This window comes from Bacteroidales bacterium (assembly GCA_016707785.1).
Classification (GTDB): Bacteria; Bacteroidota; Bacteroidia; order Bacteroidales; family UBA4417; genus UBA4417.
In genome coordinates this window covers 1-46,847 of sequence record JADJGZ010000055.1, presented here as the reverse complement: position 1 = coordinate 46,847, position 46,847 = coordinate 1, and the positions used below count along the sequence as shown (strand labels likewise).

The window sequence follows — 46,847 nt, the reverse complement described above, 5'->3', positions numbered from 1 at the left end:
CAGGCAATAACTTCTGTTTGCTTAATGGTGATTCTTCCACTATAAAAAAGCGGGTAGATATACCTTTTCATTCAAATAGTTCATCAGATCATTCACTGATGCATTCCAGAAAAGCAGAAGAAGAGTATTGGATGAGATAGACTCAGCCACTAAAACTGATGATATTAACTTTCCAACATCAGTATTCTTGAAACGAAGAAGTGTTCTTCTGATTGCCCGTTCAAATCGTTGTACTGATTTTTCAGTTTTGATAGCCGTATAAAAATGATGCCCGCCACCATCATTAACATTCAATGAATTTGCACAATCGCTCATGAACAGCTTTATCAGATTGAAGTCTGGCAAGCCACCTAAAATATTGATATCAGTAGTAATCTTCATTACAGCCTTATGGGATTCAAATCAAAGGTAAAAAAATGAATAGAATAGTGAGGTGGTAGAGTGAAATGAATAGTTATTTAGATTCATTCAGGGATAGCCTGGCGGGAATATGTTGGCATTTATATGAATTATGCAATGACCTCAAAAATAAGAAGATCAACAATACAGCCCCTCAGATTCAAGAATAGAGGTATGGGAAATTGACTTATTAATAGAAGGGGATCCTACTGCTGTGTCACCTCTTTTGATAGAAATAGCGAAAAAGATACACTTAAAATCCAAAGTTATAATTGGATTTGCATCTAAAAGCTACGCCCAGCCCCGTTTCATTGATGAAAATGATGGGAGATTACAGACCAATAGAGTCTTGTTGATAATACGACCAATAATATAGCTGGATGCAACTTGACGTTGAGGCACAATTAATTAGAGAATTAAGAATGTTCACCCTAATAACTGCATAAGAAAAGTGAAACAAAGAAGAGATCACGAATCAAAGGATTCAATTTCTAAGTTTATTTAGCCTGGAAAAGCTGGCTCATTAATTTAATGAACTGAAAAGTATACAACTTACTGGGAGTCACTATAATCTAACATGCATCTAAGAAGGATATGAGTAATATTCTTCCTGTCTGGAAGTTAATCACTAATGATTTGACGCAACTATTTTTTTAAATATGATAGTACCAGAAACAAATTAATGATAACAAAATCATTTTCAATAACTCAGTGAACAGCTCAACGAACTTTTACAGTTATACCCTATACAGGAAAGAATAGGATGTTGGCAAATGGCTGTTGAGATATCAAAGTTGTATTTTCGATCATTAAATGAAGAAACAACCCTTGTGAAAACAAAATTGGGATTGATCTTTCAACAATAAATGGGAAGTTGAGAATTACGAAACAAAGGCACGGCAGGAACAGCATTTCTTGGAACAAATTAAAGGTGTCCAGCCAAAACTGCCTTGACAGATTGGTAAATGGGATGCAACTGATTAGAATCACCAATATAGGCTCAACGAAATGAAATTGCATTTAAAAATATGATGAAGACTATGAACTGATTCCTGAACCAAGGTCGGCAGTGATCCGTAAAAGGAAAAAGTGATTGAACGTTGTATTAAAGTTTAAAGATTATATGCTCTTGTTTGAACAGAACCAAAAGATATCCGTTACCCATTTCATTACTTGGTCATTACCAGCAATCACAAACTCTTGACCAATTGGATTTGATTGAAAGTAACCTTTGGGATTCCAGTTATTTTGATTGTGGCAGCTAATCTTCACATTCTTAAAAATATCACTCAACTCCCATCTGGATTTTGGAAAATCCTGTTTCAGTTAAAACCAATTTGTTATTGTACAAAAGGCGCCAGCACCTTCATTTGCTATTGAATGATAGAGTTTCTCTTGCCGTGTATATTGTATTATTTTTAGCTTTTCTGTATCTCTCATTTGTATGTGGATGATATTCTAACCAAGGGAGACATTTATAAGCATCAGTAACCTTCAAAATCTGCCCGACCTGTAAATATCCAAAAATTATGTGTTTTTCTTTTCCTTCCTTACAAACCTTAGTTCTCCATGACTAATCTCAGTCTGCCTGAAGGTTCCAAAAAGAGGAAAATATCATTAGCTGTTGCGTCAACTATACCTTGATTTTCCAAATGAGACTGGGCAGCATCAATTTGTCCAAAAGCAGAACTCCAACCTTCCTTGTGATTATAAATATCTGGATAAATATCTGGGTCTAAATGACATTTGCTTTCCTCTGTTATTTCCATCCATCCATTTATAGGGTCATGATATTTCCCTTTAAGCTGGTTAATAATATCGAAATAACTCCCATATTCTTTTAATTGAAGTTCTGAATAGCAAATCAAATCTTTCTGGTCAGGTATTGGCAAGGATATCAGTTCCTCATTTGGTAGAATCGGACTTGGAAAGCCCCCATATTTTGAATCAAATCCTTTTCGGCTAAGTATTATTTTCATAAGAGAATGGATTATAGTGACTATTGTTAATTAGTTTTGGATTTGAATATTTGATAAATTTACAAAACTATCAATTGGTATGTGGTTTTGAATATTTAAAGGCCAGTTTTATCCCGTTATGAAAAAATCTATCATCAAGGAAATCTTATTTGGCACTGCTGTTGGTGATGCTTTGGGCGTGCCTGTCGAATTCAAGTCGAGGGATTACTTATCCAGCAATCCAATTACCGGCATGATAGGTTATGGAACCATCACCAACCCACTGGTACATGGTCGGATGATAGTTCACTGACTTTCTGTTTGGCTGACTCCCTTAGTAATGGCTATGATCAAAATGATATTGCTTCCTCTTTTGTCAAGTGGTATGATGAAGGGTTCTGGACTCCCCATGGTAAGGTCTTCGATATAGGTATAACAACCCAGAAAGCAATCCAAAATTTGAAGAACGGTATCGAACCAGCATTGGCTGGTGAGTCAGGTGAGTCTTCCAACGGGAATGGTTCGCTGATGAGAATTTTGCCATTGCTGGCACATGTCAATAAACTTGATGCAGATGAAAGTTTCAAGATCATAGCTGATGTTTCTTCTATAACCCATCGGCACCTAAGGTCGATCTTGGGATGTATATTATTGTTGGAGTATGCCAAATTACTTCAGCATGATTCTCCAAGGAATGCTTTACTGACCATGTCCCTGAATTTTCATAATGAATTGCACCACATTCCTGACCTGAAGGATGAACTGGTTCACTATAAAAGGTTGTTTGATGGTAAGACGATGGACGAATTTCAGAAGCTAATCATTACAGATTCTGAAGTACAAAAAATGAAGAATCCAATGGATTTATTAACTCCATCGTTAGCATCAGCTAAGTTAGAAGACATAAAATCTTCTGGATACATCGTTGATACCCTTGAAGCAAGCATCTGGTGCCTGATCAATTCGAAAAGTTTCGAGGAGGCTGTTCTATTGGCAGTTAACCTTGGAGGTGATACAGATACTACTGGAGCTGTTAGCAGGAGGGACTCGCTGCAATCTACTATGGTTATGATGCCATTCCCCAAAAATGGATTGACCAACTTGCCCGAAAGGATGACATAGAGGCTTTGACAAAGAGACTGGATAAATATTACATCGAAAGATTTTTCAAGCAACAAATGTCCGATTTGTGGAACTCCTTTGGAAGAATATAGTCGGTATCCAAGCTATGTTTGCACCGGTTGTGCCGATAGGGCTTCAGATATTAGTGGAAGAAAACTGGACTTTTTTCAATTTGGATATGTGGGGGGGATTTGGCGCAACATATGTGGATACGAAAGAAGATTACCCAAGCCATGAATGTTATATCGATAGTGTTCAATGCTGGGCAGATGAAGCGAGAATGGGGGGTATTGTGATCCAGAAGATTGATGATAAATTTCAAAAACCAGAATAAGCTAAAAATTCAATGTATTAAAAAGCAACCCTATGAAATTATTTACAGCGAAAGATAAAAAATTAAAAGGTATTTCTACTGTTCCATTTAAACTGGAAAAGGAAATACAGGATGTTGTTGAAAAGAATTTAAGGGAGTTATTCGATTTACAGTTAGTAAAATCTGAATTCAGAATAAAGAATTTTCGGATCGATTCACTTTGTTTTGACCCCGAAAATAAATGTTTCATCGTTATTGAGTATAAAAAGGATAGAAACTACTCGGTTATAGATCAAGGGTATACATACATGTCATTATTGTTGAATAATAAGTCAGACTTCATATTGGAATACAATGAGAACTGCGAAGGCATACTGAAAAGAGGCGATGTTGATTGGACTCAATCCAAAGTCATTTTTGTCTCGCCTCAGTTTACTGAATACCAAAAACACTCTGTTAATTTTAGGGATGTTCCTTTTGAATTATGGGAAATTAAGCGATATGAGAATGATTTGATTGGAATGTTACAGCATAAAACAACATCAGATGAAAGTATTTCCACAATTACCGTTGGCAAAGATGATGTAATAGAAAAGGTTTCCAAGGAAATTAAAGTATATACTGAAGAAGCAATATTAAATTGGTCAAAGAATAGACTTGAATGGGTGAACGAACTTTATTTCAGTTTAAAGGAACGGATCATGAATTTAGGAGAAGTTGAAATGAAGCCTAATGGAAATTATATCAGTTTTAGAAGAAAGAGACCATTTGTGGATGTAGTTTTATATCAAAAAGGAATTTATATTACAATAAACCTTAAAAAAGGAATGTTAAACGACCCAAATAATCTAACTAAAGATGTTAGTGGATTAGGACATTGGGGCAATGGAGATTATCAGTTAAATTTAGATAATACGATAGATATGGAGTACATAATGTTCTTAATAAGCCAATCTTATAAAAACCAAGAATAATTTTTATTATGCAGATGACTTTAGGAATGGCGGAAGTTCTTGTTGAATTTACATCAAGGTTATATTGTTAACTAATCCCATGACTAACATGATGGTTTTTGGGACAAATGAACTCATAACTATAAGCTGATTCTACAAGTCATATCTAACCTTTTTCTATAATCCGGTAATTTATGTTCATCTCCAACCTCACCCATTTCCTCGATGACGATGGAAATATTGCTCAAAAAATATCCAAAATAGGACGAGAAAGAGCCTGTTTCATTGCTATAATTGTTGATGAAGCCACCAAGCCCAAGACTGAGGAATTTGTTGAACTGAGGTGTATGAAGAAAAAGTGTGAAGGAATTATAGAAATTGAGATTCTTCAGGAAACTGAAGAAATTGAATACTGGTGTACCCATTGTCCCGATAACAATGGTAAGATCAGTGGGTGGCAAGGGACAAAGTGGGATAACAGAAAATATTAGAAGTCACTGGGAATAACACTGTTTATTGTTTTTGTGTTTCTGATATTATACTCGGCTATGGCTTCTTTAACCTTGATCCTATCAAACAATACAATTCTGCCATTTTGAAAATAAGGGATGATTCGTTCGTTTTTAAGTTTCTGTGCGGTGTTAACACCAACGCCAAGAAATTTTGCTAATGCTCTGATCCCTCTTATAGGTTGCCCACTTTCTTCATTTTGTTCATGTTTTTTAACATCAGGAATAATTCCGCTCAGTTCAGCCTGGGTATATTCTGCTTTCTTTACTAAAGCATCAGTATTAGCTTCCAACTCGGATAATTTGGATTGAAGCAATGTTAAAAACGCTCGGGAATATTCATGTAACCGATTTTTAAGTGTTTGATCATGCGCATCAATACACTGAGTAAAGTATTTTTTGGATGCTTTATAGCATTTGATCTCATTTAGAGTTAAAAATTGATAAAATGCTACCTCGAGTTCCATTTCGATAAGAGGACATGGTAACATATCATTTGTCTGCTTGAACTTAGCATGAAGGTGTGCTGTGTAGTTTCTATAATAATCCTGGGTATAGTACTTACGGCCAGATTGAATATTTGACTTCAGGGAGTTAAAACCCGGGTTAACTTCATCGTGTCCAATATAAGCAGTAAATCCTTGTGCGATAGGTGTAGTATCAAATAAGCAATTAGCACCAGGTTGAAGTGAGTATTGTGGGTTTACATGCTGGCTGTTCAGTATGGGTTGAGTAGTCTTATCAATTGGGTTTCTGAAAAGGAGAGCTTTGCCTGTTTCCTCGAAGAGGGAATCATCAAAAATATCAATACAGGAAGTATGGCTTAAATTGCTTTGCATAAGGCAAACAGGTTAGGTTTAAAACAAAATTATTGAATAGGGTGGAAGAATCCACCAAATGGGTCTAAAACTTGCATTCAATTGAAAAACTAGACCAATCTAAAGTTGAAACAGTAATAATGAATAGTCGGATGAAGGATATAGAGATAAGAGAATCCTTGTATGAAGAAGATCTGCTGAGGGAAAAAAGGGTATGTAAAAAGGTATGATGGATAAAGAGAACAGTTGTATATAATTAATATACAACTGTTTAAGGTTTAGAGTAGTGACCCCGACAGGATTCAAACCTGTGACCTTCAGAACCGGAATCTGACATTCTATTCAGCTGAACTACGGGGCCGGTTTTTTTTTTTTTTTCCCCGGGGGGAATTTTTGCTAGATTTTAGATTTAATTCAGCAAATTATTTGGAATTTCAGCTCCTCTATTCCGACTGCAAAAGTAATAGAATTTGGTGAATTAAATTGAAGTATCGATGAAAGGTGCATTAAGTGCGTAACAATGATTTTAGGAACTAAACTTTTAGGGTTTATTTTGTAAATAACGTACCTTTGCACTTTGTAAATTAAACATTAAAAAAAACATAACAATATGTCAGACAAGGTATTGGATAATATTGCTGCTGGTGTGGTTACCGGTGACGATGTACAAAAAGTATTCAGGATAGCCAAGCAGAACCATTTTGCACTTCCTGCTGTGAATGTGGTAGGGACTGATTCGGTGAATGCAGTTTTACAAGCAGCCAAAGAGGCGAACTCCCCTGTGATCATTCAGTTCTCCAATGGAGGCGCTCATTTTTATGCAGGAAAATTCCTCAGTAATGAGGGGGAAAAAGCAGCTATTGCCGGTGCTGTTTCAGGTGCCAAACACATTCATATGATGGCCGAAATGTATGGTGTTCCTGTGATTGTTCATACTGACCATGCAGCTAAAAAACTCTTACCCTGGATAGATGGCCTTCTCGATGCTGGTGAAAAGCATTTCAAAGAGTTTGGTAAACCCTTATTCAGCTCGCATATGCTTGACCTGTCAGAGGAATCATTAGAAGAAAATATTGAGATCTGTAAAAAATACCTGGCTCGTATGAGTAAAATCGGGATGACCCTTGAAATTGAATTAGGCGTTACCGGTGGAGAAGAAGATGGTGTAGATAATAGTGATGTTGATTCAGCCAAGCTTTATACACAACCTGAAGATGTGGCCTTTGCATATGAAGAACTGATGAAAATCAGTGATAAATTTACTATTGCTGCTTCTTTCGGAAATGTGCATGGTGTTTATAAACCTGGTAATGTGAAGCTTCAACCAGTCATTCTTGATAATTCTCAGAAGTTTATTGTTAAGAAATATGGAACTGCTGAGAAACCAGTGAATTTTGTATTTCATGGTGGTTCAGGCTCCAGTCGTGAAGAAATCCGCGAAGCCATCAGCTACGGTGTTATCAAAATGAATATCGATACCGATACTCAGTGGGCCACATGGAAGGGCATCCTTGATTTCTATAAGAAAAATGAAGGATACCTCCAGGGACAAATTGGTAATCCTGAAGGTGAAGATAAACCTAACAAAAAGTATTACGATCCCCGCAAATGGCTGAATGAAGCTCAGAAATCGATGGTTTCAAGACTCAAGGTGGCTTTTGAAGACTTAAATTGCCTTGATAAAAATTAATGTCGGATGTTTGATGTCGGATGTTTGATGTCGGATGTTTGATGTCGGATGTTTGATGTCGGATGTTTGATGTCGGATGTTTGATGTCGGATGTTTGATGTCGGATGTTTGATGTCGGATGTTTGATGTCGGATGTTTAATGTCGGATGGCTGATGTTTGATTGAAGAGGTTCTAATCATTTATGGTTCTTAAACAATTTGACTTTTGAAACAATAATTATAGTTTCTTTGATCTTAAGATAGGAATTATTGATCAAGGGATAGATTAACTTCCGAGTTTCTGTTTTGCTGTTTTAATTGAAGAAATTATCATAGCCAGAATCTCGGAAGTTTCTTTTTTTATTGGTTCTACACGGTCTACGGAAATGAGATTAGCCTCAATGGAGAATTCAAGCCAAAAAATAGTTTCATCGCACTCTTCCTCAACAATTTCTAGCTTAAAGATGAAATCTTTGGCGGATTTTGCTCTTCCTGAGGCTCTGTAATTAGCAGCCGTTGAGGTAGATGATTTGATTATCTGATAACTAATGACATTGCTTTCCGGACTTTTAGGAAAGAGTTTAGTCAATTTAATGACTTCAATAGCCATCTTGAAGGCCCTTTTTTGAACATCCTGTCGGTTCATAATAAAGTGATAGAGATAAAATATTTATAAATAAATTTTATAACTGCTTGTAAGGCAGAGAAATATTCAATTTTTCTAAAGTAACTTAAGAATTCTGCTGCGAGACACTTGATAGTTAAATCCTAAAAATCCTTTTCCATCATTGTGATCCTAAGTTTAGTTTAGGATAACATTTTTAGTATCAAAATAATTTCCATATCAACATCCCACATTCAACATCCCACATCCGCCATTCTACATCCCACATTCCACATCAAACATTCCACATCCCACATTCCACATCCGACATTCCACATCCGACATCCACATCCGACATCCGACATCCGACATTATTACCTGGAAGCCATAATAAGCGTTTCGTGAGGATTAATACTCAAAACAGGGAAAGGTGAATTGTTTACCATCTGCTGAGCATAGGGGCCAACCAGGAGGTTGAAGGGACTGGTTTCCTGTTCGGTCATGATACTGATAAGGTTGGCTCGTACTTTCTTGGCATATTCAATTGTAGAAGTAGTAAGATTGTCAACCAGAAGAGTGTCGCGATGGAAAGGAATACCTTCTTCTTCAAGGTATTTCACTACCTGGTCGGTATATTCATCTACTCTTCTTTGAATGGCTTTATATTTGGAAGCATAAACGGAAACCACATAAATCTCTGCATCGAAAAGTTGAGCCAGGTAAGCAGTAAAGGGGACTTTCTGCCTGGTGTCGATGGTGCTGTCGATAGGGAGCACAATTCTTTCCAACTGATGTTTGACATTGATGCCGGCTCTTAAGGAAATTACCGGGCAATGAGCTACAGAGATAAGCCTGTTGGCATTGCTTCCAATCCAGAATTGCTCAAACCCCGATGATCCATGGGTGCCCATAACGATACAAAGGCTTTCCATTTCGCGGGCTTCATCCAGTATTTCACGATAGACCTTGCCTTCGCGAATTACATAATCAAGCTGGGTTTCAGGTAAACGATCCTTATATTTTTCAATAAGCTGGCCAAATTGCTTTTTGATCTCTTCAATCAGATCAGAAGCTTTATCAGAGTAAATAGTTGTTTTGGTAACGCTCGGATTATTCACCCAAATCATATGTACGTCAAGGATTCCTTTGTTGGCAATAGAAATTGCATGTTCGAGAGCATTGATCGAACAATCGGAAAAGTCGATAGCGGCTATTATGTTGCTCATAGTGATTGGTTAGTTATCCGGAACGTACGTCAAATGGAGATATTTATTGGCTAAGGTAATGAAAAACCCTTTCAAATGCAAGAATAATCTAATTGCCTTTTAAATTATTTTACTAGGAATATAACACATTTGCACTTGAATAATTGTGTATTATAAGAAATAATTTAAGTCAAGAAGTTTTATTCCAGCTCTTTAAAACTGATTTTTTCTTTTACAGGAAAAGCGTTGGGGTAATCTGTAAGAATTTTTTTCTGGTATCCTACAGCTTCTGCAAGGGTCCTGAAATTACCAACTCTGACCCGATAATAGGGGGATTTAAACGATAAGAAAACCCTTGAATTGGGGTATTTTGAAATGAACTCATCCATGGCATCAGATGCTCTTTTCTTGCTGTTGCTACCGGAATCAAAGAAGATCTGAACCCTGTATCCGTCCACTGATTGATCTTTCTCATTTACTTTTTTATAATAATCACTCAACTCATTAATTCGGGCATCCTGAACATATTCAACCTTTCCATCAGACTTGGATTCTTCCTGAGCAGATAAACTGTTCAAAAAGAAAAGACAGATGCAAAAAACGGTTGAAAGTAAGCGGAGCATGACAGTATAAATTACTGAAGGATAAAATGTTCTTTCTGTGGTATGCTTAGAACAGGAACAGGAGAATAATTAACAAGTTGCTGTGCAAATTGTCCAAGGATGGTTACGGATGCTTCATTTTGCCAGTCTGACATGATAGCCACAATATCTACATCGAGGTTCTTTGCATGTTCAATGATCGTAGAGGTAAGATTATCAGAAAGGACAGTATCAAGTATGAAATTGATTTTATTCGAATTCAGATACTTTTCAATTTTTACGACATTATTCTCAACAACTCTTTGCATCGTCTTTAACCGGCTGGTATGGATAGCCAGTATGTTAATATCGGAGCCAAAAACCTTTGCCAGCTGGCAAGCAAAAATTGCTTTCTGTATGGTTTGTGGGGTGTGGTCGATAGGGACCAGAATTTTCCGGATCCCCCTGGAATTATCGAAATTGAATTTAATGGTAATAACAGGGCAAGGGGAATAGGCTACAACACGAGATGCATTGCTTCCGATCCAGTATTCTTCAAAACCGCTAACACCATGGGCGCCAAGAATCAACAGACTGCTATTATTTTGCTTTGCTTGTGCTGCCAATTCCTGGTATACCTTGCCTTTTCGGATTTTGCAATTCAGTTTACCTCCTGTGAGTTTTCCTTTATAGGTATGGACTAACTCCTCCAGGTTCTTTTTTGATTCATCACGAAATTCTCCGGATTCCGGACTGCCTTGTGTTTCATTTGCCGCTTGAACATCAATCCATACCAGGGTGATGTTACTTTGGGCAACATTGGCCAATTCAATGGCATATTCAAGAGCATGCACTGATCCTTTCGAGAAATCAATGGCTACCAGGATATCTTTCATGGCAGTTAGGATTAAAATGTGATGCTAAATTAGAAAATTTCTTGAACCTGAAGGGGGATATTACCATCCATTTGCAATACTTCTTATATACGCATTATTGTTACTTTTGTAAGATGTTCAAAATGATAAGCTCATGCCACTGAATCAACATCTGGATGCTTCAGGCGAAAGATTAACTCCCGCGGAAAAGGAAATTGAAAAAGCCCTTCGTCCATTGGATTTCGGAAGTTTTGCCGGTCAACCTAATGTTTTGAGCAACCTTAGGGTATTTGTGGCTGCTGCCCGTCAACGGGATGAACCTCTTGATCATGTTCTTTTGCATGGACCGCCGGGACTTGGGAAAACCACACTGTCCTATATTATTGCCAATGAATTGGGAGTGAATGTTAAGGTAACTTCCGGACCGGTGCTTGATAAACCTGGTGATCTTGCCGGATTACTTACAAATCTTGAAAAAAATGATGTGCTATTTATCGATGAGATCCATCGGTTAAGCCCTGTCGTAGAGGAATATCTGTACTCTGCCATGGAAGATTTCAAGATTGACATTATGATTGAAACCGGCCCTAATGCAAGAAGTGTCCAGATCATTCTGAATCCCTTTACCCTGGTTGGTGCTACCACTCGTTCAGGGCTCCTTACAGCTCCCCTGCGCTCCCGCTTTGGTATCAACTCCAGGCTGCAGTATTATGATGCTGAAACGCTTAAAAAGATTGTAATTCGTTCTGCCGGAATCCTGAGGGTTCCGATTCAGGATGATGCGGCTTTTGAAATAGCCCGCAGAAGCAGGGGAACACCACGTATTGCAAACCTTTTACTTCGCCGGGTGCGCGATTTTGCGCAGATCAAGGGAAATGGCACAATCGACCTTGAAATCTCTCAATATGCCTTATCAGCACTCCAGGTTGATAAGAATGGTCTCGATGAAATGGATATCCGTATCCTCTCTACTATTATCGAAAAATTCAAAGGAGGGCCTGTCGGTCTGACAACCATTTCTACAGCTGTTGGTGAAGATGCCGGGACAATCGAGGAAGTCTATGAGCCTTTCCTTATCCAGGAGGGTTACCTGATGCGCACACCAAGAGGTAGGGAGGCTACTGATATGGCATACAAGCACCTTGGGAAATCCCGTGCAGCTGTAAATGGGTCGTTGTTTTAATTTGAGTGCTGAGTGCCGAGTGCTGAGTGCTGAGTGCCGGGTGCTGATGTGCCAATGTGCCGGGGTGCCAGAGTGCCAAAGTGCCGACGTGCCGGGGTGTCCAGAAGGGGAGCATTTGGCTGTGAGTGACTGAATCCGGTATTAACTTATCCGCAATCGCCAATCCGCAATCCGCAATCGCCAATCCGCAATCCGCAATCCGCAATCCGCAATAGCAATAGACAAACTTCCATTCTCCAAAACTAAGGGGTATCTTTGCCTGTGAAGGAACATTTGAAGACCAAACAAATTGTATCATGGAGGGCAGCCAGCTTACTAAAAGGATAAAAGAACTAGCCATGGAGCTTGGCTTTTTCGACTGTGGAATAGCCGCAGCCTCTTTCCTGGAAGAATCTGAAAAACCTTTTGATAGCTGGTTGCAGAAAGGATATCAATCGGGTATGGGTTATATGCAAAACCACAGGGAGAAGCGACTGGATCCCACCTTGCTTGTTGAAGGATCTCAATCGGTTATTGTTTTTCTATTCAATTATTACCCTGATCAATCCCTGGAAGCAGGGGAAGGATACCTCATTTCAAGGTATGCCTATGGTGAAGATTATCATACAGTTTTACGCAGAAAACTTAACCAGGTTATTGAAGAATTGAACCTGCTTGTCCCGGGATCATTCAGCCGGGCATTTGTTGATTCGGCGCCTGTACTCGAAAGGGCATGGGCTACAAGGGCAGGACTTGGATGGATAGGGAAAAACAGCATGCTGATTTCAAGAAGAAATGGGTCGTATTACTTCATTGCTGAAATTATAACTGATATTAAGCTTGAAACCGATAAAGCTTTCGGGGGTGATTATTGTGGCGACTGCAGCCGGTGTATAGATGCTTGTCCGACAAATGCTATCACATCGCCAAAAATTATTGATGCAGGAAGATGCATTTCCTATCTCACCATCGAGAATAAAGGAGAAATTCCCTCATCATTTAAGGGTTTATATGATCAATGGGTATTCGGATGTGATATCTGCCAGCAGGTTTGTCCCTGGAACCGATATGCAACAGGGCATACAGAACCTGCCTTTGAAATGAAAGAAGAGCTAAGGGAATTAAGTAGGAATGGTTTGAAAAGCATTGATAAAGAGCGGTTTAATAAATACTTCAAATTATCTCCAATGAAAAGAGCTAAATTTGAGGGCTTGAAAAGAAATATTGAGTTCCTTGATAATGAAACGGAAAAGGAGTGATTCATCCAATGATTCGGCAATTCACTCCTGCTTCATAATTTATTGTTTTAATAACCACAATTCAGTTTAGGCTGAGGATGCATATCGAATCAACCAGTTTCAGGGATTTTTATCCCATGAAATAACATCTTTCAATTCGTTTTTTCCATGACATCGAAACCTTCTAATTACACCGTTGATATCCGCTCAGAAATTGGCGAACTGGAGGCTGTCATTCTTCATACTCCGGGTCCGGAAGTTGAAAATATGACTCCTGCCAGTGCCCAGAAGGCATTGTACAGTGATATCCTTAATCTTTCAGTGGCACTAAAGGAATATAACCAGTTCAAAGGATTCCTTTCGAAAGTCACCAAAACATTGCAGGTAAAAGATTTACTCATCGACATCCTGAAAAATGATAGGAATAAAGAAACCATCATAAAGCGGATTTGTGATCAGGAACGACAGGGAGTTTTCCTTCAGGAGGAACTGATGGTGTTCAAGTCGGAGAAACTGGCCACTGTTCTGATTGAAGGTATTGAAATGAAGAAGGACAATCTTACCCGGTTTCTATCGAAAGACCGTTATTCCCTGGAACCTTTACATAACTTCTTTTTTACAAGGGATGCTTCAGTTGCGATCCTTGACAAGGTTTTGATCAGCAGGATGGCAAGTCGTATCAGGGAAAGGGAGTCACTGATCATGGATTCAATATTTACCATGCATCCGCTTTTCCAGGCTAAAACCATTCATCCGGAAGAAAGTAAGCATTTCTGTAAGGAGTTCAGTTTCGAAGGCGGAGATTTCCTGGTGGCCAGGGAAGACATTTTACTGATTGGTACTGGGCCGAGGACTACTTCGAAAGGTATAGATTTCATTATTGAATATTATCGGAAAAAGAATGTTACCAGGCATATCATTGTCCAGGAGTTGCCACATAATCCTGAGTCGTTTATCCACCTGGATATGGTTTTTACATTTCTTGACCGAAACCAGTGCATGATCTATGAACCCCTGGTGATGCATCCATCACGATACCTTACCATTCATATCAGTATTCATAATGGAAAGGTAAAATCCATTCGCGAAGTGGAAAATATTCCATCTATCCTGCGTGAATTGGGGATGGATCTGGAGTTATTGTATTGCGGTGGAAGGAAAGATATCGTGAACCAGGAAAGGGAACAATGGCATAGCGGGGCTAATTTCTTCGCTGTTGGACCGGGAAAGATCGTTGGTTATGGACGAAATATACATACCATTGAAGAGTTGAATCAGCATGGATATGAGGTACTGAAAGCCAATGATGTGATCCATGGGAAAGTTGACCCCGGAAATTATAATAAGTATATTGTAACCATCGATGGAGCCGAGCTTTCCAGGGGAGGGGGTGGTTGCCGTTGCATGACCATGCCAATTAGAAGACGGCAGGTGGACTGGTAGAAATTTGACGATAAGGTTGAACTATCTTATTAATTTTTAATGGGTTAGATTTAATAACCCAATCTTTTGGTTATGAATGAACTTATCCTTGAGATTTTACCTTCTCCAAAAAGCAGGAACGCACAACTTTGGTTAGGCCGGATCTCTGCAATTTTTGCCCTTTTGTTAGGCATATTTATTCTATTTGCAGGTTTGAAAGGTGTTTTAGGTACCTGGACAATCATAATTCTGATATTTCCCATGCTTTTATTCCTTTCGGTCAGTTGGTTCGTCAGGAAATTCGGGGTTGATTATATTGCCGGCCTGAGGATTTATTCACATGGAGCGGGTGTTTTTTTTCCTTTGATCCAAGCAGAGAGCAGACATGAAGAAATCATCCCTTTTAGTGAAATCGATCTGATCGAAATGGAAGAAACACTGGAAGTCCACAGGATGGGCCGTAGAATCAAGAAAGTTAATGTTTATCGTCTGAAAATCAGGAAAAACGATGAAGGACAACAACCCCTGATGATTGAACTAACTGACTTACTGCCTTCTCAAATCCTGGTTTTTCGACAGATTTACCAGGTGCTGACAGAAAAGAATTTACTTCCCCCGGAGAAAATTGATCGCAGTAAGATGCCAATGTAATGGGCATGCTATAATTTCGGAAGATCACATCCGATCATTCTGTCCCCAACGAAAGGAATCAATCCTGAGTCCGGCCAGGACAAGAGCCCTGTCGACAACGGTTGCAGCAAGTTCCTCGAAGGTATTGGGCCTGCTATAAAAGGAGGGTGTGGCTGGACAAATAATCCCTCCGGCTTCCGTTACAGTTCTCATATTGTTAATATGAATAAGGTTGTAGGGCGATTCGCGAACCACAAGGATGAGCTTTTGCCTTTCTTTCAGCATTACATCGGCCGCCCGGGTCATCAGGTCGTTGGATATGCCGGAAGCAATACGACCCAGGGTTCCAACACTGCACGGACATATTATCATTGCATCAAAACCTGCTGATCCTGAAGCAAAAGGAGCATGAAAATCCATCGGTTCATAAACCCTGAAAGGCAGATGCTCAAAATCCTTATTCTCCAATTCATAGGTCCAAACATCCCTGGCATTCTTACTAAACAGCACTCCAACAGTCTCTACCTGTTCCTGAAGCCGGGCAATCCTGTCAAAAAGAACCTTTGCATAAATCGCTCCACTGGCGCCGGTGACACCAATTACAATTTTATGCTTTTCTGATTTCAACATTCTCTATGGGATTAGCCTTATAATTAATTAACATGAAGAACGCAGAATTGTTAGAGAGAATATGCCAGTTCAATAGCTAAAACACTATTATACTGTCCATAACCAAAAAGCCGCCTGCGATCACCATCAACCCTTTCCTTTCTTATGGAAGCCATTGAATTTCCACTTCTGATACCGGCTTTCCAGCGATCATTCAGCTTATAGCCAATCCCTGCCTGGAATGAGACATCCATCAATCTGAAAGGATTATTAGGCTGTTCTAAAAGATTGAATTCTGCATAGCTGTGCAGCAGGACCCCTATTGATGTACCTGCTTCCAGGAAGAATCCACTTTTCAGCTTATACTGGTAAAGCAACGGCATCTCAACATAACCAAGCCGGATGATCAATTTATCAAGGTCACCTTTATCATAATCCGGATTGTGACGGCTCCCTTTTTGAATATAGTTGATTCCGGTATGAAATGCTGAATGATCACTCAAGGAGATATTCACCCAGCCTCCTACAGTTAGCCCGGCTTTGTTGTATCCTTTATAGGTATCTCCATCCACCTGGGTGGCAGTTAAACCGGCGGTAATCCCACCTGTAAATCTTTGTGCTACAGACGATTGTATGATGATGAAAAATAGAAGGACAGTTGCCAGGTATTTCATAAACAGATTCATTTTGAATTAATTATCTTCACAAAGATCGGGAACTCCGGCCGGATCTGCCAATTTTCCGAACCAAACCGTTGCATATCCATCTACAATCCCTATTCCCATTGCATTCCATTCCACTGATTTCCAAATTCCCTTATTAATAATCACAGCATCATGGCCCGGGCTGCCCTTCCAACTTTCGAGGATATCACTTGCATATTCTTTCGGATCTTCAAGGGCTCTTGTTGTATAATATGCAATTTCGAATCCATCCCCCTGATAGGAGGTTAACTCCCTGGGTTTATTCCATATACATTCAGCCTTTTTATGGTCATCGGTATAACAGCATGAAGTCCAGGAACCCTTATCTGACCAGCTATGTAAATTACATCTTCCTGAATGTGTATAGGATTCATACAGATCCTGGCAATGAATACCTGCAACCAAGCTTAATGAATAGGAATATGGGAGTGCCGGCAAACCCTCACTTACACGATATGCATTGATCATTTTGGCAAGATACTGCTCAGTAGTGGTAAGACAGGCCTGCGGACTGACATTTTCCGGATGTGAATTCTGAGCCAGTGAGAATAAAGGAGTGCAGACAAAGCACGAAATGGACAGGAGGAACAATAATCTCTTCATTGTTTAAGGGAAAAGTGAATAAACAGGATAAATAGTCCTCAGCAGGACTAAGCGTAGAGATTATTTCCTATCAGTGTCGTATTTCTTTTCCTTAATTTTTTCTCCATTTTTGAATTCAGCTCGGTAGATCAGCTTCCCATTTACATCCCAATATTGCCAGATACCTTCTTTTTTCTGATCGATATAAGAGCCTTCTCCCTGTTCGCTGCCATTGGCATAATATGAAACCCATCTTCCATGTTGCCGTCCTTTACGGAAACTCTCTTCCCGGATTTTCACTCCATCCGGATCAAAATATGCCCAACTCCCTTCCCGTTCTCCAGCTACGTAAGTTCCTGTTTCACTGATTTGCCCGTTATCATACCATTCAGTCCAGCGTCCATTTTTCAGATCATTGGTAAAAGAGCCTTCAGATTTTCTTTTTCCATTCTCATACCAGGCTTGATATGTCCCATGTTTTTTGCCATCTGAATAATGGGCAATATATTGTTTTCTGCCATTTTCGAACCAGGCTTTCCAGGTATTAACCATTTTCCCGGTATCATAATTTCCGGAGTCTTTAACCTGTCCATTTTGAAACCAGCTCACCCAAATTCCATGTTCCTTGTCGCTGATATATTCGCCTGTATGGTGAATTTTGCCATCATTATAAAAGAAAGACCATTGTTCATTTTTTTTACCATCCCGGAGCATCCCCGTTTTCCAGCGTTCTCCTGTGTCATAGAAATATGACCATAGGCCTTGTTGTTTTCCTTCTATAAACGGACCAGTGCTTCCTAAATTTCCATTGGGATGATAAAAACACCATGTACTATCCTGGAGATCATCTTTTATTCGGCCCTTCATATCGATTCCACCATCAGCATTCCAACCCTGGACTGTACCATTTAATTTGCCAACTTTATAGGTACCTTCAAACTCCTTCTTTCCATTGCTGTGAAAACGAATGGTTTTGCCTTCTTTTATGCCCTTTATATAAAAAGTTTCATCATTCTTAAAGCCGTTTTCGTCAAATCCATACCATAAGCCTTCCCTAAGGCTATCCTTTAGCATCCCTTCAGCTTTTTTGTTCCCATTGGCGTGCCTTTCAGTACTTTGCTGACCGTAAGAAACACTCATACAGGCCATTAGAAACAGGGAGAAAAAGATTCTGAAATTCATTGATACTGGCTTGGAATAAAGAACAATTGCGTGCTGATTCAGGATAAAAGGTACGGAAACATTAACGGATAACTTCAGTATTTAGTGTTTTCGTTCGGTGGTAAACATCACTAATTGTTCGAGGGAACAACGTGATGGACTTTCAGGGAAGGTATATAAAAGTTCGAAAGCCTTGCTCTGATATTCTTTCATTTTTTGAATGGCATAATCAATTCCCTTGCTTTCGTTCACCTTCCTGATAAGTTCTGCTACTTTTTCCGGGTCATTGTTATGATTTTTCACAATATTGATGGCTCTTCTCTTTTCGGACCAGCTCGAATTATTGAGCATATAGATCAGGGGAAGGGTCATTTTCTTCTCTTTGATATCAATTCCACTGGGCTTGCCGGTGTTGAGGTTTTTCTCGTAATCGAAAAGGTCGTCCTTGATCTGGAATGCTATTCCAACATCCTGTCCAAATTGATACATTTTTCTGACAACCTCGTCGGAAGCGCCAACTGATTTGGCACCACTGGCGCAGCAGGAGGCAATTAAAGACGCTGTTTTCTTACGGATGATCTCAAAGTAAATGGATTCTTCTATATCGAGATGCCTGGCTTTTTCGATTTGAAGCAATTCCCCTTCACTCATCTCCTTTGTAGCATTGGAAACAATTTTAAGTAGCTGTACTTCATCGTGTTCCAGTGCAAGTAATAAACCTTTTGAGAGGAGAAAATCGCCAACGAGAACTGCGATTTTATTTTTCCAGAGGGCATTGAGCGAGAAAAACCCTCTTCGCTCATTTGAGTCATCAACTACATCATCATGTATAAGTGTTGCAGTATGTAACAGTTCGATAAGGGATGCAGCTCGGAAGGTGCTTTCACCCACTTCTCCGCACACCTTTGCTGAAAGGAATACAAACATTGGCCTCATTTGTTTGCCTTTCCTTTTGATTATATAACGGGTAATGGTATCCAGTAAGGGTACCGGGCTTTTCATCGAACTACGGAAATGCTTTTCGAATTCGTCTATATGAGAGGCAATCGGGGCTTTTATCTGGTCAAGGGTGATCATTCAGGATATTTTACTTTTCAAAAATAATCATTTTTTAATCCAGATGTGAGTCATCGTATCCATCCGACTAAATTGGGTCAATAAATCACATGATCTGATCCTCAAATCAATTGAACGAATCTGTAATTTTGTCTGAAATCTGAAATTTGAGAGGTATGCTATTCGATGAGATTATTTTTGGTCCGATTAAAAGCCGTCGGTTTGGTATTTCACTGGGGATTAATCTCTTACCTCTTGAATCGAAGTTTTGTTCATTTGATTGTGTATATTGTGAATGTGGCCTGACAGCTAAAATGAAAGGGGTAAAGCCGGAATTGTTTAAAAAGAATCAGATTCTTTCGGCACTTGAGCAACGCTTAAAAGATCTGAAAGGAACTCCGCTTGAACCTGACTCCATTACTTTTGCCGGGAATGGTGAGCCCACAATGCATCCCGAGTTTCCACAAATCATTGATGAAGTTATCCTTCTGCGCAACCAATTGATTCCAGATGCAAAGATTACAGTATTATCCAATGCCACCCTTTTGAAGAGGGCACATATCCGAGAATCGCTGCTGAAGATCGATAATAATGTACTGAAACTCGATGCCGGTACAGATGCTATGTTCCAGCTGATTAACCGACCGATGAGTCCTATTACCCTACAAGAGGTTGTAGATCAGTTGATGATATTCAATGGCAATCTTACAATCCAATCCCTCTTCCTGAAAGGCATTGTTTCCAATAATTTAATTGACAACACCCTTCCTCACGAGGTTGATGCATGGCTAAGCCATCTGGAAAGGATACAGCCTAAATTGGTAATGCTATACCCTATCGATCGGCTGACTCCATTTGCCAATCTGGAAAAGATCAGTACAGATCAACTGAGTTCAATAGCTGCCAGGGTTGAGGCCATTGGAATAAAGGCTGAGGTGTTTTAAAGATGAACTTTTACGATACAATTGTACCAGATTTGAGCAATACATTATCCTGGAAAGACGTTAGAAATTGCCCGGGAATGTTGTAACTTTATTCTTCAAATTAGCTGCTATGTTGGATTATCCTCCAAAAATCCTGATTGCATTTGCTGAGACTCTTAGTGGCAATACTGAAATACATCAGTGGTTGCTTAGTAATGGGTATCCCGAGCTGGCGGCCCTGTCAAGTGCAATTTGTGGAAGTGACCAGGCCATGGGCTGGTTGATGAAGAGTGGATACCCGGAATTGGCCGCCCTGGACCAGGCTATTGATGGTAAGGTAGAAGCTTATATCTGGTTAGTGAGGAATGACTTCAAACTCCTTGCTATGCTTGCTGATGCCTGCAATCGTAAACCTGATGCCATCGCCTGGTTTGAAGCCAATGACCTGAAAATTTTCCTTGTAATTGCTGCCAAGGTGCATAGCTACAGGGACAATAAGACTTTCGATTATCATAAGCTCCATTTTTAGTCTGTGCTGAGTGCTGAGTGCCGAGTGCTGAGTGCACAGTGCTGGGTTCTTTGATGGTGCATGAGAGTTAATGAAGGATATGATACAATACTGAGAAGCTGATTACACAAATTGCACAAATAAATATAATTGTGTCTTCCCTTAACCAACGGATCCGGGTTCTATCAGCCAAGCCTACTCTTGGGTATTCCCGGCACTCAGCACTCAGCACCCAGCACTCAGCACTCAGCACCCAGCACCCAGCACCCAGCACCCAGCACCCCGAATAGTCGCAGTTTTTGCAATATATGCAACCTTCCTTGCGGTAAAGGGAGCTTTCGGATTCACATTTTGGACAGGTTTCCCCGATTTCCTGAGGATCTTTGATATAGCGGGAGAGAGTCCTGACAACACCATTTTTCCAGGTAGTGATATAGTCTTTGTCGAAAGTAAGGTTTTCAATAAGGCTCACTACATAAGGAAGAGGCATGCCGTGGCGAAGGATACCTGAAATTAGTTTTGCGTAGTTCCAATATTCTTTTTCAAAGGTGCGGGAGAGGCCTTCATAGGTAATCCTGTACCCCTGGCGATCCTGGTAGCGGAAGTTATACAAGGTGCGTTCTCCTTCACGTTTCTGACGGATTACCCATCCTTTTTCCACCCACTCAGGCAGGAAGAAATCTTCACTTTTACCTGTAAATATTTCGTAAGGTTTGTTATTGAGTAAACCAACCACTGCAATCCATTTTTCACTTTCATTTGTAAAGCGAACAACGTCGGCTTCCAATGTATCAGGTCTTGGAGGGGCTTTGGTTTCTTTGAATTCGGTTACTTCTTCGGAGTTTTTGGAATCGTTGCTTACCAGAACACCTGAACGTGATCCATCGCGATAGATTGTCATTCCTTTGCAGCCACTTTCCCAGGCAGTGAGATATACGTCGCTTACGAGTTCTTCTGTTACGTCGGAAGGTAGGTTCACGGTAACACTGATACTATGATCAACCCATTTCTGGATGGCTCCCTGCATATTAACTTTGGCAACCCAGTCGATATCGTTGGAGGTAGCCTTGAAATAAGGCGATTGTTGTATGATGGTATTCAATTCTTCATCACTGTAGCTATTGGCTGCAGCTACATCGAAACCGTTTTCCTTCATCCAGTCGAGGAATTTTGGATGGAAAACATTATATTCTTCCCAGGAATCACCAATCTCATCAACGAAAGTCACTGTAACGTTGCGGTCGTTGGGATTAACTTTGCGACGGCGTTTGTAACTTACCATGAACACCGGTTCAATGCCGGAGGATGTTTGGGTACAGATGCTTACACTTCCTGTTGGTGCAATAGTGAGCATACTGATATTTCTGCGTCCGAAGCGTGACATTTTTTCGTAAACCTCGGGAGCTGCTTCTTTAATTCTATTGATGAAAGGATTGTTCTTTTCTCTTTCTATATCGAAAATAGGGAAAGCTCCACGTTCAGCAGCCAGGTCAACGGAGGATGCATAAGCGTCGATAGCGAGTGCTTTGTGAACATTCACACTAAAATTTGTTGCATCAGGTGTGCCATAGCGTAACCCTAGTGCGGCAAGCATATCACCTTCGGCTGTGATCCCAATTCCAGTGCGACGGCCCTGGAGGGTTTTTTCACGGATTTTTTCCCAAAGCAGGCTTTCTGTACGTTTTATTTCAGTGTCCTCGGGGTCAGCATTTACTTTAGCAAGAATGCCATCAATTTTCTCCATCTCAAGATCGATGATGTCATCCATAATACGGAGGGCATAACGGGAATGTTTGGAGAAAAGTTCTGCGTTGAAGGAGGCTTTAGGGGTGAATGGATTTTCAACGTAGCTATAGAGGTTCAATGCAAGCAAGCGGCAACTGTCGTAAGGGCATAGCGGAATTTCACCACAGGGGTTGGTAGACTGTGTTTTAAATCCCAGGTCAGCATAGCAATCTGGCACTGCTTCACGAATAATTGTATCCCAGAAAAGAACTCCGGGTTCTGCTGATTGCCAGGCATTGTGGATAATTTTATCCCATAGTTTTCTTGCTTCTATGTCCTGGGTTTTAATCGGGTTATTTGAGTCAATTGGATATTGTTGACGATAGCTGCGATTTTCTTTAACAGCTTTCATGAATTCATCGTCAATTTTCACTGATACATTAGCCCCTGTTACTTTACCCTGAACCAGTTTGGCATCGATAAAGTTTTCAGAATCAGGATGTTTTATGGAGATGGTAAGCATCAAAGCACCTCTGCGGCCGTCTTGAGCAACTTCACGGGTGGAATTGCTGTAGCGTTCCATAAAAGGTACAATTCCGGTTGACGATAATGCACTATTTTTTACCGGGCTTCCTGAAGGACGGATATGAGAGAGGTCATGACCAACGCCGCCACGACGTTTCATGAGCTGAACCTGCTCTTCATCCACTTTCATGATTGCACCATAGGAATCCTGGTTTGAATCACCACCTATTACAAAGCAGTTTGAAAGCGATGAAACCTGGAAATTATTGCCAATTCCTGCCATTGGGCTTCCCTGTGGAATGATGTAACGAAAATCCCTGAAAAGTTCAAAGATTTCATCTTCACTCAAAGGATTTGCATATTTCTTTTCAATTCGGGCAACTTCTGAGGCTAACCTCCGATGCATATCATCGGGTGTAAGTTCATAGATGTTTCCATCACTGTCCTTCAACGCATATTTATTCATCCATACATTGGCTGCCAGGGTGTCGCCCTTGAAATATTCTGTGGCAGCCGCCTGAACCTCTTCATGAGAGAGTAGGCCTTCAATTCATTTAGTGTTAAAATATTTTCTTTTGGTTGCATCGGTTTGTTTAATTCATTCTGTGCCAAAGTATAAACAGCTGGTTCGGCCTCAGGTTCAGCCAATATTTCCGGCCTGTGTCTATTCTCGAGAACTTTGTTGTAGAAACCATTCTTCACGTCATCTTCGAGTGAAGAATCTATGATTGAAAACAAATTTGCATCCAAATGTTTATCCATTCCCGTAATATTCTTTTTCATTAGTAGCCAATAACCTGATAATCAGTTGTTACACGTTGGTAACTCAACTGGTGAACTGCAGGACCAATTTACAACAAGGAACTCCCAACAAACAAAATGTTTTATTAACAATATACTCTTTAGGAAGTGTTAAACTACTGAGATACAGAAAATAGAAATCTTAATAACTAGTGAATGCCTTGCTATTGGCTGCTTTCAGAAAAGTCAATAAAATATGACTATAAATACAATAATAATATTTCGACAGAGCAAGAAAAATACAGCATAAAATGTATCCCTTTATGGGTGCTTCATCATGGTATCATTGAATTGGCATCTTCATTTTCTTTATTCCATATGAGTTTCGTTCCGAAGCCCAGTTGATTATGCGTCATCTTAATAAAATCCAAATCTATCCCCCAAAGTGCTAATTCTTTAAAAGCTGCCACGGGAAATTTGGTCAGATAAGCCTTTAATGCAAGCTCGTAATCTTCATTTTTGAGTTCAGATGCTCTTCCTGTAAACTGTATTCCCTGGATACGTCCAATAATGAGTGTTTCTAAAGCAATAGCACCTGAAACCAGGGGTTGTCCATCTAATTCCCTTATATGACGGGTGTCATAATCAGAAGTAAAAATAATGCGGTTTAAAGGCTCAAGATATACATAAAAACAGGTGCAAACATAAGGAATGTTACCTGAAGCAGTTGCCAGGGTGAAGATATGATGTTTCTGAAAGAATCGGGTGATTCTCCTGTCAATGGGTTCCATAATAAACCTGCTTTAATTACGCTTTCAAATATATACTATGGTCTGATTCATCAGCTTTTAATAATCATTCTCAATGCAATAATGATCATTGCAAATCCAAAGATTTTTTTCACTGTTGAAACAGGGAGGTTTAATGCAAGCTTTGACCCGAAATATCCTCCAATGGTAAATGCTATAGCAATTAACAGGGCATATTTAAAGTTCAGATTTCCTGCTTTGTAATAATTCATGACTGCAAATATACCAACCGGAGGGATCATTACAGCCAGACTTGTGCCTTGTGCTTCCATCTGTGACATTCCCATAAAATAAATGAGTGCCGGGATCATGATTACTCCGCCTCCCAAACCGACCATCCCGCCGAAAATGCCGGCAGCTAGGCCAATCAGTAATAGAATTACTATTGCCTGTAAACTCATACGTACAATTTTTAAAGTGAGTATTGGAGTCTCTGACTAGAAATCAAGACTCAATGATAAGTAGAACTGTCGGGGCTGGATTACATTATCTTCAATACCCCATGACCAGTCGGCACGAAGGAAGTACCCCAGGAGGCTACTCCTCAATCCAAACCCATACCCGGCTACCATTGGGCTTTTCTGAACCTGGACTGTAACATACAATGGGGGACGATAGATATACTGGGTATAGAAAGTGTTTTCTTCCGACAATGGATTCAAGCCTTTCCAGGCTGCGCCCAGATCCCCGAATCCAACGACCTGAAAATTATTGAGGAAATCAGATTTTAATGGACGGTTGAAAAAATACTTGAAAACCGGCAACCTTAATTCCGAATTGAGCACTGCAAAAGTGTTTCCGGAACGGACATTCTGCTTAAATCCCCTCATATTGGTAGCAAGGGTTTGAAAAGCATAGTTCTGGGAATAGTCTATTTGATTCCTGTCATCAAAGCCAGGAATCAACCAGTTATCAACTCCGCCAAGGTAGTAAAGCAGTTTACTTTTTCCGAAAGATGTACTCCCGGCGAACCGGTTGGCCCAGATAAATGAACGGTGAATTCGGGTATAATGCCTGAAATCGAAACCCACCACTGTCATATTGGTTCCACCATCAGCTATTAACCGGTAATATTCTCCAAATACCTTATACCGCATCCCTTGATAGAGATTGGTGCCAAGGCTCCTTGTGTTATCAAAAACCAATTCTCCTTTCACGATGCCCCAGACATCATTTTTATCTTTCATTTGGGCCGTTGCCTGGTCGAGGGCGAGAACAATGGATTTATCATATTGAAGACTTGTTGTTCCTTTTATAGCAAAGATTTCAGAGAATGGATATCGCAATATATAATGCAATTCATGAATTCTATGCCTGACATATGCATTGGAATATGCTACATCAAAGGAATTCCTGTGAAAATAGATTTCCTTGTCTGTCTGGCGCTTCAGATTGACAAACCCAAGGAGATATTCGTTATTGTTGAGGTCCGAATTTAGCCTTACTCCACCTATGATCCTGTAATCTTCCAACAGATCGGTGGCCCCGATAGTAAACAAGGCATTGGTAGGTGGATTCTGAAATACTGGTCCGGCATAGCCTATGAAAGGCTGATAACTCATGTTCAGGTAAGAGAAATCCAGCTGTCCAACCAATTGGTTGATGGTGTATTCAACATTATAATTCCTTGGTTTTGGTGGTTTAGCCTTTTCATTGGCTGGCACCCAACGACCGAATTTGTCTTCCTTCAGCAAGGAAGGCTTTTGTTGAGTTACTTTGCCGGAAAGCTGGTAATTGTTGAGGTCAATCCCAAGGCTATCCGATTGACGGATAGGTAGGTCTTCTTCATATACGTTTACGAATTTTTTCCTCCTTGTTTTGACTGAAGACTCCTTTTTCTGCTTCTCTTTTGCTTCAGCCTCTTCCTTTGCCTTGATTTCCTTCGATAGCATATAGCTTGTTGTGCTTAGGCTAACGGGTGATGCCTGCTCAGAAGGTAAATCATTCAGATAGATGTGATATTTCTTTTTATCAAAGACTACTTCTGCCGATTTGCCGGAAACAACACTTACATCCTGGGTAAGTATACTCCTTTCCAGGTCTGATATCGGGTAAGCCCTGGCAAAATACCTGTAATGCACCGTGGTGTCGATATAGGATATTGCGCTATCGAATTTTGCCACATAACGGTTATAGATTCCATTAGCATCACTCAGGTAGGTGAAAGTGCCGGGTGTGTAGGACATGGGCTGAACTTCATTCGCAAGAGGTGTCTTTTCAATCCTGTTCAACATCCGGGACCTGTTTTTGATATCAAAGACAAAGAGGTCATGGTTCTCCATTCCATCATATGTCACCATCTCATCTTTCACAATTTTCAGCGTATCATGAGGCCTGTTGGAGCTGAAAATAATTCGACTGCTTTTATAAAGGAAGCGTGGATTCAGGTCGTTATAAATATCACGGGTGAGTTGTTCATAGGTATTTGCTGCAATATTGTAAAGGTAAATATCAGATTGGCCTTTTTGGACTGCAGAAAAAACAAAGGATCGTCCATCAGGAGAATAAGAAAAGTCAAGGATTTTCTGAAAGCCAAAAATATTCTGATGTGTCCATTTCCGTGTTTCCAGATCATAGGAATAAAGGAAAATTAATCCTTTGGATTCCAAAATCATAGTAAGCAACTGTCCGGAAGGATGCCAGGCAAGTAAGGGATAGGAATAATCCACTTTCTCATCCAAACGGAACCCTTTTCTGAAGATTTTCTTTACTTTACCACTGGCAGTATTATAGAGGTGCACCTTATAGAGTCCAATGCTATTGGAGGTATAAACAAGATTTTCTCCATCAGGGCTCAGCTTGACTTTGTCATAAACCCTGTCTGTTTTTATCTTTGATTTTATGGGAGAACCAAAGCTTTTTTCGGAAGCTGGGGGTTGCTGAGAATAAATGTCTTTGTACCACACTTCCCATTCTTTGATGATGTTTTTAAAGGAGACGCCAAGCACATATAGAAATCCACTTTCTACACTCCTGTTCACACGGGTCATATAGACAATGTTGGCAATATTCTCAGGACCATATTTCTCCGCAATAAATCTCCAGATTGAATGCCCGGCATAAACAGCATCAGCTCCATACAGATGATTAAATTTTCTGTATTTCCCGCTCATAATGCCATCTTTCAGAATATTATCAAGTTCTGTATCCCAGTTGCGGCTGTAATAGGATACAAGTCCATCGGAAAACCATGCAGGCAGATTGATGAGGGTGCTATTTTTCACCTGGGAGCCAATAGATTCTCCGAAAATTATTCCGTCAAGCAACATACGGGTTATACCTGCACGGATTTGTCGATCAAAATTGTTCATATTCCCATCAAAATAGAGGAATATATCATGCCCGATGATATGTGTTACTCCGCCGGTATTATATTGAGTCTGGCTAAGCAATCCAAGGTTACTCTGTTTAAGGTCATTGAAGTTATTATAGATGATGAACTGGATCTTAGAATCGAGGGTTGTTTCCAGCTTTTTCTCTATCTCCGGAAGATATGATCTGGCATATTCTGCAGTATGTAATGCAAGTTCTTTCCCATTCAGGTAATAATAAACATCAAAATTATTGAACCGGAAATAGGTCCATAAGAAGTCACTATACTGTACCCGGTTCTTCCCGAAAGTAAGTTGTGACCCATTGTAAAATTGAGAGTATAAAGAAGGTGAAACCAGCCAAAGCATTAGCACCAGGAAGAATATACCTGGTTTTTTTGGAGGAGTTATGGAATCCTTTTGCAGCATGAGTTTGACCAGAAATTAGGGCAGCTGAAGTAATAATAATTAAACGGCTGAGCATTTGAATTGTTTCAACCATTAATTATTGATAACTTTACATCAGCAAAAATAGTATACATAATTGATATGATTGCTGTTCAACGGTTTGTTTTTAACTCATTCGCTGTTAATACCTATGTTATTTCAGGCAAGAGCCGGGAATGCATCATTGTTGACCCTGCATGTTCGAATAGCAAGGAAGAAAAGGAATTATCAGGATTCATCCATGATTTTCATCTTACACCTGTTATGCTGGTGAATACTCATAGTCATGTAGATCATATCCTGGGGAATGCTTTTGTTTGCAATACTTACGGACTCAAGCCTACTGCGCATCGGAGAGGTGCAATTTTCTGGGAAACAGCGAAGGAGTTTGCTTCTGTGTTTGGTTTAAATGTTAATGAAGTGAAGAAACCGGAGTTGTTTGTTGAAGAAGGCGATATATTACTTGCTGAGGGCTTCGAATTGAGGGTGTTGTATACGCCGGGACATGCAGATGGAAGTATTAGCCTGGTTTGTGATCAGCAAAATTTTGTCATTACCGGAGACGTGCTTTTCCAAAACAGTATTGGCAGAACAGATTTACCAACAGGAGATTTTGATCTTCTCAGGGAAAGTATTCAGCAAAAATTATTTACGCTGCCATCAGATTGCATCGTTTATCCGGGACATGGTCCTGAAACTTCTATTGGCTATGAAATTGTCAATAATCCATTTATATAGAAGATTATACAAACAGATAAACTCCTATAACTGAAAAGCAGCCGTTGCATTTTTTTTTTTTTTTTTTTTTTTTTTTTTTTTTTTTTTTTTTTTTTTTTTTTCAGACTTTCCTAAATTATTTACAAGGGTTAAAGAAGCCTCCCGGCATTAACCTGGCATCCAACTCTTCTCCATTGCTAAACTTTTCAGGATCAAACTGATCCATAATGGTTGTTGGAGCAGTATATCCAATAACTTTAAATTCTGTTCTGCGGTTGGCCTGGTGCTGCTCATCGGAACACTTGACACCATCAGCACATTCGTTGGTTAACTGATGCTCACCATATCCTTTTGCCGTAATCCTCGACGAATTTATACCAGTTGAAACGATGTAATTCACAGCTGATTGGGCCCTGTTTTGCGAGAGTTTGTCATTATAGGCAAAAGAACCCCTGCTATCGGTATGTGAGCCTAACTCAACATTGATCGGGTTTTCGTTCATGATTCGCACCAGTTTGTCAAGTTCTGGTTTTGCATCAGCACGGATATCAAATTTGTTGAAATCGTAATAGATGTTATCAATTTTAAAAGTCCGGTTCACTTCCAGTTTATCAAGCAATAATTCCCTTGGCGCATTCACAGTTGTACCAGGTATTATCTCTGTCACCAAAAGAGGTGTGCAATCTGAAATATGTTTTGGTTTCATCGCTTTAACCGTATATTCTGCAGCCCTTTCAACCAGGAGTTTATATTGTCCATCAGCTCCTGTTTTAAGCACATTTACTTTCCCTGAGTTGGGATTGAAGATGAAAACTGTTGCACCTGCGATGGGAAGCATGGTGGTTTTATCTTTCACTATTCCACTGATGAAAGCTGGTTTTGGGGTTTCAACCGGAATAGGAATTACTGGTGTTGGAATGTCGAGTTTTTTGAAAGCGTAAATATCATCACTACCTGCACCTCCCGGCCTATTTGACGAGAAGAAGCCATTTTTTGTCCCAGGCGCATAATTCATGGCAAAATCATCAAATGAACTATTTAAAGGAATTCCGGCATTTACAGGATCTGACCAACCTTCAGCAGTTGCTTTTGCTTCAAATATATCGAGACCTCCATAGCCGGGTAACATATCAGAGGCAAACAGGAGGCTACCATCTGATTGAATGGAGGGAAACATTTCTTCCCCGGAAGTATTGATTTTAGATCCGAGGTTAATCGGTTGACTCCAGTTCTCACCTTCTTTCTTACATAGCCAAAGGTCAGTTCCTCCGGCTCCTCCAGGCATATCACTGGCAAAACAAAGGAGATTTCCCTCAGGGTTTAATGTGGGATGACCTACTGAGAAGTCGGGGCTATTAAGGAAAAATGGCTGAAGCTGGCTCCATTTTCCATTTTCATAGGTTGAGTAGAAGATTTTTAACAGGTTTGTCTTGATATTATCCTGCTTATTTGCTTTGTCATTGTAAGTGCGGGTGAAGTAAACGAACTTGTTTTCTACAAAGAATGCCGGTCCGTCATGAAAAGATTGATTAAACCTGCCTTTAATGGAAGATGGTGTTTTTAAGTCTCCCCAGAATTCACCCGGTGCTTCAGGATTGGAACTGAGGATATCGAGGTAGCCTCTTCCTGTCCAGCCATAATTACTTTCATCCAGGTTTTGATTCCTGTCGGATGCAAATACAAGCATTCCATTATAAAAGGCAGGTCCGAAGTCACTTTGTTTTGAGTTGATCCCGGAAACAGATTTGACTTCATAACCGGGTACTCTTGATTTCCATTGGATGGCTGCACTGTCGCAGTATGCAGCAAATAATAATGCTTTGCTGTCTCCGGGTTCAAGGGCTGAATATTTCTTGAACATCTCCCTGGCTTGAGTATAATCGCCTGTTGTCCTTAATGCCTGGGCATAATTGAAATACCACTCTGGTTTTGCTCCAGGAAGTGCTATTGAACGGGCATACCAGGCTTTTGTATTGAATACATCCTGTTGCATTCGATAGCATTCTGCAAGCAATGGTATAGCTTCATTTTTATACTTTGGTTTGTCGACAGCCTTATTCAGGATTCGCACCGCCTTTGAGTAATTATACAGCTTCATGTTTTTCTGGGCTCTCCGGATAGGTTGCGCATTAAGTTGAATGCTGATCAGAAGGATGGAAAGCGAAAAGAGGATGATCTTTTTCATAATAGTAGTATTTAGGCCGGGGAAAGGTATTGTTTCAAAATTGTGAGGCTTTAATTATTTATTTCAAACAAAGGGGAGGGCAAAACCACCGGCTCTGTCATCCGGTGATTAATGCCCAGAACCCTTTCTAGAAATACCTTGGTGTGAGCATTCGTTTCTTTAACAGATCAAAGTCAAATCCAAGGCGAATTTCATGAGATCCTTTATTATATCCCTGCAATTCATTGAGCCAAAGGTCATAGGAATATCCTAGCCTTAGGTTTTCGGACAGGCTGAATTCCGTCATGAGTGAAATTGCCTTTTCTGTCCTGTAAGAGGCTCCAAGCCAAAAAGTATTGGAAATCAAAAAACTTGCATTCAAATCCATCTGTGGCGGTGAATTCCTGACAAATTTGACCAGGACGGAAGGTCGGAAGACCAGGCCGTCGGAAATCGCAAATGCGGCGCCAGCCATACCATAGAAATGTCGGAGTAGCTTTGTAAATTCATCATGCCCATTAACTTTAACAATGCTCATCTGGTTTTGCAGCAATTGTTTTGAGGACAGGCCGAAATAGTATTTTTTTGAATAATAATAGATCCCGAAATTGGCATCAGGGACAGCCTTATTCTTCAATTGTGATCGGAACAAAGGGTCTTCAAGGTCATAAGGATTTATCCTCGACCAGAAGATATCTGAATATTTTACACCTGCCTGAAGACCGAAAGAGAGCTTCGCGTCAGGAAAAAGGATTCGATACGCAAAGGTTGCCAGGGCTCCCTGGGTTGTAGTTGGCCCAATAGCATCCTGATAAACATTTATCCCCAACCCAATATGTTCATTTCTTAAGGGGGTGTGAATAGATGCACTCAAGGTTTGAGGCGCTCCGTCAATATTTACCCATTGATACCTGTAAAGAGCATCAACTGATAAAACTTCCCGGCTTCCGGCATAGGCTGGATTTAAAGCCAATTTATTGAACATGTATTGACTGAACAGAGGATCCTGCTGTGCAAACCCTTGGGCTGCAATTACTATCAGCAGAACAGGCAGTAACTTTTTCATGTTAAGATTTATTAGATTCATTAATTATTGCATCGTATTTCGGTAAGCTTTGATCGTAGGTGAAACCGATGAGGGTGCTGCAATCCGGCAGCACACCTCACGGTATCTTTTATCAATTACTATTACTGTTTCCTCTTACAAAGATCCAACCGGTTCTGGTTCCAACATTCTTTATTTCAAGGATGTAGAAGTAAGTTCCATCTGGTACTTTCTTATCCTGATCATTGGTTCCATCCCAGGATTGATCTTTGTTGTTGTATCCTGAAAACTCACGGATCTTGTCGCCCCAACGATTGAAGATGAGAACCGTATTATCAGGGTACTTATCAATACCACGGATAATCCATTCGTCATTGGTACCATCAGTATTGGGAGAAATTCCATTATAGATGACCAGATCGTCCATACTGGCTGCCTTCACCTTGATATATACGGTGTTGCTTGAGCAGCTTACTGGTTCGCCATTGTCGCAGATCTGGTAGCAGAATGAGTCATCGCCTTCATACCCGTCATATGGAGTATAGGTAATGGTACTGTCAGAGTTGAGTACTACTATACCATGATCCGGATAGTCGCAGAAGCTGATGGTAAGCGGATCACCTTCAGGGTTCAGGTCATTGGAGAGTACATCCAGTGTGATTGAACGGTTCACAATAGTCGTATCATAATCAGGAACAGCCGTAGGTCCGGTATTGGTGCCACCAATCAGGATTTGAACGTCATCACTGTCTGTACAGCCGGTTGAAAGGTCAAGTACAGTTAAGGTGAAGAGCGTATTCGTGATGATAGGTAATGTCACTGGTTCCATAACAGTCGGATTCTCAAGCAATGATTCTGGCTGCCAGCTCCATGCATAGAAACCGGAACCGTCGATTGCAGAGCCCTGCAATGATGTGATAGCCCCTGCTGAGATTTGCTGATCAAGACCTGCATTGGCAGTTACAGCCTTATGAATCGTAAGTGTCATCTGATCTGTAGCCGTTACATTTCCGCAAGCAGTGTTGCCACTGGCTGTGATAGTAAGTGTGACATCACCATAATAGCCTGCTGCCGGAGTGAATGTAGGATTGAGTGATCCCAGTCCACTTAGAGTTCCACTATTTGAAGGTGAGTAAGTCCAGTTAAGCGAGCTGAAATTGGATGCAGATGTACCTGTGATGGTATAACTATTGCCTTCACATGTGGCTGCATCTGCGCCAGCATCAACAGCAGGTGTTTTGATAATGGAGAGTACCAGCTGGTCTGACAGGTCGCTGCATGGAGCTATTCCGCTAATGTTGAGTGTCAGGATTACCATTCCTGTTGACATATCAGCAGAACTTGGAGTGTAGACAGGGTTAATCACTGAAGCATCATTGAAAGTACCTGATCCATTAGTCGTCCAGAGTATTGAACTGTAATTCTGCGCAGTTGCACCGGATACCTGGATCGGGCTCATTTCACAGGTTGCAAGATCGCTGCCTGCATAAACTATCGCTACAGGATTCACTGTCAGTACCATCTGATCAATCACTGTTCCGCAAGGCTCAGCACCATGCACTGTCAGAGTAATAACAACATTTCCTGATTCAGCTGAAGCGGGGACATAGGTTGGTGATAGTGTACCTGCACCATTTAACGTACCCGCACCGTTATGTGTCCATTCAAAATCTTCACTTCCGGTAATCGTTGCAGTAGTGATGGTGAATGGCATGTTGTTACAGGTAACTGCATCCGGACCTGCATTGGCTGTAGGTTCAGAGTATAGTGTGAGTACAAGGCTATCGGCAACGATTCCGCATGGTGCAGTTCCTGTAACCGTGAGGGTGAGAATTACCTCTCCGCTGAGTACATCATTTGCACTTGGGGTATAGGTAGCATGGAGCAACGATGCATTGTTGAAGGTTCCGGTACCGGACGTTGTCCAGATCAGACTTGCTGCACCATTGGCAATAGAAGAGTTCAGAACAACCGGGTTGTTGCTGCAACCTGAGACATTGTCACCAGCTTCAGCCATAGGTTCTGGATAGATGCTCAACGACATGGCATCTGAAACGGTGCCGCAGACTGGTGTGCCAGATAACGTCATCGTCAGAATTACCACTCCCGTTTCACCAGGTGCAGGTTGGTAGGTTGGATTGATAGTGGTTTCATTTACCAGGTTACCATTTCCGTTATGAGTCCAGATCAAGCCTGTGTAGTTGGATGCAATCGCAGTAGTTACTGTAAAGTCAGAACCCTGGCAGATTGCAGCATCATCACCTGCATTGGCAACTGGAATGCGACGGATAATTAACATCATATCATCGCTTACAGTTGTGCATGGTGCTGTTCCTGTGGCGGTTATGGTTAATACCACAGATTCATTCAGGATGTCACTGGCACTTGGAGTATAGGTAGGATGTAATGCAGTTGGATTACTGAAATACCCTGTTCCACTGGTTGTCCACATCAGGTTGGTATAATACCCTGCATTGGCAGTATTCGGAATGAATACCTGTCCTTCGCATATAGAGTCATCAATACCGGCTGAAGCTACAGGAGCTGGCAGAATCGTAAGGTTCATACCATCTACTACGTCAGGACAAGGAGCTGCTGCATAAGCAGTCAATGTTAAGGTAATAGTTCCAGTTTCTCCGGTTTGCGGTATATAAGTCGGGCTCAGCGTATTCGGATTGTTCAGTAAACCTAAACCATTGGTTGTCCATAGGATTGAGGTATAATCCTGAGCTGTTGCACCGCTTACAGTGAATCCCATACTTCCCTGACAAATTGTGGCATCAGGTCCTGCGTTGGCAGTAGTAGCCTGGTTGATGAACAACTGCATACTATCAGTAGCTGCCGGACAAGGTCCATTTCCGTAAGCATTCAATACCAGGAATACGAATCCATTCACCACATCACTTTGTGAAGGCACATACACAGGATGAAGCACACCTGCATTGTTGAATGTACCTGTTCCTGATGTACTCCAGATTAGTGAACTGAAGTTGGAAGCCGTTGACCCAAGAATTGCATAGGAAGAGCCTTCACAAATAGTTGTATCAACACCTGCATAGGCAGAAGGTAAAGCATAGATGTGAAGGGTCATCTGATCAGATGCAGGATTACATGGAGCAGCAGAGGTTACACTTAAGGTCAGGATAATATCACCTGTTTCACCTATACCTGGAGTATAAACTGGGGTCAGCGTGCTGGCTCCGGTCAAAATACCTGTGCCATTATGTGTCCATGTAATACTTGTCTGGTAAGAAGCAGCTGCAGAGGTAACGGCAAAGCTTGATCCTTCGCAGAGTGTTGCATCCGGTCCTGCATTGGCAATAGCCTGGTGTGAAATGTATAGCGTCATATTGTCGCTTATGGTTCCACAAGGTGCTATGCCTGTAGCTGTCAGGGTAAGTACAACAGATCCGTTCAGGATGTCACTTGCACTTGGAATATAGGTAGGATGCAATCCTGCAGGATTATTGAACATACCTTCTCCCGAAGTAGTCCACAGCAGTGAGCTGTAATTCGATGCAGCTGAACCAGAGAGTGTATAGGTTCCTGTTTCACAGATAGTGGCATCAGATCCTGCTGATACGACTGCACCCGGGTTGATGGTGATGTTCATCTGATCTGTTACACTAAGGCATGGTGTTACCGAAGTTCCGGTCAGAACCATGGTAATAACTCCGGTTTCTCCTATTGCAGGTGAATAAGTCGGAGTTATTGTATTGGCACCACTCAGTGTTCCCAGACCATTATGTGACCAGTTAATGGATGCAGCATACAATGATGTTGCTCCGCTTACTGTAAAGGTTGATCCTTCACAAATGGTTCCATCAGGTCCGGCATTTACAATGGCCTGACGGTTGATATGGAGTGTCATGTCATCTGTGGCACTTACACAAGGTGCTGTTGAGGTTGCTGTCAGAGTAAGGATTACAAATCCATCGAGTACGTCATTAGGACTCGGGTTGTAAACCGGGTTGAGTGAGGTAGGATTGTTGAAGGATCCTGTTCCAGTGGTTGTCCAGAGGAAGGAAGTAGCATATTGTGCAGTAGCTGTAGTTAATGAGTAGGTACCGGTTTCACAGATGGTTGCATCTGTTCCGGCATTTACAATTGCCTGACGGTTGATGTTCAGAACCATCGCATCTGTTGCATCAACGCATGGTGCGGTTGAACTTGCAGTAACTGTGATTGTAACACTTCCGGCAAGAATATCAGCAGCACTTGGTGTGTAAACCGGATGCAACAGGCTGGCATCATTGAAGCTGCCTGTTCCGCTGCTGCTCCATAGATAGGCAGTAGCATACTGTGCTGACGAATTGCTGAGTGTATAGGTTCCTGAAGTCTCACAAATTGTGGCATCAGTACCGGCGTTCACAACTGCCTGACGGTTAATCGTCAGAACCATGGCATCGCTTGCTGTAGCGCATGGGGATGCTGGTGTTGCAGTCAGGGTCAGGGTAACGGTTCCGTTCAGGATATCCGCTGCACTTGGGATGTAGATTGGATTCAGTGCGGCGGCATTGTTGAATGAACCGGTACCTGATGTTGACCACAGTAGGGTCGTTGCATTTGCAACGGCCGAATTAGCCAGGGAATATGTACCTGTTTCGCAGATGGTAGCATCAGGTCCTGCGAATACAGTTGCGGCAGGAGTGATGGATATGGTCATCTGGTCAGTTGCATCAACACAAGGTGAAGTTGAAGTAGCTGTCAGGGTCAGGGTGATAACACCTGTTTCACCGGCAGCCGGAGTATAGGTAGGCGTAAGGGTGCCTGCACCGCTTAATGTACCAAGTCCGTTATGGGTCCATTGTAGGGTCGTTGCATTTGCAACAGCCGCTCCAGATATGGTATAGGTTGAACCTTCACAGATTGAAGCATCAGTGCCTGCATTTACGATTGCCTGGTGACTGATAGTCAGAACCATTGCATCGGTAACAATTGCGCATGGTGCAGCAGGTGTTACGGATAGGGTGAGGGTAACTGATCCGTTCAGGATATCTGCAGCACTCGGGATGTAGATTGGATTGAGTGCAGCAGCATTGTTGAAGGATCCGGTACCTGAAGTTGACCATAGCAGTGAGATGGCATTGGTTGCTGAACTTCCGGCAAGAGTATGGTTGCCTGTTTCGCAGATGGTGGCATCAGGTCCTGCAGATACTGTAGCAGCAGGAGTGATGGAAATAGTCATCTGGTCGGTAGCATCTACACATGGACCGGCGGAAGTAGCAGTAAGGGTCAGTGTGATTACACCAGTTTCACCTGCAGCCGGAGTATAGGTTGGGGTGAGGGTGTTAGCACCAGTCAGTGTTCCAAGGCCATTATGAATCCATGTAATCAGGGTTGCATAGCTGGAAGTTGCACTGTTGACGGTATAGGTAGCACCTTCGCAGATGGAAGCATCAGTTCCGGCATTCACAATAGCCTGACGGCTGATGGTGAGTACCATTTCATCACTGATAACAGGACATGGAGCAGATGGATATGCTGTCAGAGTTAAGGTAACCGATCCGTTCAGAATATCTGCAGCACTTGGGATGTAGATTGCATGGAGGGCAGCGGCATTGTTGAATGAACCTGTACCCGAAGTTGACCATAGTAGGGTCGTTGCATTTGCAACGGCCGAACCAGCCAAGGTATAGGTACCTGTTTCGCAGATGGTGGCATCAGGACCTGCAGATACTGTAGCGGCAGGAGTGATGGTGATGGTCATCTGATCTGTTACATCAACACATGGACTGGCCGATGTTGCTGTTACAGTGAGAGTAATAACACCGGTTTCACCAGCAGCAGGAGTATAGGTAGGTGTCATTGTGCCGGCTCCTGAAATTGTTCCAAGTCCGTTGTGGGTCCACAGGATCGAAGCTGCATAGCTTGATGTGGCGGTGCTAACGGTGTAGGAAGCATTTTCACAGATGGTGGCATCGATGCCTGCATTAACCACAGCCTGGCGGTTGATGTTGAGTACCATTGCATCGCTTACTGCTGTGCAAGGAGCAGCTGGTGTGGCTGTAATAGTCAGTGTGACGGAACCTGCAACGATATCGGCAGCACTTGGAGTATAAATTGGGTGAAGTGCAGTGATATTGTTGAATGAACCAGTACCTGAGGTTGACCATAGTAGGGTCGTTGCATTTGCAACGGCCGAACCAGCCAGGGTATATGAACCTGTTTCACAGATAGTAGCATCAGCACCTGCAGATACTGTAGCTGCAGGAGTGATGGTAATTGTCATCTGATCGGTAGCATCTACGCATGGACCAGTTGATGTAGCAGTAAGGGTCAGGGTGATAACACCAGTTTCACCAGCAGCTGGAGTATAGGTCGGGGTAAGGGTGTTGTCATTGGTGAGTGTACCCAGACCGTCATGTGACCATTGTAGGGTCGTTGCATTCGCAACGACTGCATTTACCAATGTATAGGTACCACCTTCACAGATAGTGGCATCAGCACCAGCATTTACCACAGCCTGGCGTGAGATATCGAGAACCATTGCATCGGAAGCACTTACACAAGGAGCAGCGGATGAAGCTGTGATGGTAAGGGTAACGGTGCCGGCGGCAATATCAGCAGCACTTGGAGTGTAAACCGGGTTGAGGTTGGTTGCGTTGTTGAAGTAACCTGTACCTGAGGTAGTCCACAGTAGGGTCGTTGCATTGGCAACAGCCGCACCGGCCAGTGTGTATGAACCAGCAGTCTCGCAGATGGTGGCATCAGCGCCGGCGTTAACGGTAGCCTGACGGTTGATGTTAAGAACCATTGCATCAGTAGCATCTGAACAAGGAGCAGCGGATGATGCTGTGATGGTCAGAGTAACTGAACCTGCAGTGATATCGGCCACACTTGGAGTATAAACCGGGTTGAGAGCAGTAGCATCATCGAAAGTACCGGTACCTGAGGTTGCCCAGAGGTAGGGGGTTGCATAGGTAACGGTTGCATTTACCAATGTATAGGTACCACTTTCACAGATTGTAGCATCAGCACCGGCGTTGACCACAGCCTGGCGTGAGATATCGAGCACCATGGCATCGGAAGCACTTACACAAGGAGCAGCGGATGAAGCTGTGATGGTAAGGGTAACGGTACCGGCGGCAATATCAGCAGCACTTGGAGTGTAAACCGGGTTGAGAGTGGTTGCATTGTTGAATGTACCAGTACCTGAGGTAGTCCACAGCAGGGACGTTGCATTCGTAACGGCCGCACCGGCCAGAGTATATGAACCAGCAGTCTCGCAGATGGTAGCATCAGCGCCGGCGTTAACAGTAGCCTGACCGTTGATGTTGAGCACCATTGCATCGGTAGCATCTGAACAAGGAGCAGCGGATGAGGCTGTGATGGTCAGAGTCACTGAACCTGCAGTGATATCGGCCACACTTGGAGTATAAACCGGGTTGAGGGTTGTAGCATCATCGAATGTACCAGTACCTGAGGTTGCCCACAGTAGGGTCGTTGCATTCGCAGCGACTGCATTTACCAATGTATAGGTACCACTTTCACAGATGGTAGCATCAGCACCTGCATTAACGGTAGCCTGACGGTTGATGTTGAGAACCATAGCATCACTGACAGCAGTGCAAGGAGCAGCTGGAGTTGCAGTAATGGTGAGGGTAACAGCACCGGCAGTGATATCGGCAGCCGAAGGAGTATAGATCGGATGCAGAGCAGATATGTTATTGAAAGTACCTGTACCAGAAGTTGACCACAGTAGGGTCGTTGCATTTGCAACGGCCGAACCAGCCAGGGTATATGAACCTGTTTCACAGATGGTAGCATCAGCACCTGCAGAAACTGTAGCGGCAGGAGTGATGGTGATTGTCATCTGATCGGTGGCGTCAGTACAAGGAGCATCGGAAGTAGCAGTGAGGGTGAGAGTGATCACACCTGTTTCACCGGCTGCAGGAGTATAGGTCGGGGTAAGGGTTGTTTCATCTGAAAGAACACCTGTTCCTGAACTTGTCCAGAGGATGCTTGAATAATATGAAGCAGTTGCACCAGATACTGTATAGGCAGAACCTTCACAGATTGATGCGTCAGCACCAGCATTAACCACAGCCTGGCGTGAGATATCGAGCACCATTGCATCGGAAGCACTTACGCAAGGAGCAGCGGATGAAGCTGTGATGGTAAGGGTAACGGTACCGGCGGCAATATCAGCAGCACTTGGAGTGTAAACCGGGTTGAGAGTGGTTGCATTGTTGAAGTTACCAGTACCTGAGGGTAGTCCACAGTAGGGTTGCATTGTGATGCAACAGCACCAGCCAGTGTGTAAGAACCAGCAGTCTCGCAGATGGTAGCATCAGCGCCGGCGTTAACAGTAGCCTGACGGTTGATGTTGAGTACCATACTATCAGTAGCATCTGAACAAGGAGCAGCGGATGAGGCTGTGATGGTCAGTGTAACAGAACCTGCAGTGATATCGGCCACACTTGGAGTATAAACCGGGTTGAGGGTTGTGGCATCATCGAAAGTACCAGTACCTGAGGTTGCCCACAGTAGGGTCGTTGCATAGGTAACGGTTGCATTTACCAATGTATAGGTACCACTTTCACAGATGGTAGCATCAGCACCTGCATTAACTGTAGCCTGACGGTTGATGTTGAGCACCATAACATCACTGACGGCAGTGCAAGGAGCAGCTGGAGTTGCAGTAATGGTGAGTGTAACAGTTCCGGCAGTGATATCTGCAACCGAAGGAGTATAGATCGGATGCAGAGCAGATATGTTATTGAAAGTACCTGTACCTGAAGTTGACCACAGTAGGGTCGTTGCATTTGCAACGGCCGAACCAGCCAGGGTATATGAACCGGTTTCACAGATGGTAGCATCGGCACCTGCAGAAACTGTAGCGGCAGGAGTGATGGTGATTGTCATCTGATCGGTAGCATCTACGCATGGACCTGTTGAAGTGGCAGTCAGTGTAAGAGTGATCACACCTGTTTCACCAGCAGCCGGAGTATAGGTTGGGGTAAGGGTTGTTTCATCTGAAAAGAACCCAGTTCGTGAACTGGTAGGGAGGTTGAGTATATGCAAGCGGCGCACCGGATACTGTATAGGCAGAACCTTCACAGATGGTAGCATCAGCCCCTGCATTAACCACAGCCTGGTGTGAGATATTGAGAACCATGACATCGGAAGCACTTACGCAAGGAGCAGCGGAAGAAGCTGTGATGGTAAGGGTTACGGTACCGGCGGCAATATCATCAGCACTTGGGGTATAAACCGGGTTAAGGGTTGTTGCATTATTGAATGTACCTGTACCGGAGGTAGTCCACAGTAGGGACGTTGCATTAGCAACGGCTGCACCTGCAAGGGTATAGTTACCAGCTGATTCGCAGATGGTAGCATCAGCGCCGGCGTTAACAGTAGCCTGACTGTTGATGTTGAGCACCATTGCATCGGTAGCATCCTGAACAAGGAGCAGCGGATGAAGCTGTGATTGTCAGAGTTACTGAACCTGCAGTGATATCGGCTACACTTGGAGTATAAACCGGGTTGAGTAGTGTTGCATCATCGAATGTACCTGTACCTGAAGTTGCCCATTGTAGGGTCGTTGCATTCGCAGCGACTGCATTTACCAACGTATAGGTACCACTTTCACAGATGGTAGCATCGACACCTGCATTAACGGTAGCCTGACGGTTGATGTTAAGAACCATAGCATCACTGACAGCAGTGCAAGGAGCAGCTGGAGTTGCAGTAATGGTGAGGGTAACAGCACCGGCAGTGATATCGGCAGCACTAGGTGTATAGATCGGATGCAGAGCAGAGATGTTATTGAAAGTACCTGTACCTGAAGTTGACCACAGTAGGGTCGTTGCATTTGCAACGGCCGAACCAGCCAGGGTATATGAACCGGTTTCACAGATGGTAGCATCAGCACCTGCAGAAACTGTAGCGGCAGGAGTGATGGTGATTGTCATCTGATCGGTAGCATCTACGCAAGGACCTGTTGAAGTGGCAGTCAGTGTAAGAGTGATCACACCTGTTTCACCAGCAGCCGGAGTATAGGTTGGGGTAAGGGTTGTTTCATCTGGAGAACCGTTCCTAACTGGTCCAGAGGGTGGTTGCATTTGAAGCGGTAGCACCGGATACTGTGTATAGGCAGAACCTTCGCAGATTGTAGCGTCAGCACCAGCATTAACCACAGCCTGGCGTGAGATATTGAGAACCATTGCATCGGAAGCACTTACGCAAGGAGCAGCAGATGAAGCTGTGATGGTAAGGGTTACGGTACCGGCGGCAATATCAGCAGCACTTGGAGTGTAAACCGGGTTGAGGGTGGTTGCATTGTTGAAGTACCGGTTCCTGAGGTAGTCCACAGCAGGGACGTTGCATTCGTAGCGGCCGCACCGGCCAGAGTGTATGAACCAGCAGTCTCGCAGATGGTAGCATCAGCGCCGGCGTTAACAGTAGCCTGACGGTTGATGTTGAGAACCATTGCATCGGTAGCATCTGAACAAGGAGCAGCGGATGAGGCTGTGATTGTCAGAGTTACTGAACCTGCGGTAATATCGGCCGCACTTGGAGTATAAACCGGGTTGAGGTTGTAGCATCATCGAATGTACCAGTACCCTGAGGTTGCCCATAGGTGGGTCGTTGCATTCGCAGCGACTGCATTTACCGATGTATAGGTACCACTTTCACAGATGGTAGCATCAGCACCTGCATTAACTGTAGCCTGACGGTTGATGTTGAGCACCATAGCATCATGACAGCAGTGCAAGGAGCAGCCGGAGTTGCGGTGAGGTGAGGGTAACGCACCGGCAGTGATATCGGCAGCAGATGGGTATAGATCGGATGCAGGGCAGATATGTTATTGAAAGTACCTGTACCTGAAGTTGACCAGAGTAGGGTCGTTGCATTCGCAACGACTGATCCGGTGAGGGTATACGAACCGGTTTCACAGATGGTAGCATCGGCGCCAGCGCTAACGGTAGCGGCAGGAGTGATGGTAATGGTCATCTGGTCGGTTGCATCTACACATGGACTTGCCGAGGTAGCAGTGAGTGTAAGAGTGATCACACCTGTTTCACCGGCTGCAGGAGTATAGGTCGGGGTAAGGGTTGTTTCATCTGAAAGAACACCTGTTCCTGAACTGGTCCAGAGGATGGAGTAATATGAAGCAGTAGCACCGGATACCTGTATAGGCAGAACCTTCACAGATAGATGCATCAGCACCGCATTAACCACAGCCTGGCGTGAGATATTGAGCACCATAGCATCGGAAGCACTTACGCAAGGAGCAGCTGAATTAGGCGGTAAGGGTCAGTGTGACCAATCCGGCAGTGATATCAGCAACGCTCGGGGTGTAAACCGGGTTCAATGTTGTAGCATTATTGAAGTAACCGGTACCTGAGGTAGTCCATAGCAGGGACGTTGCATTAGCAACGGCTGCACCTGCAAGGGAATAGTTACCAGCCGATTCGCAGATGGTAGCATCAGCGCCGGCGTTAACAGTAGCCTGGCGGTTGATATTGAGTACCATAGCATCGGTAGCATCCTGAACAAGGAGCAGCGGATGAGGCTGTGATGGTCAGGGTAACAACCTGCAGTGATATCGGCAGCACTTGGGGTATAAACCGGGTTGAGGGTTGTAGCATCATCGAATGTACCTGTACCTGAGGGTAGCCCAGTGCAGGGTCGTTGCATTAGCAGCGACTGCATTTACCAATGGTATAGGTACCAGTTTCACAGATGGTAGCATCAGCGCCTGCATTAACTGTAGCCTGACGGTTGATGTTGAGAACCATAGCATCACTGACAGCAGTGCAAGGAGCAGCTGGAGTGGCGGTAATGGTGAGGGTAACAGCACCGGCAGCGATATCGGCAGCACTAGGAGTATAGATCGGATGCAGTGCAGATATGTTATTGAAAGTACCTGTACCTGAAGTAGACCACAGTAGGGTCGTTGCATTTGCAACGGCCGAACCAGCCAGGGTATATGAACCTGTTTCACAGATGGTAGCATCAGCACCTGCAGAAACAGTAGCAGCAGGAGTGATGGTGATAGTCATCTGATCGGTGGCATCAGTACAAGGACATCGGAGGTGGCAGTAAGTGTGAGTGTGATCACACCTGTTTCACCAACAGCCGGGGTATAGGTAGGCGTGAGTGTTGCATCATCTGAAAGAACACCTGTTCCTGACTAGTCCAGAGGATGGAAGTTAGCATAGGAAGCAGTAGCACCTGATACTGTAAGGCAGCACCTTCACAGATAGTTGCATCAGCACCAGCATTCACCACAGCCTGGCGGTTGATATTCAATACCATAGCATCGGAAGCACTTACGCAAGGAGCAGCTGAGTTGGCGGTAAGGGTCAGGGTGACCGTTCCGGCAGCAATATCAGCAGCACTTGGAGTGTAAACCGGGTTGAGGTTGGTTGCGTTGTTGAAGTAACCTGTACCTGAGGTAGTCCACAGTAGGGTCGTTGCATGGGCAACAACAGCACCGGCCAGTGTGTAAGAACCAGCAGTCTCGCAGATGGTGGCATCAGCGCCGGCGTTAACAGTAGCCTGACGGTTGATGTTGAGAACCATTGCATCGGTAGCATCTGAACAAGGAGCAGCGGATGAAGCAGTGATGGTCAGGGTAACAGAACCTGCAGTGATATCGGCCACACTTGGGGTATAAACCGGGTTGAGGGTGTAGCATCATCGAATGTACCGGTACCTGAGGTAGCCCAGCAGGGGCGTTGCATTCGCAGCGGCTGCATTTACCAATGTATATGTACCGGTTTCACAGATGGTAGCATCAGCACCTGCATTAACGGTAGCCTGACGGTTGATGTTGAGCACCATAGCATCACTGACAGCAGTGCAAGGAGCAGCTGGAGTTGCGGTAATGGTGAGGTAACAGCACCGGCAGTGATATCGGCAGCAGAAGGGTATAGATCGGATGCAGGAGCAGATATGTTATTGAAAGTACCGGTACCTGAAGTAGACCACAGTAGGGTCGTTGCATTTGCAACGGCCGAACCAGCCAATGTATAAGAACCGGTTTCACAGATGGTAGCATCGGCACCAGCATTAACGGTAGCAGCAGGAGTGATGGTAATGGTCATCTGATCGGTTGCATCCACACATGGACTTGCTGAGGTTGCAGTGAGTGTGAGGGTGATCACACCTGTTTCGCCAACAGCCGGGGTATAGGTAGGCGTGAGTGTTGTTGCATCTGAAAGGAACACCTGTTCCTGAACTGGTCCAAAGGATGCTTGAGTAATATGAAGCGGTTGCACCTGATACAGTGTAGGCAGAACCTTCACAAATTGTAGCGTCAGTACCTGCATTAACCACAGCCTGGCGTGAGATATTGAGCACCATTGCATCGGAAGCACTTACGCAAGGAGCAGCGGATGAAGCTGTAAGGGTCAGGGTGACCGTTCCGGCAGCGATGTCAGCAGCGCTCGGGGTGTAAACCGGGTTCAGGGTATTAGCATTATTGAAGTAACCTGTACCTGAGGTAGTCCATTGTAGGGCGTTGCATTCGTAACGGCCGCACCGGCCAGTGTATATGAACCAGCCGATTCGCAGATGGTAGCATCAGCACCGGCGTTAACAGTAGCCTGGCGGTTGATATTGAGTACCATAGCATCGGTAGCATCCCCGCAAGGACTTGCAGAAGCAACTGTTACGGTAAGGGTAACACTTCCTGCAGTGATATCAGCAGCACTCGGGTATAAACCGGGTTGAGCAGTGTTGCATCATCAAATGTACCTGTACCACTGGAAGCCCAGAGGTAAGAAGTAGCATACTGAGCGGTAGCATCACTTATGGTATAGGATCCTGCGCTTTCGCAGATGGTGGCATCCGCGCCAGCAGATACTGTAGCCTGGCGGTTGATGTTGAGCACCATTGCATCACTGACAGCAGGCAAGGAGCGGCTGGTGTGCGGTAAGGGTCAGGGTAACAGAACCGGCAGTGATATCGGCAGCACTGATGTGTATAGATCGGGTGCAGGAGCAGATATGTTATTGAAAGTACCAGTACCTGAAGTTGACCACAGTAGGGTCGTTGCATTTGCAACAGCCGAACCAGCGAGGGTATATGAACCTGTTCTCACAGATGGTAGCATCAGCACCTGCAAAACTGTAGCAGCAGGAGTGATGGTGATGTCATCTGATCAGTGGCGTCAGTACAGCGCATCGGGTAGTGAGGGTGAGGGTGATCGCACCTGTTTCACCGGCTGCCGGGGTATAGGTCAGGTGAGGGTTGCTTCATCAGAAAGAACACCTGTTCCTGAACTAGTCAGAGGTATGCGGTGGTAGCATAGGTTGCAATGTGGCACCTGATGCTGTATAGGCAGAACCTTCACAGATTGATGCATCATCACCAGTGTTACCACAGCCTGACGTGAGATATTGAGAAC

42 protein-coding genes, 1 tRNA gene and 2 pseudogenes are annotated in these 46,847 nt (G+C 42.9%); 13 read left to right on the top strand and 32 right to left on the bottom strand.

All coding sequences use genetic code 11. The features are described 5' to 3' along the window. Positions 1–39 precede the first annotated feature (39 nt). The 3 genes from IPH84_18570 to IPH84_18560 form a co-directional block, all read right to left on the bottom strand. On the bottom strand, positions 40–381 hold the full coding sequence (locus IPH84_18570) for a hypothetical protein (GenBank protein MBK7175170.1): 342 nt from the start codon (positions 379–381) through the stop codon (positions 40–42). 1,384 nt (positions 382–1,765) lie between these two features. Next, entirely contained in the window at positions 1,766–1,930 is a 165-nt protein-coding gene (locus IPH84_18565; GenBank protein ID MBK7175169.1) for a hypothetical protein, read from the bottom strand. A gap of 28 nt (positions 1,931–1,958) precedes the next feature. Next, positions 1,959–2,378: a hypothetical protein gene (locus tag IPH84_18560; protein MBK7175168.1), complete on the bottom strand. Its 420-nt coding sequence runs from the start codon at positions 2,376–2,378 to the stop codon at positions 1,959–1,961. 118 nt (positions 2,379–2,496) lie between these two features. Between IPH84_18560 and IPH84_18555 the strand changes: the two are divergent. From IPH84_18555 to IPH84_18540, 4 genes and pseudogenes are all read left to right on the top strand, one after another. After that, positions 2,497–3,571: pseudogene (locus tag IPH84_18555) on the top strand (ADP-ribosylglycohydrolase family protein). After that, positions 3,501–3,813, top strand: a pseudogene (locus tag IPH84_18550) (hypothetical protein). Before IPH84_18555 ends, IPH84_18550 begins: the two co-directional pseudogenes overlap by 71 nt. A gap of 32 nt (positions 3,814–3,845) precedes the next feature. After that, complete coding sequence (locus IPH84_18545) at positions 3,846–4,766, top strand: hypothetical protein (GenBank protein MBK7175167.1); 921 nt, start codon at positions 3,846–3,848, stop codon at positions 4,764–4,766. Between the two features lie 173 nt (positions 4,767–4,939). Further along, a complete protein-coding gene (locus IPH84_18540; protein MBK7175166.1) occupies positions 4,940–5,236 on the top strand; it encodes a hypothetical protein in 297 nt (98 codons plus the stop codon). Here the strand turns inward: IPH84_18540 and IPH84_18535 are convergent. After that, entirely contained in the window at positions 5,233–6,093 is an 861-nt protein-coding gene (locus IPH84_18535) for a DUF3853 family protein (GenBank protein ID MBK7175165.1), read from the bottom strand. The two genes, IPH84_18540 and IPH84_18535, sit on opposite strands and share 4 nt — an antisense overlap. 266 nt (positions 6,094–6,359) lie before the next feature. Next, a tRNA-Arg gene (locus IPH84_18530) sits at positions 6,360–6,433 on the bottom strand. 249 nt (positions 6,434–6,682) lie between these two features. Here IPH84_18530 and fbaA point away from each other — a divergent pair. Further along, positions 6,683–7,762, top strand: coding sequence for a class II fructose-bisphosphate aldolase (gene fbaA, locus IPH84_18525; GenBank protein ID MBK7175164.1), 1,080 nt, complete (start codon positions 6,683–6,685; stop codon positions 7,760–7,762). A gap of 265 nt (positions 7,763–8,027) precedes the next feature. Here fbaA and IPH84_18520 read toward each other — a convergent pair whose 3' ends face one another. The 4 genes from IPH84_18520 to IPH84_18505 all read right to left on the bottom strand — a co-directional run bounded on the left by IPH84_18520 (position 8,028) and on the right by IPH84_18505 (position 11,027). Further along, positions 8,028–8,387, bottom strand: a complete 360-nt coding sequence (locus IPH84_18520; protein MBK7175163.1) for a four helix bundle protein — start codon at positions 8,385–8,387, stop codon at positions 8,028–8,030. A 332-nt stretch (positions 8,388–8,719) separates the two neighbouring features. Next, positions 8,720–9,571 (bottom strand): universal stress protein, encoded by an 852-nt coding sequence (locus IPH84_18515; protein MBK7175162.1) that lies wholly within the window; start codon positions 9,569–9,571, stop codon positions 8,720–8,722. Positions 9,572–9,750: 179 nt separating this feature from the next. Beyond that, positions 9,751–10,173 carry an SPOR domain-containing protein gene (locus IPH84_18510; protein MBK7175161.1) on the bottom strand — a complete coding sequence of 141 codons (423 nt, stop codon included), beginning with the start codon at positions 10,171–10,173 and terminating at the stop codon, positions 9,751–9,753. An 11-nt stretch (positions 10,174–10,184) separates the two neighbouring features. Continuing rightward, entirely contained in the window at positions 10,185–11,027 is an 843-nt protein-coding gene (locus IPH84_18505; protein MBK7175160.1) for a universal stress protein, read from the bottom strand. 139 nt (positions 11,028–11,166) lie between these two features. Here IPH84_18505 and ruvB point away from each other — a divergent pair, with 139 nt between their 5' ends. The 4 genes from ruvB (at position 11,167) to IPH84_18485 (ending at position 15,479) form a co-directional block, all read left to right on the top strand. Next, complete coding sequence (ruvB, locus tag IPH84_18500; protein ID MBK7175159.1) at positions 11,167–12,189, top strand: Holliday junction branch migration DNA helicase RuvB; 1,023 nt, start codon at positions 11,167–11,169, stop codon at positions 12,187–12,189. Between the two features lie 296 nt (positions 12,190–12,485). Next, positions 12,486–13,427, top strand: coding sequence for a tRNA epoxyqueuosine(34) reductase QueG (gene queG / locus IPH84_18495; protein MBK7175158.1), 942 nt, complete (start codon positions 12,486–12,488; stop codon positions 13,425–13,427). A 147-nt stretch (positions 13,428–13,574) separates the two neighbouring features. Continuing rightward, positions 13,575–14,849, top strand: a complete 1,275-nt coding sequence (locus IPH84_18490; GenBank protein ID MBK7175157.1) for an arginine deiminase — start codon at positions 13,575–13,577, stop codon at positions 14,847–14,849. 72 nt (positions 14,850–14,921) lie between these two features. After that, positions 14,922–15,479 carry a hypothetical protein gene (locus IPH84_18485; protein MBK7175156.1) on the top strand — a complete coding sequence of 186 codons (558 nt, stop codon included), beginning with the start codon at positions 14,922–14,924 and terminating at the stop codon, positions 15,477–15,479. A 24-nt stretch (positions 15,480–15,503) separates the two neighbouring features. On the opposite strand, the gene IPH84_18480 is transcribed toward IPH84_18485, so the two are convergent. The 5 genes from IPH84_18480 to IPH84_18460 form a co-directional block, all read right to left on the bottom strand. Then, positions 15,504–16,088, bottom strand: a complete 585-nt coding sequence (locus IPH84_18480; protein ID MBK7175155.1) for a UbiX family flavin prenyltransferase — start codon at positions 16,086–16,088, stop codon at positions 15,504–15,506. 50 nt (positions 16,089–16,138) lie between these two features. Next, positions 16,139–16,741 (bottom strand): PorT family protein, encoded by a 603-nt coding sequence (locus IPH84_18475; protein MBK7175154.1) that lies wholly within the window; start codon positions 16,739–16,741, stop codon positions 16,139–16,141. An 18-nt stretch (positions 16,742–16,759) separates the two neighbouring features. Continuing rightward, on the bottom strand, positions 16,760–17,374 hold the full coding sequence (locus IPH84_18470) for a CAP domain-containing protein (GenBank protein MBK7175153.1): 615 nt from the start codon (positions 17,372–17,374) through the stop codon (positions 16,760–16,762). Between the two features lie 60 nt (positions 17,375–17,434). After that, entirely contained in the window at positions 17,435–18,535 is a 1,101-nt protein-coding gene (locus IPH84_18465; protein ID MBK7175152.1) for a hypothetical protein, read from the bottom strand. 81 nt (positions 18,536–18,616) lie between these two features. After that, positions 18,617–19,591, bottom strand: coding sequence for a polyprenyl synthetase family protein (locus IPH84_18460; protein ID MBK7175151.1), 975 nt, complete (start codon positions 19,589–19,591; stop codon positions 18,617–18,619). A 155-nt stretch (positions 19,592–19,746) separates the two neighbouring features. Here IPH84_18460 and IPH84_18455 point away from each other — a divergent pair, with 155 nt between their 5' ends. Next, the gene (locus tag IPH84_18455) at positions 19,747–20,514 is read left to right on the top strand and encodes a radical SAM protein (protein MBK7175150.1); all 768 of its coding nucleotides are present in this window, start codon (positions 19,747–19,749) and stop codon (positions 20,512–20,514) included. Positions 20,515–20,623: 109 nt separating this feature from the next. Continuing rightward, entirely contained in the window at positions 20,624–21,022 is a 399-nt protein-coding gene (locus IPH84_18450; protein ID MBK7175149.1) for a hypothetical protein, read from the top strand. Between the two features lie 67 nt (positions 21,023–21,089). On the opposite strand, the gene IPH84_18445 is transcribed toward IPH84_18450, so the two are convergent. From IPH84_18445 to IPH84_18425, 5 genes are all read right to left on the bottom strand, one after another. Further along, complete coding sequence (locus tag IPH84_18445; protein MBK7175148.1) at positions 21,090–23,717, bottom strand: adenosylcobalamin-dependent ribonucleoside-diphosphate reductase; 2,628 nt, start codon at positions 23,715–23,717, stop codon at positions 21,090–21,092. Further along, a complete protein-coding gene (locus IPH84_18440; protein MBK7175147.1) occupies positions 23,714–24,034 on the bottom strand; it encodes a hypothetical protein in 321 nt (106 codons plus the stop codon). The genes IPH84_18445 and IPH84_18440 overlap by 4 nt, the downstream gene beginning before the upstream one ends. A 293-nt stretch (positions 24,035–24,327) precedes the next feature. Beyond that, on the bottom strand, positions 24,328–24,783 hold the full coding sequence (locus IPH84_18435; GenBank protein ID MBK7175146.1) for a pyridoxamine 5'-phosphate oxidase family protein: 456 nt from the start codon (positions 24,781–24,783) through the stop codon (positions 24,328–24,330). Positions 24,784–24,833: 50 nt separating this feature from the next. Next, entirely contained in the window at positions 24,834–25,202 is a 369-nt protein-coding gene (locus IPH84_18430) for a sulfite exporter TauE/SafE family protein (protein MBK7175145.1), read from the bottom strand. A 36-nt stretch (positions 25,203–25,238) separates the two neighbouring features. Continuing rightward, positions 25,239–28,541, bottom strand: a complete 3,303-nt coding sequence (locus IPH84_18425) for a PD40 domain-containing protein (GenBank protein MBK7175144.1) — start codon at positions 28,539–28,541, stop codon at positions 25,239–25,241. A gap of 120 nt (positions 28,542–28,661) precedes the next feature. On the opposite strand from IPH84_18425, the gene IPH84_18420 reads away from it, so the two are divergent. Next, on the top strand, positions 28,662–29,297 hold the full coding sequence (locus tag IPH84_18420) for an MBL fold metallo-hydrolase (protein ID MBK7175143.1): 636 nt from the start codon (positions 28,662–28,664) through the stop codon (positions 29,295–29,297). A 115-nt stretch (positions 29,298–29,412) separates the two neighbouring features. On the opposite strand, the gene IPH84_18415 is transcribed toward IPH84_18420, so the two are convergent. The 13 genes from IPH84_18415 to IPH84_18355 form a co-directional block, all read right to left on the bottom strand. Continuing rightward, entirely contained in the window at positions 29,413–31,461 is a 2,049-nt protein-coding gene (locus IPH84_18415) for an OmpA family protein (protein MBK7175142.1), read from the bottom strand. A 127-nt stretch (positions 31,462–31,588) separates the two neighbouring features. After that, a complete protein-coding gene (locus IPH84_18410) occupies positions 31,589–32,506 on the bottom strand; it encodes a type IX secretion system membrane protein PorP/SprF (GenBank protein MBK7175141.1) in 918 nt (305 codons plus the stop codon). 112 nt (positions 32,507–32,618) lie between these two features. Then, positions 32,619–40,721, bottom strand: a complete 8,103-nt coding sequence (locus tag IPH84_18405) for a gliding motility-associated C-terminal domain-containing protein (protein MBK7175140.1) — start codon at positions 40,719–40,721, stop codon at positions 32,619–32,621. Positions 40,722–41,459: 738 nt separating this feature from the next. Next, a complete protein-coding gene (locus IPH84_18400; GenBank protein MBK7175139.1) occupies positions 41,460–41,873 on the bottom strand; it encodes a hypothetical protein in 414 nt (137 codons plus the stop codon). Continuing rightward, complete coding sequence (locus IPH84_18395; protein MBK7175138.1) at positions 41,839–42,801, bottom strand: hypothetical protein; 963 nt, start codon at positions 42,799–42,801, stop codon at positions 41,839–41,841. The genes IPH84_18400 and IPH84_18395 overlap by 35 nt, the downstream gene beginning before the upstream one ends. After that, entirely contained in the window at positions 42,708–42,920 is a 213-nt protein-coding gene (locus IPH84_18390; GenBank protein ID MBK7175137.1) for a hypothetical protein, read from the bottom strand. Before IPH84_18390 ends, IPH84_18395 begins: the two co-directional genes overlap by 94 nt. Before the next feature lie 179 nt (positions 42,921–43,099). After that, positions 43,100–43,699, bottom strand: coding sequence for a hypothetical protein (locus IPH84_18385; GenBank protein ID MBK7175136.1), 600 nt, complete (start codon positions 43,697–43,699; stop codon positions 43,100–43,102). 34 nt (positions 43,700–43,733) lie between these two features. Next, complete coding sequence (locus IPH84_18380) at positions 43,734–43,967, bottom strand: hypothetical protein (GenBank protein MBK7175135.1); 234 nt, start codon at positions 43,965–43,967, stop codon at positions 43,734–43,736. A gap of 163 nt (positions 43,968–44,130) precedes the next feature. Continuing rightward, complete coding sequence (locus IPH84_18375) at positions 44,131–44,496, bottom strand: hypothetical protein (protein MBK7175134.1); 366 nt, start codon at positions 44,494–44,496, stop codon at positions 44,131–44,133. Positions 44,497–44,551: 55 nt separating this feature from the next. Continuing rightward, the gene (locus IPH84_18370; protein MBK7175133.1) at positions 44,552–45,100 is read right to left on the bottom strand and encodes a hypothetical protein; all 549 of its coding nucleotides are present in this window, start codon (positions 45,098–45,100) and stop codon (positions 44,552–44,554) included. A gap of 95 nt (positions 45,101–45,195) precedes the next feature. Beyond that, entirely contained in the window at positions 45,196–45,768 is a 573-nt protein-coding gene (locus IPH84_18365) for a hypothetical protein (GenBank protein ID MBK7175132.1), read from the bottom strand. Positions 45,769–45,903: 135 nt separating this feature from the next. Continuing rightward, positions 45,904–46,068: a hypothetical protein gene (locus IPH84_18360; protein ID MBK7175131.1), complete on the bottom strand. Its 165-nt coding sequence runs from the start codon at positions 46,066–46,068 to the stop codon at positions 45,904–45,906. A gap of 41 nt (positions 46,069–46,109) precedes the next feature. Further along, a complete protein-coding gene (locus IPH84_18355; protein MBK7175130.1) occupies positions 46,110–46,334 on the bottom strand; it encodes a hypothetical protein in 225 nt (74 codons plus the stop codon). Here IPH84_18355 and IPH84_18350 point away from each other — a divergent pair. Further along, the gene (locus tag IPH84_18350; GenBank protein MBK7175129.1) at positions 46,321–46,746 is read left to right on the top strand and encodes a hypothetical protein; all 426 of its coding nucleotides are present in this window, start codon (positions 46,321–46,323) and stop codon (positions 46,744–46,746) included. The genes IPH84_18355 and IPH84_18350 overlap by 14 nt on opposite strands. Positions 46,747–46,847: the final 101 nt, after the last annotated feature.

Bases quoted from the DNA above. Each gene is read 5' to 3' on its own strand.
- IPH84_18570 (MBK7175170.1), bottom strand. From the start codon at position 381: ATGAAGATTACTACTGATATCAATATTTTAGGTGGCTTGCCAGACTTC.
- IPH84_18560 (MBK7175168.1), bottom strand. From the start codon at position 2,378: ATGAAAATAATACTTAGCCGAAAAGGATTTGATTCAAAATATGGGGGC.
- IPH84_18545 (MBK7175167.1), top strand. From the start codon at position 3,846: ATGAAATTATTTACAGCGAAAGATAAAAAATTAAAAGGTATTTCTACT.
- IPH84_18540 (MBK7175166.1), top strand. From the start codon at position 4,940: ATGTTCATCTCCAACCTCACCCATTTCCTCGATGACGATGGAAATATT.
- IPH84_18535 (MBK7175165.1), bottom strand. From the start codon at position 6,093: ATGCAAAGCAATTTAAGCCATACTTCCTGTATTGATATTTTTGATGAT.
- fbaA (MBK7175164.1), top strand. From the start codon at position 6,683: ATGTCAGACAAGGTATTGGATAATATTGCTGCTGGTGTGGTTACCGGT.
- IPH84_18520 (MBK7175163.1), bottom strand. From the start codon at position 8,387: ATGAACCGACAGGATGTTCAAAAAAGGGCCTTCAAGATGGCTATTGAA.
- IPH84_18515 (MBK7175162.1), bottom strand. From the start codon at position 9,571: ATGAGCAACATAATAGCCGCTATCGACTTTTCCGATTGTTCGATCAAT.
- IPH84_18510 (MBK7175161.1), bottom strand. From the start codon at position 10,173: ATGCTCCGCTTACTTTCAACCGTTTTTTGCATCTGTCTTTTCTTTTTG.
- IPH84_18505 (MBK7175160.1), bottom strand. From the start codon at position 11,027: ATGAAAGATATCCTGGTAGCCATTGATTTCTCGAAAGGATCAGTGCAT.
- queG (MBK7175158.1), top strand. From the start codon at position 12,486: ATGGAGGGCAGCCAGCTTACTAAAAGGATAAAAGAACTAGCCATGGAG.
- IPH84_18490 (MBK7175157.1), top strand. From the start codon at position 13,575: ATGACATCGAAACCTTCTAATTACACCGTTGATATCCGCTCAGAAATT.
- IPH84_18485 (MBK7175156.1), top strand. From the start codon at position 14,922: ATGAATGAACTTATCCTTGAGATTTTACCTTCTCCAAAAAGCAGGAAC.
- IPH84_18480 (MBK7175155.1), bottom strand. From the start codon at position 16,088: ATGTTGAAATCAGAAAAGCATAAAATTGTAATTGGTGTCACCGGCGCC.
- IPH84_18475 (MBK7175154.1), bottom strand. From the start codon at position 16,741: ATGAAATACCTGGCAACTGTCCTTCTATTTTTCATCATCATACAATCG.
- IPH84_18470 (MBK7175153.1), bottom strand. From the start codon at position 17,374: ATGAAGAGATTATTGTTCCTCCTGTCCATTTCGTGCTTTGTCTGCACT.
- IPH84_18465 (MBK7175152.1), bottom strand. From the start codon at position 18,535: ATGAATTTCAGAATCTTTTTCTCCCTGTTTCTAATGGCCTGTATGAGT.
- IPH84_18460 (MBK7175151.1), bottom strand. From the start codon at position 19,591: ATGATCACCCTTGACCAGATAAAAGCCCCGATTGCCTCTCATATAGAC.
- IPH84_18455 (MBK7175150.1), top strand. From the start codon at position 19,747: ATGCTATTCGATGAGATTATTTTTGGTCCGATTAAAAGCCGTCGGTTT.
- IPH84_18450 (MBK7175149.1), top strand. From the start codon at position 20,624: ATGTTGGATTATCCTCCAAAAATCCTGATTGCATTTGCTGAGACTCTT.
- IPH84_18445 (MBK7175148.1), bottom strand. From the start codon at position 23,717: ATGAATAAATATGCGTTGAAGGACAGTGATGGAAACATCTATGAACTT.
- IPH84_18440 (MBK7175147.1), bottom strand. From the start codon at position 24,034: ATGAAAAAGAATATTACGGGAATGGATAAACATTTGGATGCAAATTTG.
- IPH84_18435 (MBK7175146.1), bottom strand. From the start codon at position 24,783: ATGGAACCCATTGACAGGAGAATCACCCGATTCTTTCAGAAACATCAT.
- IPH84_18430 (MBK7175145.1), bottom strand. From the start codon at position 25,202: ATGAGTTTACAGGCAATAGTAATTCTATTACTGATTGGCCTAGCTGCC.
- IPH84_18425 (MBK7175144.1), bottom strand. From the start codon at position 28,541: ATGCTGCAAAAGGATTCCATAACTCCTCCAAAAAAACCAGGTATATTC.
- IPH84_18420 (MBK7175143.1), top strand. From the start codon at position 28,662: ATGATTGCTGTTCAACGGTTTGTTTTTAACTCATTCGCTGTTAATACC.
- IPH84_18415 (MBK7175142.1), bottom strand. From the start codon at position 31,461: ATGAAAAAGATCATCCTCTTTTCGCTTTCCATCCTTCTGATCAGCATT.
- IPH84_18410 (MBK7175141.1), bottom strand. From the start codon at position 32,506: ATGAAAAAGTTACTGCCTGTTCTGCTGATAGTAATTGCAGCCCAAGGG.
- IPH84_18405 (MBK7175140.1), bottom strand. From the start codon at position 40,721: ATGCAACCCTACTGTGGACTACCCTCAGGTACTGGTAACTTCAACAAT.
- IPH84_18400 (MBK7175139.1), bottom strand. From the start codon at position 41,873: ATGGTGCTCAACATCAACAGTCAGGCTACTGTTAACGCCGGCGCTGAT.
- IPH84_18390 (MBK7175137.1), bottom strand. From the start codon at position 42,920: ATGGTTCTCAACATCAACCGTCAGGCTACTGTTAACGCCGGCGCTGAT.
- IPH84_18385 (MBK7175136.1), bottom strand. From the start codon at position 43,699: ATGGTGCTCAATATCTCACGCCAGGCTGTGGTTAATGCGGTGCTGATG.
- IPH84_18380 (MBK7175135.1), bottom strand. From the start codon at position 43,967: ATGGTACTCAATATCAACCGCCAGGCTACTGTTAACGCCGGCGCTGAT.
- IPH84_18375 (MBK7175134.1), bottom strand. From the start codon at position 44,496: ATGACTATCACCATCACTCCTGCTGCTACTGTTTCTGCAGGTGCTGAT.
- IPH84_18365 (MBK7175132.1), bottom strand. From the start codon at position 45,768: ATGCAGGTACTGACGCTACAATTTGTGAAGGTTCTGCCTACACTGTAT.
- IPH84_18360 (MBK7175131.1), bottom strand. From the start codon at position 46,068: ATGGTACTCAATATCAACCGCCAGGCTACTGTTAACGCCGGTGCTGAT.
- IPH84_18350 (MBK7175129.1), top strand. From the start codon at position 46,321: ATGTTGAGCACCATTGCATCACTGACAGCAGGCAAGGAGCGGCTGGTG.
- IPH84_18355 (MBK7175130.1), bottom strand. From the start codon at position 46,334: ATGGTGCTCAACATCAACCGCCAGGCTACAGTATCTGCTGGCGCGGAT.